The sequence below is a fragment of the Rhabdothermincola sediminis genome (assembly GCF_014805525.1).
In the GTDB taxonomy this organism is placed as follows: domain Bacteria; phylum Actinomycetota; class Acidimicrobiia; order Acidimicrobiales; family Acidimicrobilacustridaceae; genus Rhabdothermincola; species Rhabdothermincola sediminis.
The window spans coordinates 57,672-99,358 of sequence record NZ_JACFSZ010000015.1; the positions used below are offsets into that span (position 1 = coordinate 57,672).

42 protein-coding genes, 3 tRNA genes and 4 pseudogenes (1 of these 49 only partly in view) are annotated in these 41,687 nt (G+C 71.5%); 28 read left to right on the forward strand and 21 right to left on the reverse strand.

Annotated elements, in window-relative coordinates:
* The 3 genes and pseudogenes from HZF19_RS12580 to HZF19_RS16495 all read left to right on the forward strand — a co-directional run.
* Positions 1 to 400, forward strand: the 3' portion of a protein-coding gene (locus HZF19_RS12580; RefSeq protein ID WP_208029141.1) for a sulfatase family protein. 941 nt of this gene lie to the left of the window's left edge; the window shows 400 of its 1,341 coding nt (coding positions 942-1,341); its start codon lies off the left edge, out of view; its stop codon occupies positions 398 to 400.
* A 53-nt stretch (positions 401 to 453) separates the two neighbouring features.
* A pseudogene (locus tag HZF19_RS17470) lies at positions 454 to 1,497 on the forward strand (fibronectin type III domain-containing protein); the annotation flags it as partial.
* Between the two features lie 511 nt (positions 1,498 to 2,008).
* Entirely contained in the window at positions 2,009 to 2,659 is a 651-nt protein-coding gene (locus HZF19_RS16495; RefSeq protein ID WP_235979983.1) for a hypothetical protein, read from the forward strand.
* 45 nt (positions 2,660 to 2,704) lie between these two features.
* Here the strand turns inward: HZF19_RS16495 and HZF19_RS16500 are convergent, their stop codons facing one another.
* The 7 genes from HZF19_RS16500 to HZF19_RS12615 are packed head-to-tail and all read right to left on the reverse strand — an operon-like array spanning position 2,705 to position 7,439.
* Positions 2,705 to 3,097: a pilus assembly protein TadG-related protein gene (locus tag HZF19_RS16500; protein WP_235979985.1), complete on the reverse strand. Its 393-nt coding sequence runs from the start codon at positions 3,095 to 3,097 to the stop codon at positions 2,705 to 2,707.
* A 50-nt stretch (positions 3,098 to 3,147) separates the two neighbouring features.
* Positions 3,148 to 3,621: a hypothetical protein gene (locus tag HZF19_RS12590; RefSeq protein ID WP_208029143.1), complete on the reverse strand. Its 474-nt coding sequence runs from the start codon at positions 3,619 to 3,621 to the stop codon at positions 3,148 to 3,150.
* The gene (locus tag HZF19_RS12595; RefSeq protein ID WP_208029144.1) at positions 3,618 to 4,022 is read right to left on the reverse strand and encodes a TadE/TadG family type IV pilus assembly protein; all 405 of its coding nucleotides are present in this window, start codon (positions 4,020 to 4,022) and stop codon (positions 3,618 to 3,620) included. The genes HZF19_RS12590 and HZF19_RS12595 overlap by 4 nt, the downstream gene beginning before the upstream one ends.
* A 44-nt stretch (positions 4,023 to 4,066) precedes the next feature.
* A complete protein-coding gene (locus tag HZF19_RS12600; RefSeq protein ID WP_208029145.1) occupies positions 4,067 to 4,267 on the reverse strand; it encodes a hypothetical protein in 201 nt (66 codons plus the stop codon).
* A 60-nt stretch (positions 4,268 to 4,327) separates the two neighbouring features.
* Positions 4,328 to 5,242, reverse strand: a complete 915-nt coding sequence (locus HZF19_RS12605) for a type II secretion system F family protein (RefSeq protein ID WP_208029146.1) — start codon at positions 5,240 to 5,242, stop codon at positions 4,328 to 4,330.
* Complete coding sequence (locus HZF19_RS12610) at positions 5,239 to 6,141, reverse strand: type II secretion system F family protein (RefSeq protein ID WP_208029147.1); 903 nt, start codon at positions 6,139 to 6,141, stop codon at positions 5,239 to 5,241. The genes HZF19_RS12605 and HZF19_RS12610 overlap by 4 nt, the downstream gene beginning before the upstream one ends.
* Positions 6,126 to 7,439 carry a TadA family conjugal transfer-associated ATPase gene (locus tag HZF19_RS12615; protein WP_208029148.1) on the reverse strand — a complete coding sequence of 438 codons (1,314 nt, stop codon included), beginning with the start codon at positions 7,437 to 7,439 and terminating at the stop codon, positions 6,126 to 6,128. The genes HZF19_RS12610 and HZF19_RS12615 overlap by 16 nt, the downstream gene beginning before the upstream one ends.
* Before the next feature lie 204 nt (positions 7,440 to 7,643).
* Between HZF19_RS12615 and HZF19_RS12620 the strand changes: the two genes are divergently transcribed.
* On the forward strand, positions 7,644 to 8,453 hold the full coding sequence (locus tag HZF19_RS12620) for a crotonase/enoyl-CoA hydratase family protein (protein ID WP_208029149.1): 810 nt from the start codon (positions 7,644 to 7,646) through the stop codon (positions 8,451 to 8,453).
* A gap of 118 nt (positions 8,454 to 8,571) precedes the next feature.
* Here HZF19_RS12620 and HZF19_RS12625 read toward each other — a convergent pair whose 3' ends face one another.
* Both HZF19_RS12625 and cpaB read right to left on the reverse strand, forming a co-directional pair.
* A complete protein-coding gene (locus tag HZF19_RS12625) occupies positions 8,572 to 9,861 on the reverse strand; it encodes a CpaE/TadZ family protein (RefSeq protein ID WP_208029150.1) in 1,290 nt (429 codons plus the stop codon).
* A 15-nt stretch (positions 9,862 to 9,876) separates the two neighbouring features.
* Positions 9,877 to 10,623: a Flp pilus assembly protein CpaB gene (cpaB, locus tag HZF19_RS12630; protein WP_208029151.1), complete on the reverse strand. Its 747-nt coding sequence runs from the start codon at positions 10,621 to 10,623 to the stop codon at positions 9,877 to 9,879.
* 217 nt (positions 10,624 to 10,840) lie between these two features.
* Here cpaB and HZF19_RS12635 point away from each other — a divergent pair, with 217 nt between their 5' ends.
* Positions 10,841 to 11,128, forward strand: a complete 288-nt coding sequence (locus HZF19_RS12635) for a helix-turn-helix domain-containing protein (protein ID WP_208029152.1) — start codon at positions 10,841 to 10,843, stop codon at positions 11,126 to 11,128.
* Here HZF19_RS12635 and HZF19_RS12640 read toward each other — a convergent pair.
* The gene (locus tag HZF19_RS12640) at positions 11,077 to 11,649 is read right to left on the reverse strand and encodes a hypothetical protein (RefSeq protein WP_208029153.1); all 573 of its coding nucleotides are present in this window, start codon (positions 11,647 to 11,649) and stop codon (positions 11,077 to 11,079) included. The two genes, HZF19_RS12635 and HZF19_RS12640, sit on opposite strands and share 52 nt — an antisense overlap.
* Positions 11,650 to 11,759: 110 nt before the next feature.
* Between HZF19_RS12640 and HZF19_RS12645 the strand changes: the two genes are divergently transcribed.
* The 5 genes from HZF19_RS12645 (at position 11,760) to HZF19_RS12665 (ending at position 15,783) form a co-directional block, all read left to right on the forward strand.
* On the forward strand, positions 11,760 to 12,716 hold the full coding sequence (locus HZF19_RS12645; protein ID WP_235979986.1) for a PhoH family protein: 957 nt from the start codon (positions 11,760 to 11,762) through the stop codon (positions 12,714 to 12,716).
* 31 nt (positions 12,717 to 12,747) lie between these two features.
* Entirely contained in the window at positions 12,748 to 13,311 is a 564-nt protein-coding gene (ybeY, locus tag HZF19_RS12650; protein ID WP_208029155.1) for an rRNA maturation RNase YbeY, read from the forward strand.
* The gene (locus HZF19_RS12655; protein WP_208029156.1) at positions 13,308 to 14,609 is read left to right on the forward strand and encodes a hemolysin family protein; all 1,302 of its coding nucleotides are present in this window, start codon (positions 13,308 to 13,310) and stop codon (positions 14,607 to 14,609) included. Before ybeY ends, HZF19_RS12655 begins: the two co-directional genes overlap by 4 nt.
* A gap of 11 nt (positions 14,610 to 14,620) precedes the next feature.
* Complete coding sequence (gene era, locus HZF19_RS12660) at positions 14,621 to 15,445, forward strand: GTPase Era (protein WP_208029183.1); 825 nt, start codon at positions 14,621 to 14,623, stop codon at positions 15,443 to 15,445.
* 110 nt (positions 15,446 to 15,555) lie between these two features.
* Positions 15,556 to 15,783: a hypothetical protein gene (locus HZF19_RS12665; RefSeq protein ID WP_208029157.1), complete on the forward strand. Its 228-nt coding sequence runs from the start codon at positions 15,556 to 15,558 to the stop codon at positions 15,781 to 15,783.
* 45 nt (positions 15,784 to 15,828) lie between these two features.
* Here HZF19_RS12665 and HZF19_RS17215 read toward each other — a convergent pair whose 3' ends face one another.
* Positions 15,829 to 17,397 (reverse strand): ATP-dependent DNA helicase, encoded by a 1,569-nt coding sequence (locus tag HZF19_RS17215; RefSeq protein ID WP_208029158.1) that lies wholly within the window; start codon positions 17,395 to 17,397, stop codon positions 15,829 to 15,831.
* A gap of 51 nt (positions 17,398 to 17,448) precedes the next feature.
* Positions 17,449 to 17,742: a DEAD/DEAH box helicase gene (locus tag HZF19_RS12675; RefSeq protein ID WP_208029159.1), complete on the reverse strand. Its 294-nt coding sequence runs from the start codon at positions 17,740 to 17,742 to the stop codon at positions 17,449 to 17,451.
* Positions 17,743 to 17,774: 32 nt separating this feature from the next.
* Between HZF19_RS12675 and uppS the strand changes: the two genes are divergently transcribed.
* Together uppS and recO are read left to right on the forward strand one after the other, a co-directional pair.
* A complete protein-coding gene (gene uppS, locus HZF19_RS12680; protein ID WP_208029160.1) occupies positions 17,775 to 18,539 on the forward strand; it encodes a polyprenyl diphosphate synthase in 765 nt (254 codons plus the stop codon).
* Positions 18,536 to 19,252, forward strand: a complete 717-nt coding sequence (recO, locus tag HZF19_RS12685) for a DNA repair protein RecO (protein WP_208029161.1) — start codon at positions 18,536 to 18,538, stop codon at positions 19,250 to 19,252. The genes uppS and recO overlap by 4 nt, the downstream gene beginning before the upstream one ends.
* Positions 19,253 to 19,271: 19 nt before the next feature.
* On the opposite strand, the gene HZF19_RS12690 is transcribed toward recO, so the two are convergent.
* Positions 19,272 to 20,303, reverse strand: a complete 1,032-nt coding sequence (locus tag HZF19_RS12690) for an RDD family protein (RefSeq protein ID WP_208029162.1) — start codon at positions 20,301 to 20,303, stop codon at positions 19,272 to 19,274.
* A 125-nt stretch (positions 20,304 to 20,428) separates the two neighbouring features.
* Here HZF19_RS12690 and HZF19_RS12695 point away from each other — a divergent pair, with 125 nt between their 5' ends.
* Together HZF19_RS12695 and ppdK are read left to right on the forward strand one after the other, a co-directional pair.
* Positions 20,429 to 21,778 carry a glycine--tRNA ligase gene (locus tag HZF19_RS12695; protein ID WP_268962918.1) on the forward strand — a complete coding sequence of 450 codons (1,350 nt, stop codon included), beginning with the start codon at positions 20,429 to 20,431 and terminating at the stop codon, positions 21,776 to 21,778.
* 73 nt (positions 21,779 to 21,851) lie between these two features.
* Positions 21,852 to 24,482 (forward strand): pyruvate, phosphate dikinase, encoded by a 2,631-nt coding sequence (gene ppdK, locus HZF19_RS12700; protein WP_208029163.1) that lies wholly within the window; start codon positions 21,852 to 21,854, stop codon positions 24,480 to 24,482.
* Between the two features lie 11 nt (positions 24,483 to 24,493).
* Here the strand turns inward: ppdK and HZF19_RS12705 are convergent, their stop codons facing one another.
* Positions 24,494 to 24,934, reverse strand: a complete 441-nt coding sequence (locus HZF19_RS12705; RefSeq protein ID WP_208029164.1) for a hypothetical protein — start codon at positions 24,932 to 24,934, stop codon at positions 24,494 to 24,496.
* A gap of 98 nt (positions 24,935 to 25,032) precedes the next feature.
* Here HZF19_RS12705 and dnaG point away from each other — a divergent pair, with 98 nt between their 5' ends.
* The 4 genes from dnaG to HZF19_RS12725 all read left to right on the forward strand — a co-directional run bounded on the left by dnaG (position 25,033) and on the right by HZF19_RS12725 (position 28,427).
* A complete protein-coding gene (dnaG, locus tag HZF19_RS12710) occupies positions 25,033 to 26,802 on the forward strand; it encodes a DNA primase (protein WP_208029165.1) in 1,770 nt (589 codons plus the stop codon).
* Positions 26,799 to 28,070 (forward strand): RNA polymerase sigma factor RpoD, encoded by a 1,272-nt coding sequence (rpoD, locus tag HZF19_RS12715; protein ID WP_208029166.1) that lies wholly within the window; start codon positions 26,799 to 26,801, stop codon positions 28,068 to 28,070. Before dnaG ends, rpoD begins: the two co-directional genes overlap by 4 nt.
* Before the next feature lie 96 nt (positions 28,071 to 28,166).
* Positions 28,167 to 28,316 (forward strand): hypothetical protein, encoded by a 150-nt coding sequence (locus HZF19_RS12720; protein ID WP_208029167.1) that lies wholly within the window; start codon positions 28,167 to 28,169, stop codon positions 28,314 to 28,316.
* Between the two features lie 38 nt (positions 28,317 to 28,354).
* Positions 28,355 to 28,427 (forward strand) — tRNA-Asn (locus HZF19_RS12725).
* Positions 28,428 to 28,463: 36 nt separating this feature from the next.
* On the opposite strand, the gene HZF19_RS12730 is transcribed toward HZF19_RS12725, so the two are convergent.
* On the reverse strand, positions 28,464 to 29,606 hold the full coding sequence (locus HZF19_RS12730) for an amidohydrolase family protein (RefSeq protein ID WP_208029168.1): 1,143 nt from the start codon (positions 29,604 to 29,606) through the stop codon (positions 28,464 to 28,466).
* Positions 29,607 to 29,611: 5 nt separating this feature from the next.
* Here HZF19_RS12730 and HZF19_RS12735 point away from each other — a divergent pair, with 5 nt between their 5' ends.
* Together HZF19_RS12735 and HZF19_RS12740 are read left to right on the forward strand one after the other, a co-directional pair.
* Positions 29,612 to 30,097, forward strand: a complete 486-nt coding sequence (locus HZF19_RS12735; RefSeq protein WP_208029169.1) for a thiol-disulfide oxidoreductase DCC family protein — start codon at positions 29,612 to 29,614, stop codon at positions 30,095 to 30,097.
* Positions 30,098 to 30,130: 33 nt separating this feature from the next.
* Positions 30,131 to 30,203 (forward strand) — tRNA-Ile (locus HZF19_RS12740).
* 188 nt (positions 30,204 to 30,391) lie between these two features.
* Here HZF19_RS12740 and HZF19_RS12745 read toward each other — a convergent pair.
* Positions 30,392 to 31,846 carry a bifunctional aminoglycoside phosphotransferase/ATP-binding protein gene (locus tag HZF19_RS12745; protein ID WP_208029170.1) on the reverse strand — a complete coding sequence of 485 codons (1,455 nt, stop codon included), beginning with the start codon at positions 31,844 to 31,846 and terminating at the stop codon, positions 30,392 to 30,394.
* Between the two features lie 170 nt (positions 31,847 to 32,016).
* Here HZF19_RS12745 and HZF19_RS12750 point away from each other — a divergent pair, with 170 nt between their 5' ends.
* From HZF19_RS12750 to HZF19_RS12760, 3 genes are all read left to right on the forward strand, one after another.
* Positions 32,017 to 32,154 carry a hypothetical protein gene (locus tag HZF19_RS12750; protein ID WP_208029171.1) on the forward strand — a complete coding sequence of 46 codons (138 nt, stop codon included), beginning with the start codon at positions 32,017 to 32,019 and terminating at the stop codon, positions 32,152 to 32,154.
* Positions 32,155 to 32,213: 59 nt separating this feature from the next.
* Positions 32,214 to 34,793, forward strand: a complete 2,580-nt coding sequence (locus tag HZF19_RS12755) for a cation-translocating P-type ATPase (protein ID WP_235980027.1) — start codon at positions 32,214 to 32,216, stop codon at positions 34,791 to 34,793.
* 148 nt (positions 34,794 to 34,941) lie between these two features.
* Positions 34,942 to 35,526 carry a hypothetical protein gene (locus tag HZF19_RS12760; protein WP_208029173.1) on the forward strand — a complete coding sequence of 195 codons (585 nt, stop codon included), beginning with the start codon at positions 34,942 to 34,944 and terminating at the stop codon, positions 35,524 to 35,526.
* A 21-nt stretch (positions 35,527 to 35,547) separates the two neighbouring features.
* Here HZF19_RS12760 and HZF19_RS12765 read toward each other — a convergent pair whose 3' ends face one another.
* The gene (locus tag HZF19_RS12765; RefSeq protein ID WP_208029174.1) at positions 35,548 to 36,030 is read right to left on the reverse strand and encodes a hypothetical protein; all 483 of its coding nucleotides are present in this window, start codon (positions 36,028 to 36,030) and stop codon (positions 35,548 to 35,550) included.
* Between the two features lie 7 nt (positions 36,031 to 36,037).
* On the reverse strand, positions 36,038 to 36,607 hold the full coding sequence (locus HZF19_RS12770; protein WP_208029175.1) for a hypothetical protein: 570 nt from the start codon (positions 36,605 to 36,607) through the stop codon (positions 36,038 to 36,040).
* A 69-nt stretch (positions 36,608 to 36,676) separates the two neighbouring features.
* Here HZF19_RS12770 and HZF19_RS12775 point away from each other — a divergent pair, with 69 nt between their 5' ends.
* The 4 genes and pseudogenes from HZF19_RS12775 to HZF19_RS17475 all read left to right on the forward strand — a co-directional run.
* Positions 36,677 to 37,447 (forward strand): inositol monophosphatase family protein, encoded by a 771-nt coding sequence (locus HZF19_RS12775; RefSeq protein WP_208029176.1) that lies wholly within the window; start codon positions 36,677 to 36,679, stop codon positions 37,445 to 37,447.
* A gap of 94 nt (positions 37,448 to 37,541) precedes the next feature.
* Positions 37,542 to 38,054, forward strand: a complete 513-nt coding sequence (locus HZF19_RS12780) for an NUDIX hydrolase (RefSeq protein ID WP_208029177.1) — start codon at positions 37,542 to 37,544, stop codon at positions 38,052 to 38,054.
* A gap of 81 nt (positions 38,055 to 38,135) precedes the next feature.
* Positions 38,136 to 38,209 (forward strand) — tRNA-Val (locus HZF19_RS12785).
* 537 nt (positions 38,210 to 38,746) lie between these two features.
* Positions 38,747 to 38,989: pseudogene (locus tag HZF19_RS17475) on the forward strand (DUF808 family protein); the annotation flags it as partial.
* Between the two features lie 125 nt (positions 38,990 to 39,114).
* Here HZF19_RS17475 and HZF19_RS17225 read toward each other — a convergent pair.
* Positions 39,115 to 39,717 (reverse strand): annotated as a pseudogene (locus HZF19_RS17225) (hypothetical protein); the annotation flags it as partial.
* A gap of 75 nt (positions 39,718 to 39,792) precedes the next feature.
* Here HZF19_RS17225 and HZF19_RS12800 point away from each other — a divergent pair.
* Complete coding sequence (locus tag HZF19_RS12800) at positions 39,793 to 39,936, forward strand: hypothetical protein (RefSeq protein WP_208029179.1); 144 nt, start codon at positions 39,793 to 39,795, stop codon at positions 39,934 to 39,936.
* Between the two features lie 35 nt (positions 39,937 to 39,971).
* Here the strand turns inward: HZF19_RS12800 and HZF19_RS12805 are convergent, their stop codons facing one another.
* Complete coding sequence (locus HZF19_RS12805) at positions 39,972 to 41,366, reverse strand: TIGR02710 family CRISPR-associated CARF protein (RefSeq protein ID WP_208029180.1); 1,395 nt, start codon at positions 41,364 to 41,366, stop codon at positions 39,972 to 39,974.
* Positions 41,367 to 41,390: 24 nt separating this feature from the next.
* Positions 41,391 to 41,687, reverse strand: a pseudogene (locus HZF19_RS12810) (IS630 family transposase); the annotation flags it as partial.

The following is a 41,687-nucleotide window of genomic DNA, read 5'->3' on the forward strand; positions in this document are numbered from 1 at the left end:
GTTCACCTCGGACAACGGTCTGCTCCACGGCCAGCATCGGCTGCGGGGCAAGAACGTCCCCTACGAGCCGGCGATCCGGGTCCCGTTGGTGGTGCGCGGGCCGGGCTTCCCCGCGGGCGCGGTGGTGGACACCCCGGTCGCCAACATCGATCTGGCGCCGACCATCGTGGCGCTGACGGGAGCGACCGCGGGGCTGCCCGCCGAGGGCATCGACCTGCGTACGACGCTTCTCAGCGGCGGTCAGGGTGACCGGGCACTGCTGATCGAGGGGGCGATGAGCGGGACCGCCGGGTGCTTCGATGCCATCCGGACCTCCACCCGCAAGTACATTCGCTTCGCCGACGGCAGCGAGGAGCTCTACGACCTGCGGGCCGACCCTACGAGCTCGCCAGCGTGGTGAACGATCCCGTGTACGCGGCGACGCTGACCGCACTGCGGAACCAACTCGACGCCATGCGCTGGCACGGCAAGCCGTGCCTGCCGGCCGCCGAGCTGAGCGTCGGGGACATCGGCGTCCACGAACCCCCGGCCGGTTCACGAACGGCCGAGGTCCCGATCGTTCTCTCGACCCCCCTCTCGGTCGATGTCACGGTGTCCTACGAGATTCGCGGCGGCAGCCCCCCGGCGGCCACGCCGGGTCTCGATTTCACGGGACCGCTCACGGGCACCGTGACGATCCCCAAGAACGGGACCAGCGCCGCGGTGAACGTACCGATCCTCGCCGACACGATCACCGAAGGAGCCGGGGAGACCTTCGAGGTAATCGTGACCGGGGTCGCGGCCGGCTCGACGAGCGTGACCGTGACCCGAGCAGTGGGGCAGGTCACGATCCTCGATGCGCCCTGCTGCGGGCCGAGGATCGAGGTGGGTGGGGTCCGGATGGTGGAGGGGCACATCACCTCGAACGGCGCCCGTATCCCGATCACCGCCAGCCAGGTGCTGAGCGCGCCGGCGACGGTGAGCTACCAGGTGATCCGCGAGACCACCAGCCCGGGAGACGTGCCGGCGGTCGGGGGAACGGTGGTGATGCCACAGGGCGAGTCGAGCGCGGTCATCGTGGTGCCGACGAGGGGCGATCAGTGGCCCGAGCCCACCGAGACGTTCGGTGTCCGGTTGGTCTCGGTCGCCGGTGCGGGCCTGCCGGCCTTTGAGCTCGGTGCCGGGACGGGTGCTCTGATCGACGACGACCCCGACGTCGCTCAGAGCATCCCGTTCCACTGTCTGGTCGAGACGAGCGCGCTGTGCGCGACCGCTCCAGCCGCCGCGACGAACGTGGTCGGCACGGCCGGCGACGGCGGCGTGACCGTCTCGTGGGTCGCGCCGGCCCAGGACGGAGGGCGCCCGATCACCGGGTACCGGGTCACGGCGTCTCCGGGGGGTCAGAGCTGCTGGTGGAGCGCCGGCCCCCTGTCGTGCACGGTGTTGGGCTTGTCGAACGGCACCCCCTACACGTTCACGGTGCAGGCATCCAACGTGGTCGGCTCCGGTCCTCCGTCGGCACCCTCGGCGGCGGTCGTGCCCCGAGCCCCCGCATCGCGGTTCGTGCCGGTGGATCCCATCCGGATCCTCGACTCGCGCCCGGCATCGAACGTGGGGCCCTACACGACCCCCTGGTCGGCCGGGAGCACCCGGCGGGTGAGGGTGGGGGGGGTGAGAGGCGTGCCAGCTGACGCTCAGGCCGTCACCCTCAACGTAACCGCGACCGCGACCACCAGCTCGTCCTTCCTGTCGATTTGGCCGAGCGGTCAAGGTCGCCCCACGGTGTCGAGCTTGAACTGGCAGCCCGGCTGGACGATCGCCAACTCGGTGACGGTCAAGCTCGGGGCCGACGGCCAGATCGACCTGTTCAACCAGGCCGGGTCCGTCCACGTCGTCATCGACGTGGTCGGCTACTACGCGCTCGGGCCCCACGCAGGTCTGGTGCCGGTGAGCCCGGCCCGCATCCTCGACTCCCGTGTCGGCTCCCAGGTGGGCCCGTACGCCACGCCGTGGGCGGCCGGCACCACCCGTGACCTGCTCCGTGGCGGGCATCGAAGGGGTGCCGGCGGGGGTGCGGGCGGTGGTGTTGAACGTCACGGTGACCAGCACCACGGATTCCTCGTACTTGTCGGTGTGGCCGACGGGCCAGGCGCGCCCGATCGTGTCGAGCCTCAACTGGCAGCCCGGCTGGACGATCGCGAACTCGGTGACGGTCAAGGTGGGCACGGGCGGCATGGTGCGGATGTTCAATCGCGCCGGGTCGGCGCAGGTGGTCGTCGACGTCGTCGGCTACTTCGAGCAGGGCGCCGGGTATCCGTTCCACCCCATCGACCCGGTGCGGGTCCAGGACTCCCGGCCCGGCTCACAGGTGGGCCCGTACTCGACGCCGTGGGGCGCGGGTGCCACCCGCGACGTCGACGTGTCCGGGGTGGGGGTGCCGAAGGACGCGGCGGCGGTGGTGTTGAACGTCACGGCCACCGGGACCACCGGGTCGTCGTTCTTGACGCTGTGGCAGCCGGGATGGTCCCGCCCGTTCACGTCCAGCCTGAACTGGCAGCCGGGATGGACCATCCCGAACGCGGCGACTGTGGCGATCGGTGCGAGCCGGAGGGTGAACGTCTACAACGCCCGGGGCTCGGTCGACGTCGTGGCCGACGTGTCGGGTTGGTACGGCGAGTAGCCCGCCTCTGGCACGGGTCACCCCGAACGGCTGGGAGCGAGAGGGTCAGCGCGGTCGGGCGGTGGCGGTGGCTCGGGCGTCGACCATCGCCGAGCGGGCACCGGGCAGCGCCCGGGCGAACACGTAGTCGACCCGCATGCGCAGCTCGACCCGAACCTCGTCGGTGGCGGTGAACGAGACCCGTGGAGGCTCGGCCAGCCGGTCGAGCAACCCCCGCGCTTCGAGGGAGCTGACCACGGCGTTGCGAGCCCGGTCGATGTCCAGCAGGTAGCCCTCCCCACGACGGAAGCGATCTTCGTCGAGCCCGTAGGTGACCGCGTCGTTGGCGGCGGCGTCGGCGGCGTGCACCAGCTCGCGCCGGCCCAGGTGCACGACCGCGGTGTCGACCGTGATGGCCGCGAGGACGAGCACGATGAGCACCGCGGCTGGCATCAGCATGAGCGCGCTCCCACACTCGCTGCCGAGCCGGCCGGTGGTTCGCCTGGTGCTCAGCATCGGCCTCCTGCCGGCAGGCCTGCCCGGTAGGGGTCGATGCGCTCGCTGTGGGACGAGGCGACCTCGAACCCCGAGCCGTAGCCCCCGATCCACGGCAGCGGCAGCGCCGGCACCCGGTATCGGGCGGTGACGATCACCTGCGCGCACCGCCGCCACGGCTCACCGTCGCGGTGGCGGATCGAGAGCGCCAGGCGCTCGGGTCGGCGCCCCTGCCCGGTGATGATCCCCCGGGCCGCCCCGTCGGCCGCCGCTGCCGCTTGACTTGGGCCAGGAGCCTCGACGTACGCCCGGACCGCCTCGCGGGACGCGGCGCCCACCGCGAGCTTGGCGTCGACCACCGCCCAGGCATTGGCCACCAGCAGACCGCCGATCACGAAGACCAGCAGCCCGAACGGCAGCACCTCCACGCCACCGAGACCTGCGTCGCCCCGGCACCGCATGACACGGGGCCGCGTGGGCTCGCTCACCGCAGGTCCTCGATTCGGACCCGAACGGTGCGGTCGATCTCGTCGAAGCCCACCCGGGCGGGAAGGCCGGGAAGGGTGAACCTCGGCGACGGCGCCCGGACGCGCAGCACCACCTCCTCACCGGTGCTGGCCGACCAGTCGAAGCGCACCTGCTCGCCGTAGCGGCCCAGCAGGGCGCGAGCTCGTTGCTCGCCCCGCTGCCGAGTGGCGGCCACGGATGCCGCGTCGTGGCCCGAGCCCGACCCGCCTGCTGCCACCCGGGCCGCCTCGTACGCAGCGCTCGTGACCATCGAGGTGGTGTGCAGGTTCATCAGCAGCTGCACCGCGAACAACAGGAAGGCGAGGAACACCGTCATCCCGGCCATGGCGCCGATGAGCCCGGCACCCGTCTCGTGAGCCATGTCCTCGCCCCGGGCGGGCCGAGCGCGCCTGCCGTGGCTGCCCGTCACTCCTGGCCGATCTGTTGCACCTTGGTCTGCGTCGTGGACTCGGTGTCCTTCCACATCCGGTTGAACCCGATCCACATCGCCGCGCCGAGGAAGGCCATGATCAGCACGGCGATCGCCGCGCTGATCACCCCTTCGCCGCGGTCGCCGCCGCGACCGTGGGCCCGCAGCTCGTCGAGTACCCATCGGATGGTGGCCATGAGGGTTGGTCCTTTCCTGTCTGGTGGTCGGTTTCTGCGGTCGATTGCGGTCTCGTCAGCTCAGCCGGTGGTGAACAGCCGCATGGCTTCGACGAACGGGACCGTCAGGAACAGCACGCCGGGAACGAGGGTGGCCACGGTGACCGGGATCCACACCTGCTGCGCACGCCGCTCGACGGCCTCGATCAGCTCCCGGTGCGCATCACGGCGGATGGCGCGGGCCTCCTCGGTGATGAGCCGGCCGAGGTCGCCGCCGTCGCGGTTGAGTGACAGCACGCCGACGAGCCGGGTCACGGCGTCGACACCGGCCAGCTCCGCCCATTCGTCGAGCGCCTCGATCTCGCCGAGGCCCTGGCGGATCCGACCGCACACCCGGGCCAGGTCGCGCGCGCAGCAGCCCTGGCCCCGCTCGGCCAGCCGGTTGAGCGCCGCGCCGAGCGAGTAGCCGGCCGAGAGGAGCATGCCGAGCTGCTCGCTCACCACCGGCAGCTCGTGAAAGAGCCGCCGTTGCCATCGCTGCGAGGCGGTGATCGCCTGCTGCTCGAGGATCAGGAAGGTGAGCAGCGGCGCCCCCAGGATGAACAGCACGGCCGGAGCGGGGGGCATGCTCGTGGCCAGCGCCAGCGCGCTGCCGGCGGTGAACGCGGCGAGCGACCAGCCGAGTTGGCGGGCCCGGAAGGCAGCGACGTCGAAGGGTGAGTGAGTCCGTTCGAGGCGCACCGCGAGCTCCTCGCTCACCCCGAACAGCCGCGAAAGCTGCCCGGCGACGTCGTGCAGGAGCGGCTCGAGGACCTCTCGGAGGTTGCGGAGCGACGAGACCCCAGTTCCCGGCGCGATCGTGGTCGCCCCCTGCCCGGGCGCATAGGTGCGGAGCCGCTCCGCCAGCGCCACCCGGCGGAACCAGCGGAGCTGGGAGAGGAGCAGCGTCGCGCCGGTCCAGCCCACCAGCCCGCACAGCAGCACCGCCCGGCTCATCGGTCGAAGACCCGTTCGCTCTCCGGGAGCCGCATGATCTGGCCCGCCCACAGCCAACAGGCGATCACCATGGCGAGCGCGACCACCACCAGGAACTGGCCGGTCGACGTCGCGTAGGCATCGCGCCCGTTGCCCACCGACAGGCCGGCGAAGGCCATACCGAGCGGGACGATCAGCACGAACCGGCGGGCGAAGCGAACTCCGGCTTGCCGGGCTCGGGCGTCCTTGCGGTACTGCAGCTCCGCCCGGCGGTCCGCGGCGAGGTCGTCGAGGCGCTGGTCGAGATCAGCACCCCCGATCTCGTGCGCGGTCAGCAACGTCTCGCAGACCACGTCGGCGGTCGGGTCGTCGAGTCGGTGCTTGAGCACGCCGAGGGTGCGCTCGAAGTCGGTCGAGATGCGCCACTCCCGATGGGCTGCCTCGAATGCGTCGCGCATCCCCGGCGGGGCGTTGCGGCCGGCTTCGAAGAGCGCTTGGGGGACGGAGCGGCCGACCGAGCCGGTGAGGATGCGGATCTCGTCGATGAGCCGGGGCCAGGCGTCCTGGGCCGCGGCCCGACGGTTCCGGTTGCGCTGGCGGTGCGCGGCGAAGGGGAAGCTCGCCGCGAATGAACCGGTGACGAATGCCGGCGCCGCGCCTGCGAACACCACGAACGCGAGCGCGGCACCGATCGCGAACAACAGCGTGGCCACGGCGACCACGTCGCCGCCGGAGAGCCCCGCGAGGCCGGCGCGGTCGAGGCCGCGACGAACACGCAGGCGAAGTCCTTCCCGGTCGTCTCGGAGGGCGTGGTCCGTGAGCCGCAATCCACGCCGACCGAAGGCGGCGCGGGTGAAGAGGAGGTACACGCCGAACGCGGCGGACATGGCGAGGAGCAGACCGGTCAGAACTGCCTCCATTCACTCGGCGACTGATCGTTCAACGAGGCGACCACGTCGGCGCCGATCGCGTCGAAGAGCCGACCGACCCGGACCGGCACGTTGCCGGTCCACACCAGCGGGTGGTCGTAGCCCCGGCGGGAGAAGAGCTCGGTCACGGTGAACTGGGTGGCATCCGCGGCCGTCGCCGGGTCCTCGACAGCCACGACCTCCATCACCCGTGGTCCGTCGGGGCCCCGGACGGAATGGACGACGAGATCCACCGCTTCGCTCACCAGTGCGTTGAGGGCACTCATCGGTAGCTCGGATGCCGCGTCGCTGAGCTGGGCGATGAACCGGAGGCGGCTGAGGGCCTGGCGGGCGGAGCCGGCGTGGATGGTGGTGAAGCCCTTGACCCCGGAGGAGAGGGTCAGCAACAACGGCAGGGCCTCCCGATCGCGGACCTCACCCACGATGGCCACGTCCGGGGCCATGCGGAGGAACCCGGCCACCAGCCGGCGGAGGTCCACCGCCGGCCGGTCGGAGCGCGCCGCACGGGTCTGCATGCTGGCCACGTTCGGCAATGGCACGTCGGCTTCGAAGACCTCCTCCGCGATGACCACCCGCAGGGAGGGGTCGAGTTCTGCCGCGCAGCACGACAGCAGCGTGGTCTTGCCCGAGCCGGGCGCGCCGGCGAACACGGTCGAGCAGCCGGCGCGCACCGCGGCGGCGAGGAAGTGGGCGACGTGCGCGCCGAGGGTGTCGCGCTCGACCAGCTCCTGGAGGCTGCGGAACGGCACGCCGGTGAACTTGCGGATGTTCACCATGGTGTGGCCACCGCGGCTCAGGTCGCCGTGGACGATGTGCAAGCGGGCACCGTCATCGAGCTGCGCGTCCTGCAGGCCCTCGCTCGGGTCGAGCTTGCGGTGGCTGGAGGAGGCGTCGTCGAGGATCTTGGTGAGGATGCGGGTGACGTGCTCGTCGTCGTGGAAGACCTCGTGGTGGTACCCGCTCGGGCCCCGGTGGCGCTTCACGAAGATCTGGTCGGGGGCGTTGATCATGATCTCCCACACGTCGTCGTCCGCCAGCAACGGGGTGAGCGGGCCGTAGCGGGCCAGGTTTCGGAACGCTCGCTCGGCGATCAGCTCCGGGGAGGCGAGCGGGTGCGGGCGCAGCCCCCTCCTGTGGTCGAGCTCCCAGCGCTGCACCTCGTCGTCGATGAGCGCCCGCAGTGCGGCGTCATCGTCGGGCCCGGACATGTCCAGCGCCATGTCCTTGGCTCGCGCCTGTACGGCGCGTTCGATCTCGATGAGTGGCGTGGGCTCGTCGACCGCCGTCATTGTCGCTCCGCCGAGTTGAGGGGCGCAGCGAACCTACGACGGCGGTCGGGTGGTGGTCTGCATGACATCGGCCACAAGCAGCACAGAACGTGGTCACGCGCGCGCGGGAATGGCCTCACAGGCCGCCCTTGCGGCCAGCCACGGCGGATCTGACTACCTTTCAGGCTCGCTCGACCCGCCTCGAACGCACCGGAAAGGACCGACGTGAGCGAACCAGCAGTGCTCGTGGACCGTGACGGCCACGTCGTCACGGTCACCCTCAACCGCCCCGACAAGCGAAACGCGTTCAATGCCGAAGTGCTGTGCCGGCTCTGCGACGCCTGGGACCTGATCGACGGCGACGCCGACGTCCGTGTCGCCATCCTCACCGGCGCCGGGGGGAACTTCTCGGCGGGAGCCGATCTCGACCGCCTCGTTGGAGCGCTGCTGTCGGGCAAGCCCACCGAGAACGAGTTCGAGGAGCGCATCAAGGCCGACTTCAACCTGATCTTCAAGGGCTTCCTGAAGGACTACGTGCTCACCAAGCCGATCATCGGGGCGGTCGAGGGGTACTGCTACGCGGGAGGCACCGAGATCCTGCAGGCCCTCGACATCCGGGTGGTGGCCGAGAGCGCTCAGATCGCCATCACCGAGGTCCAGCGGGGGCTGTTCCCCATGTCGGGCTCCACCGTGCGCCTGCCCCGGCAGATCCCCTACACCCTGGCGATGGAGATGTTGCTGGTGGGCGAGCCGATCACTGCTCGGCGGGCCTACGAGATCGGTCTGGTGGGCCACGTGGTGCCCGACGGGCAGGCACTCACCCGGGCCAGGGAGCTCGCGGACCGCATCGCCGCCAACGGGCCGCTCGCGGTCAAGGGGATCAAGCAGTCGGTGATCGCCAGCCAGTGCCTCCCGGAGAAGGAGGCGTTCGTGAAGGAGATGGAGATCGGCATGGCGGTCATGTCGAGCGAGGACGCCCGCGAGGGCCCCAAGGCGTTCCTCGAGAAGCGCACGCCCGACTTCAAGGGTCGCTGACCGCTCGTTGCTCCCATCGCACCCTCCCTCACTCCTCCCTCCTTAGGAACTGTTCATGGATCCGCGGCGCGCGGCCGCGCATCCATGAACAGTTCGTGAGGAGACCGGCCGGGAGTGCTCAGGTGGAGGACCAGGCGCCGAGCGAGCCGGGGACCACGCGCTCGGGGTCCGCGGCGGCGGGCGGCTCGACCCGGTCCAGCATGGCTCGCAACGCGTCGCCGATCGGCCCGGTGAACGAGGCGGGTAGCGGGTCGGCGGCCCGCATGAGGTCGTCGAGCCCTCGGCGGTCCGGGACGAACAGCGGAGAGGACAGCTGGGCGGCGTCGGGGCCGAGCGCGGCGGCCAGCTCCGCCACCGCCCGTGTGAGCTCTGCCCGGAGCCTCCCCTGGCGGGGAGCGCGGTTGACCACGGGCAGGATGCGCTCCGCCGCGACCCCGTGCCGGAGGAGCGCGTCGAGATGGCGCACCAGCCGGTGGACGCCCACCAGCGTCGGCTGGCAGGCCACGGCGACCACGTCCGCGTTCGCGGTGGCGGTGCGCGCCAGCCGGTTGCGGTCCTCGATGTCGAGCGAGCCGCAGTCGTCCTGACCCTCGAGGTCGGCCTCGACGTCCGCGACCACCACCTGGTAGGTGCGCAGGAGGCTGTCGAGCGCGGCGGCGGTCGCCCGTGGGCGGAGGGCCGACCAGTCCCGGTGCCGCCGCAGGCCGAGCAGGAGGTCGTAGCCCCGGTCAGGCAGGGCGAAGGTCAGCGCCTGCACGTCGTCAGCCGCCGGTCGACCGCTGCGATGGGCTTCGACCAGCTCCTGGAGGCCGGGCACGACGTCACCCACGTCGTGCAGCATCGCCAGGTCCGCGTCGAGTGCCAGGTCCGCGAGCAGCACCCGGCCCCCATAGCGGGCATCGACGGCGAACGCCTGGGCTGCGGCCATGGCCAGCGTCGACGTGCCGGCCCCGCCTGCGCCGAGCAGGACGACGAGATGTCCCCTCCAGCTCCCGGTCGCCTCGGGGTGGCCGGCCAGGTCGATGGTCTCGGCCAGGCGCTGCACCGGTTGCGCGTGATCCCGGAGGGCTGCCATGAGCAGCCTGCGGTCGAGCGGTTCGGGCAGGACCGCCGACACCCCGATGGCGGCCAGATCCCGGCGGGGCATGCCGTCGTCGACGGCGACCACGGCGCACCCCTGGGCCCGGGCGGACTCGACCAGGTCACGGTCGAGCGCCGGCAGCGCGCCGTCGACCAGCAGGGCCGAGAAGGCTCGACCGGAGGCGAGCCGGGCTCGCACCTCCTCGGGCGAGACGCACTTCACGAACTCCACCGGGACCGCGCCGGCGGTCGCCCACCGGCTGACCTCGGTGAACCAGGTGGAGCGGACCCGGGCCAAGCCGAGCACGACGAACTGGTCAGCGTCCACGGCTGCCTCGCCCGCTCACCGGGCGGTGTCGGGGGGGCCGATGGAACCCGGACCGGGAGCGCGGTACTGGCTGGGCAGCGGCCCTCCGGCGCGGGTGGTCCGGACCAGCGTGATCGAGCCCACCTCGGCTGCGTGCGCCACCCGGAGCACCTCGTCCGGATCGCGCAGGGCCAGGGTGACCACCACCGTCCCGGCGGAGCCGATCGTGCCCCTCGAGCCATCGTCGAGGGCGGTCACCCCTGCGCCGCGGGCCACGACCAGGGTGTAGGCGGCATCGCCCGTGCCGTAGGTGGCCAGCACATCGACCGTCTCGCCCCGCCGGAGCCCGCCGTTGAGGGCCCGGTCCCGATCGATCGGCAGCGAGAACTCGTGCCCTCCGTCGAACCCCGCGGCGCGGTCGGCGGGAAGCACCGCCGAGCGCAGCACCAGGTCCCCGGGTGCCAGGGGGGCGAGGGCCACCGCACCATCGAGCTCGGAGGGGGATTCGTACACTCGCGCCGCCTGTTGTGCAGGCAGCTCCATGGTCTCGAGCCCGAGGGCGTCCGCGGTGATCGGCCCACCGGGATCGACGCTTCTCGTTGCCACCACGTATCGGGTGGTCGGGCGACCGCCTGCCTGCCGGTAGGCGGCGAAGACCCCGACCGCCGCGACCGTCACCAGCAGCCCGCCCACCACCGCTCGGCTGTTCGGCAGGCTCGCTCGCCGGACGATCCGCGGCCGGGCCGTGCGCTCGGCGTCTCCAGTCGCCCGCCCTCGGGACATCTCCACCTCCGCCGCGTCGGGAAACCGGCAGAACGTACGACGGCTCCCTTTCGTGGGCTACATGACCTCCGCCACATTGATGACGTCCCGTGGCCTCATGAACACATGCAGCGACGATCTCTCATCGCTGCCGCCCACTCGGCCGACTGGCAGGCCGGCGCGGTGGGAAAGCCATGAAAGGGTCACAAAGGACTCGAGAGTGCTAGCGTGACCGGCGATGGCTGAGCAGGACGACCTACGCGGGGGCACCGAGCGCGGAGCAGGCGAGATCCGCTGGCTGAGCACGGCCGAGGCCGCGACACGCCTCGGCATCACCTCACGTACGCTCTACCGGTTCATCGACGAGGGCCAGCTCCCGGCCTATCGCTTCGGTCGCGTCATCCGGCTCAAGGCCAACGAGGTCGACGACTTCATCGAGTCCTGCCGCATCGAGCCCGGGACGCTCGAGCACCTCTACCCCGAATCGACCAGCGAGACCTCCGCCACCGACGCCAGAGCGAGATAGGCCCACCCCCGCTCACCGGCCACGGCGAGCGTCACCAGGTCCCGGCCCACCGCAGCGATCTCGCCCACCACGGCAACGCTGGCACCCGCCGTCCACACCGCCACCTCCTGCCCACCGGCCGCGAGCCCGGCCAGGGCCTCGCCGATGGTGGTCAGCGAGGGCGGCTCACGATCGCCGGTGACCGGCCCGTCGCCCGGCGAAGGCCAAAGCACGGCGATGGCGTCGAGCGCGACCAGCACGTCGGACCCGTCCGCGGGGCGGAGCACGAGGAAATCGTGCCCTATCACCGCCACGGTTCCCCGGTGCCGGCGACCTGACCGCAGCTCGACGAGCACCGGGCGACCCCGCTCGGCGAGGTCCGCCAGCGCGCCGCGCCAGGTGGCGTCCTCCGCGGCCTGGCGGGCCAGCCACCCGGTGCGTGCCCGCTCCCCGATCACCCGGTCGGCGCTGACCTCGGCCAGCCACCGGTCGAACGGATCGGGGGGTCCCGGTCGGAGGGGATCGGGCTCCGCTGGTCTCACGGGTGCGGCAGGCTAGCGAAGCTGTCCGGCGGGGCTCGGCCCGGGCAGGCACCCCGACGGGGTAGGGGTGCGGCAGCGGGGGCCGGCTGGCCGTACGCTGGATGGCGCACATGGCAGACACGCAGGTCAAGATCAACGTCCCCGGCAACCACCTCATGGTCGGCCTGCTGGGCACCCGGGACGAGCTGCTGCGACTCGTCGAGACCGCCTTCCCCGGTGCCACCGTGCACGTGCGGGGCAACGAGATCACCGTCGACGGCGAGCACGCCGAGCAGGTGGGCCGGCTCTTCGAGGAGCTCGTGGTGCTGCTCCAGCAGGGCCACGTGCTCGAGCCCGCAGGGGTGCTGCGCAGCATCGACATGGTGAAGGCCGACGAGCGCCCCTCGGAGGTGCTGGCAGCGGAAGTCCTCCGCTCGGCCCGGGGGCGCAGCGTGCGACCCAAGACCAGCGGTCAGCGCCGCTACATCGACGCCATCCGCGCCAACATCGTGACCTTCGCCATCGGCCCCGCGGGCACCGGCAAGAGCTGGCTGGCGGTGGCCATGGCCGTCCAGGCCCTCCAGACCAAGCAGGTCGACCGCATCATCCTCACCCGCCCTGCCGTCGAGGCCGGTGAGCGCCTGGGTTTCCTCCCCGGCGATCTCATGGCGAAGGTCGACCCGTACCTCCGCCCGCTCTACGACGCGCTCTACGACATGGTCGAGCCGGAAGGAGCCCAACGGCTGCTCGAGCGGGGAACGGTCGAGGTGGCTCCACTCGCCTTCATGCGGGGCCGCACCCTCAACGACAGCTTCATCATCCTCGACGAGGCCCAGAACACCACGCCCGAGCAGATGAAGATGTTCCTGACCCGCATCGGCTTCGGCTCGAAGGCGGTCATCACCGGTGATGTGACCCAAGTCGACGTGCAGGGCGGTCGCAGCGGCCTTGCGGGGTTGGAGGAGGTGCTGGGCGACATCGAGGGTCTGGCGTTCGTGCACCTGTCGAGCCGTGACGTGGTCCGTCACCGGATCGTCCAGGACATCGTCAACGCCTACGCCGCGGCCCGGCCCCGGGGCGATGGCTGAGGGGCCTCCGAGTCGCCAGGCCCCTCGCCGGGTGGGCCCCGGCGAGGGGTCGGTCACGGTGTTCCTCGCCGACGAGCGCGGGGAGCAGGGAGGCGGGCCGCCGATCGACGCCGCCCGCTGGATCACCCTCGCCGAGCGGGTCCTGGCGGAGGAGGGCGTGCGGGGCGAGGCCGCGCTGTGGGTGCTGGTCGTCGACGAGACCACCATGGCGCAGCTCAACCAGCAGTTCATGGGGGCCTCCGGTCCGACCGACGTGCTGGCGTTCCCCATCGACTTCGCCGACGCGGCGCGGCTCGAGCCGGGTCGGGCGCCCGACGGGGGCGGCGAAGGCCCCTCCCGGCCGGAGCGGAGCCCTGATGACGTGCCGCTCATGCTCGGCGACGTGGTCATCTGCCCCTCGGTCGCCGCTCGCAACGCGCCCGAGCACGCCGGCAGCGTGGGCGACGAGCTCGCGCTCCTGCTGGTCCACGGCATCCTGCATCTGCTGGGGTACGACCACGCCGCCGAGGAGGAACGCGAGACCATGCAGGCTCGCGAGCGCGAGCTGCTGGAGCGGTTCCACGGCCCGTTGGGCCGCGATCCATGGGGCTCATGACGCTGGCCGTCGAGCTGACCGGAGCCGACACGGCGATGATCGCCGCGATCGTGGTCCTGCTGCTGACCTCGATGTTGCTGGCCGTGGCCGAGACCGGGCTCACCCGGATGTCGCGATCCAAGGCCCAGGCCCTCGCCGAGGAGGGTCGCCCGGGTGCCGACCGCCTGCTCGCCCTGGTGCGCCACCCCGAGCGGTTCCTCAACCCGGTGTTGCTCGCGGTGCTGGTTTGCCAGCTCCTCCAGGCCACCCTGACCGGTATCGTCGCCAACCACCTGTTCGGGCCCCTCGGCGTGGCCGTCGCGGTCTTCTTCAACGTCGTGGTGGTGTTCGTCCTCGCCGAAGCCGCTCCCAAGACGTGGGCCATCCAGCATCCGGAGCGGGCCGCGCTGCTCTCGGCCCGGCCGATCTCGGCGCTGGTCGCGTTCTGGCCGCTCCGGCTCCTGTCGCGGGCGCTGATCGGGCTGACCAACGTGATCCTCCCCGGCAAAGGGCTCAAGGAGGGCCCGTTCGTGTCCACCGAGGAGCTGCTGGCGATGGCCGACGCGGCCGTCGAGGGGGAGGTGATCGAGGCTGAGGAGCGCCGGCTCATCGAGCAGATCATCGAGTTCGGGGACACCATCGTGCGGGAGGTGATGGTGCCCCGGCCCGACATGGTGGCCGTGCCGGCGGAGCTGCGGGTCCCCGACGTGATGGAGGTGGTGCTGCTCAACGGCTACAGCCGCCTGCCGGTGTTCGAGGAATCCATCGACGACATCGTGGGCATCGTCTACGCCAAGGACCTCATGCGTGCCGATCGCGACGGGCAGGCCGACCGCGAGGTCGGCTCGCTGGTGAGGCCCGCACACTTCGTGCCCGAGACCAAGCGCATCTCCGAGCTGCTCGCGGAGATGCAGGCCGAGCAGTACCACATGGCGATCGTGGTGGATGAGTACGGCGGCACCGCGGGGCTGGTGACCTTGGAAGACCTCATCGAGGAGCTCGTGGGCGAGATCGTCGACGAGTTCGACCGGGAGGAGCCCATGATCGAGCCTCTTGCGTCCGGCGGGGTCCGGGTGAACGCCCGCATGGCGGTCGACGAGGTCAACGACCTCCTGCATGCCGACCTGCCGGAGGGCGACTGGGACTCCATCGGTGGGCTGCTGCTGCACCTGCTGGGTCACATCCCGGTGAACGGCGAGTGCGCGCAGGCCGACGGGTTCACGTTGCGGGCCGAGCGGGTGCAGGGACGGCGCATCGGGCGAGTACGCATCGAGCCCATCCCGGCCGCCACCGAGCCGACCGGGCGGGCCGAGACGTGAGATCAGGGTTCGTGACCCTGGTGGGCCGGCCGAACGTCGGCAAGTCCACGCTGCTCAACCGGATGCTCGGGACCAAGGTGTCGATCGTGTCCGACAAGCCGCAGACCACTCGCACCCAGGTCCGGGGGGTCCTCAACCGGCCCGGCGCGCAGATCGTGTTCGTCGACACTCCCGGCATCCACAAGCCGCGCACGCCGCTCGGGGAGCGGCTCAACGTCACGGCCACCTCCGCGATCGGCGACGTTGACGTGGTGTGCCTGGTGGTCGACGCCACGGCGACGATCGGACCGGGCGACCGGTTCATCGCCTCCCGCGCTCCCGCGGACGCGGTCGTGGTAGTGAACAAGATCGACGTCGCCAGCCCCGATCAGGTGATCGCGCAGCTGGCCCGGGCCGCGGAGCAGCTCGACCTGTCGGAGTACTTCCCGGTCTCGGCCCACACGGGTGAAGGGGTCGACGCGCTCGTCGATCACCTGGTGGAGCGCCTGCCGGAGGGGCCGCAGTACTACCCCGACGACATGGTCACCGACGTACCGGAGGCGTTCTGGGTGGCCGAGCTGGTCCGCGAGCAGCTGCTGGCGGTCACCCACGACGAGCTCCCGCACTCGATCGCCACCCGGGTGGTCGAGTGGGAGTGGCCGCGGATCCGAGTGGAGATCCTGGTCGAGCGGGACTCCCAGAAGGGCATCGTGATCGGCCGGGGCGGGTCGGTGCTCAAGAAGGTGGGCACCGCGGTGCGCGAGCAGCTCCCCCCGGGGGCCTACCTGGAGCTGTTCGTGAAGGTCGAGAAGGACTGGCAGCGCCGTGATCGGGCCCTCGACCGGCTGGGATTCTGACCGGGGACCGGCGCCGATTCGACACTGGGTAGCAGGATCGGGCTAGTTTGACGCGAGATCGCAAGACTTCCTGCAGTCATCTGCAGTGACGAACCTCTAGCTTCGGACTCATGCCTGACGAACGCCGCGCCATCCACGCATACCTGACTGCAGAGAGCCACGACACCTGGCACCGGGTCGCCGAGGAGTCCGGGGTTAGCCTCTCGGGGCTGCTCGAGGCCCTCGCCGCCGACATGTCCTCGAACCCCCCTGACGGGGGTGGTCACCCCCGGTGGAACGAGGTGGTGAAGGACGCGCGGCGCATCGACGCTCAACGTCGCCGCCGCAGCCGCACCTGAACCACCTGAACGATCTGAACCCCTGGTGGCAGACGGCAGGTTCGATCACCGCCGGTCGGCGGGCGTATCGAGCGCTCGGAGGAAGCGCTCCGCCTCCGCTCGGTCGCGGGTTCGCCGCATCGGGGGCAGGGCGCGGATGATGTCCCACCGGTAGCGCTGATTGGTGGCCAGGCGCGGGTCGAGCACCGCCACCACCCCCCGATCGCGGCGCGACCGGATCAGCCTCCCCGCCCCTTGGGCGAGCAGCGTGGTCGCCCGCGGCAGGTCGACGATCCGGAAGGCGTCCGCCCGTGCCTGTTCCCGTCGCGCCTGCAGGAGCGGCTCGTCGGGCCGCGGGAACGGGATGCGGTCGATGGTGACCAGATTGAGCGACGGTCCGGGCACGTCGATGCCCTGCCAGAACCCCATGGTGGCGAACAGGCAGGTGGCCGGATCGGTGGCGAACCGCTCGATCAGCAGGGGCTTGGGTAGGTCGTCCTGCACGAGCAGCGGATGGGCGATGCGCGGCCGCAGAGCGTCCAGCGCGGCGTGCATGGCCCGGTAGCTGGTGAACAGCGCGAGCGTGCGTCCCCCCGCGGCCTCGATGAGCGCCGCCAGCTCCTCGTGGGTCGCGGCGTCGAACGCCTCCGAGCGGGGGTCGGGGAGCCCCGCGGCGCAGTACAGCAGCGCCTGCTCCTCGTAGTCGAAGGGGCTGCCCACGTCGAGCTCGTCGTAGGTGCCGGGGTCGAGCCCGATCCGTGCCGGCAGACCGATAGGGATGGTGGCGCTGGTGAGCACCGCGGTGGTGCGAGCCCACAGGCTCGCCCGCAGCACCTGACCCACGTCGATGGGTGCGACCTTGAGTGTCACGGCGCGCTCGTCGCCCTCGACCCAGGCGACGTCGCTCGATGGGACCACGAGCGCGCCGGCCAGGTCGTCTGCCAGCGATCCGGCGGCCTTGAGGGCCCGCTGCTTGCGAGCCGCCACGTCGGTGGACCGGTCGTCGTCGATCGCTCGGAGGGCCTCGATCACCCGCTCCACCCGGGTGCGGGCCAGGGTAAGCGCGCCGGACAACTCTGGGTCGAGCGGCCCTCGCAGGCGCCGTCCGGTGTGCTCGGCGAGCGCGGTGCGGAGCCGGTCGCCGGACCCGTCGAGGTCCGCGACGAGCTGCTCGTCATCGACGATGGCCCGGACCGCCCGAGCCAGGGCGGTGAACCGCCCTGCGGTCAACTCCAGCCCGGAGGTGGCGGAGATGGTGTCCTCAAGCTGGTGTGCCTCGTCGATCACCACGATCTCGTGGTCGGGCAGCACCCCACCACCGCTGGCCAGGTGCAGCCCGTAGAGGTGGGTGTTGACCACCACCACGTCGGCCGCGGCCGCCGCGGCTCGGGCCCGCTCGGCGAAGCAGTGCTCGCCCTGCGGGCAGCGGCGGGCACCGGGGCACTCGCGGGGACCGACGCTCAGCGCTGCCCACACCCTCGGCGAGGGCTCCCACGCCAGATCGGCCCGATCGCCCGTGGCCGTCTCCTCCGCCCAGGCCGCTAGGCGGGCCACGTCGCCGTGCGGGAGCGCCTGGTCGGCATCGAAGCCGTCGAGCGCCTGCTGCCGTTCACGGGACTTGAGCTCGCAAGTCACCTCGGTCAGGCGCTGTCGGCACAGGTAGTTGGCCCGCCCCTTCAGGACCGCTTACGAGAAGGGACGCTCGAGGTGCTCGGCCAGGAACGGTAAGTCCTTGCCGGCGAGCTGCTCCTGCAGCGCCTTGGTGGCGGTGGCGATCACCACCCGCCGACCGCTCTCGAGGGCCGGGACCAGGTAGGCGAGCGACTTACAGGTGCCGGTGCCGGCTTGCACGATCAGGTGCCGCCCGGTGTCGAGGGCGCCCGCCACCGCCCGAGCCATCTCCAGCTGGCCCGGGTGGTGCTCGCTACCGGGCAGCGCAGCGGTGACGTGGCGCAGGACGTCGTCGATGGTCCGCGGCACCTCCTGATCCTCGCGCGGCGATCCGGCGGGGCATGCCGGGAGCGGCGGAGGCCGGGGGGTATCGTGCCCGCGTGGACGTTCCCGGCATCGACGCACGCGCCGTTCCAGCGCACGTCGCCATCGTGATGGACGGGAACGGCCGGTGGGCGCAGCGTCGTGGCCTCAAGCGCACCGAGGGGCACGCCGCCGGCGAGGAGGCCCTGTTCGACACGGTCGAGGGCGCGCTTGAGCTGGGCATCGGCTGGCTCACCGTCTATGCCTTTTCCACCGAGAACTGGAAGCGCCCCGCCGACGAGGTGCGCTACCTCATGAAGTTCAACGAGTCGCTCCTCGTGCGCCGCCGGGACGAGATGCACGAGCGTGGCGTGCGCATGCGCTTCGTGGGCCGGCGTGACTGGCGGGTGCCCCGCCGGCTGATCCGGCGCATGGACGAGGCCATCGAGCTCACGCGGCACAACCGCACCATGACCTTCACCATCGCGTTCAACTACGGCGGTCGGGCGGAGATCGTCGACGCGGTGCGGGCGATCGTCGCCGAGGGGGTGGCGCCCGAGAAGATCGACGAGCGCACGATCCGCCGCCACCTCTACGACCCGGAGATGCCCGATCCCGACCTCATGATCCGCACCTCCGGGGAGTACCGCATCTCCAACTACCTGCTGTGGGAGATCGCCTACAGCGAGCTGGTGTTCACCGACGTGCTGTGGCCGGACTTCCGCCGCAAGCACCTCTTCGACGCGGTGCGCGAGTACCAGCGGCGGGAGCGCCGCTTCGGGGGCATCGAGGCCGGCACGTGAACCTCTACCGCGACACCGCGGTGGTGCTGCGCACCTACAAGCTGGGCGAGGCCGACCGCATCGTCGTGCTCATGACCCAGGGCCGGGGCAAGGTGCGCGCGGTGGCCAAGGGGGTGCGCAAGACCAGGAGCAAGTTCGGGGCCAGGCTGGAGCCCACCAGCCACGTGGCGATGCAGCTCTACCAGGGGCGGGAGCTCGACATCGTCACCCAGGCGGAGTCCATCGACCACTTCCGGTCGATCCGTGACGACCTGGACCGCATCGCCAAGGCTTCGGCGATGCTGGAGGCGGTCGACCAGCTCTCTCAGGAGGGAGAGCCGAACCCGCAGCTGTACCAGATGTTGCTGGGCGCGCTGCGGTCGCTGGCCGCGCAGGACTCGCCGCTGGTGGTGCCGGCGTTCTTCCTGAAGGCGCTGGCGCTCGAGGGGTACCGGCCGGTGGTGGAGCACTGCGCGAGCTGCGGTTCCGAGGGCCCGCTGGTGGCGTTCGACCTGGGCGAGGGCGGGCTGCTCTGCCAAGGGTGCCGGCGGGGCCAAGCGGTGTCAGCGGAGGCGGTGGCGCTGCTGGAGCAGGTGCTCGGCGGGCAGCTCGGCGCGGCGCTCGCTACCGCACCGTCGGCGGCCACGCACGAGATCCACCACCTCGCCACCCGGGCCCTCGAGCACCATCTCGAACGCCGTCTGCGATCGATCACGCTGCTCGACCGGGCCTGACCGCCCGGGTGGGACCCGATCAGGACAGCGGCTTCCACTCCCCGGCGGCATCGTCGTAGGTCAGCCAGCGTTGCCCGTCGGGATCCCACTGCACGTAGGCGTTGCGCTGGGTGTCCCACTGTGGCCCCGAGACGCCGGGCTGCGGGCTCTCGCCGACTGACGTCGGCGCCTCGGGCGTCTCGGATGGCTCGGATGCCTCGGGCGCCGGCCCACCCGGGGCGGCCCAGCCGGACGGCTCCGCGGGAGGCGGAGCGGCGGGCGGGGTGGGGCCGGCCGGCTCCGATGGTGGGGTCGCGGGTGGGGCCCAGCCGGCAGGCGGAGGCGGGGTGGAGGCCGCGCCCGGCGGTGGCGGGGCCGCGAACCCGCTCGGGGGTGGCGGGGTGGGGGCGCCGGCGGGCGCCGGGGGCGCGTACCCGGGAGCGGGGGGAACGTACCCGGGAGCGGGGCTCCCGGCTCCGGGGATCACGATGGGTGCGCCCTTCGCCGAGGCCTTGACCACGTAGGTCTTGGCGGCCATGTCGCCCACTCGCCGGTGGCCCTTCGTGACAAAGATGGTGATCAGGCCGACCACCGGCACGAGGGGCATGAGGCAGAAGGGCACCGCGTCGACGATGCCGGCGATGCCCCGGAGGAGCTGCTTGCCGAGGCCTGGGGATCGACCCTGTTCGTTCACGGTGCGGATCCCCACCACGAGCTTGCCGATCGTGGCGCCGGTGAGTCCTTGCAGCAGCCACATGACCACGATCAGGTAGCCCGCGGCGGCGGCGTTGGCGATCACGAACGCGTTCTTCTTCATCACGAACGTGTCGTAGCTGACCTGGCCGTCGGCGTCGGTGCTCTCCGCCCGGGTGCAGAAGTAGCTGTCGTCGATCTCGCCGCTGCGCTTCAGGTTCGTGCAGGTCGGCCCGTCCGTGTAGGTGGTGAAGTCCGCAGTGGCGAAGAAGAGGATGCCGGGGATGATCGAGAAGAACAGGACCCAGTCGACCAGGTAGCCGACGATGCGCCGGCCGCCCACGGCGGTCGGGTCCCCTGCGGGTAGGTGGGTGGTCACGGCGGCATCCTCCTCGCTCCAGGTGGGCTCCCAGCCCTGGGCTCGCGACATTGTTGCCCAACCCGCGGGCACCGTGTCGGGATACCGGGTCGAGCCGGTGGAGGCCGCCACTAGGCTCGTCTGCCATGCCCGATGCTGCCGATGTCCCGGTTCCGGTCGAGGTCCCCAACGACGCCACCCTGATGGACAAGATCGTGAACCTCTGCAAGCGCAGGGGCTTCGTCTTCCCGTCCGCCGAGATCTACGGGGGGTTCCGGTCGACCTACGACTACGGGCCGGTCGGGGTGCTGATCCTGCGCAACGTGAAGGACGCCTGGTGGAGGTCGATGGTGCAGCTGCGCGACGACATCGTCGGCATCGACGCTGCCATCCTGTCACCCCCGGCCGTGTGGGAAGCCTCGGGGCACCTGGCCAACTTCACCGACCCGCTGGTCGACTGCAAGAACTGCAACGAACGGTTCCGCCTCGACAAACTCGACGACCCCGAGACCTGCCCGAACTGCGGGGCGAAGCACTCCTTCACCGAAGCTCGCCAGTTCAACCTCATGTTCAAGACCTATGCGGGGCCGGTCGAGGACTCTGCGGCCGAGGTGTACCTGCGCCCCGAGACGGCACAGGGCATGTTCGTCGACTTCGCCCAGGTGTTGCAGACCAGTCGCAAGCGACCGCCGTTCGGCATCGCGCAGGTCGGCAAGTCCTTTCGCAACGAGATCACGCCGGGCAACTTCGTGTTCCGGACCCGCGAGTTCGAGCAGATGGAGATGGAGTACTTCGTCCCGCCCGAGGAGGCCTCGCAGTGGTACGAGTACTGGTGCCGCGAGCGGCTCCGGTGGTACCTGGAGCTGGGGATCCCCGAGGAGAAGCTGCGCCTGCGGGCCCACGACCCCGACGAGCTCAGCCACTACTCGAGCGGTACCTCCGATGTGGAGTTCCTGTTCCCGTGGGGCTGGGACGAGCTCGAGGGCATCGCCAACCGGGGGGACTACGACCTCACCCAGCACTCGAAGCACTCCGGCGAGCGGCTCGACTACTTCGACCCGGCGACCAACACCCGCTACGTCCCGCACGTGATCGAGCCCGCAGCCGGCGCGACCCGCACCATGATGGCGTTCCTGCTGGCGGCCTACGACGAGGAGCTGGTGCGCGGTGAACTGCGCACGGTGCTGCGTCTCCATCACCGGCTGGCGCCCTACAAGGTCGCGGTCTTGCCGCTGTCCAGGAAGGACTCCCTCACCCCGGTGGCCCGCGAGGTCCTGGCGTTGCTGCAGCCGGAGTTCATGTGCGACTACGACGAGACGCAGGCCATCGGCCGCCGCTACCGCCGCCAGGACGAGCTCGGCACGCCGTTCTGCGTCACCGTGGACTTCGAGACCCTCGACGATCGGGCGGTGACGGTCCGCGAGCGCGACTCGATGCACCAGGACCGGGTCGCCATCGACCGCCTGGTGGGCTACCTGCACGAGCGCTTGCGTTGAGGGGTGGCGGCGCCGCTCCGGCCGTCGCCGTGATGGCTCGGTAGGCTCCGGCGCGAGGCACCCAGGAGCTCCCATGGCGCTGGTCTACGCGTTCGACTTCCCCCACGATGCGTCCCCCAGGGCGCTGGGCGAGCTCCTCGGGGGCAAGGGCGCGAACCTGGCGGAGATGACCTCGGTGTTGCGGCTGCCGGTGCCGCCGGGCTTCACCATCACTACCGACGCCTGTCGGGAGTACCTGGCGAGCGGGTGGCCGAGCGGGCTGGACGGGGCGGTGGCCGAGCACGTCGAGCGACTCGAGGTGGCCCTGGGCAAGCGGCTCGGCGACGCCGGTGACCCGTTGTTGGTCTCGGTGCGCTCCGGGGCCAAGTTCTCGATGCCCGGGATGATGGACACGGTGCTGAACCTGGGGCTCAACGACCGTTCGGTCGAGGGCCTGGCGACCCAGACCGGCGACGAGCGGTTCGCGCTCGACTCCTATCGCCGTCTCGTAAGCATGTACGGGCGGATCGTGCTCGGTGTCCCAGCCGACCACTTCGACCTCCAGCTCGACGAGGTGAAGGCACGAGTGGGCGCGAGCGATGACGGGCAGCTCACCGCGGATGCGCTGGCCGACATCGTGCAGGCTCACCTGCGAGCGGTGGAGGCCTTCACCGGCGAGCCCTTCCCGCAGGACCCCGCCACCCAGCTGCGGGGCGCGATCGAGGCGGTCTTCCGATCGTGGCTCGCGCCCCGAGCCGTTCGCTACCGCCGCCGCGAGCAGATCCCCGACGACCTGGGCACCGCGGTCAACGTGCAGGCGATGGTGTTCGGCAACCGCGGTGACGACTCCGGCACCGGCGTGGCCTTCACCCGTGACCCCTCGACGGGCGAACCTGAACCCTACGGCGACTTCCTCGTCAACGCGCAGGGCGAGGACGTGGTGGCGGGTACGCGCAACACGTTGCCTCTCGCGGCGATGGCCGAGCGGTTCCCGTCGCAGCATGCCCAGCTGCTGGAGATCTTCGATCGTCTCGAGCGCCACTACCGCGACATGCTCGACACGGAGTTCACGATCGAGCAGGGCACCCTCTGGATGCTCCAGGTCAGGGTGGGCAAGCGCACCGGCGCGGCGGCGTTGCGCATCGCGGTCGACCTCACGACCGATCCGCGCCTTCGCCTCTCACCCCGAGAGGCGATCTTGCGGGTGCGGCCGGAGCACCTCGACCAAGTGCTGCACCCTCATCTCCAGCGCACGCGGGCCACGCCGCTCGGCACCGGTGTGCCCGCCTCCCCGGGGGCCGCGGTCGGGTGCGCGTACTTCGACCCGGACCGCGCCGCCGACGCAGCCGATCGGGGAGAGCGGGTGGTGCTGGTCCGCCCGGAGACCTCCCCGGAGGACGTGCACGGCATGATCGCCGCCGAGGGCATCCTCACGTCCCGGGGAGGCATGGCCAGCCACGCGGCGGTCGTGGCCCGCGGTTGGGGCAAGCCCGCGGTCTGCGGCGCGGAGTCCCTGACCGTGGGCCCGGACTCGTTCACCACCGCGGATGGCACCGTGGTACACGAGGGCGACACGATCTCGATCGACGGCTCGACCGGTGTGATCTACCTCGGTGAGGTAGGCCTGGTCGAGACCGAACCGCCCCCGGAGCTGGAGGTGGTGCTCGGGTGGGCGGACGAGTTGCGTGCCGGTCGGCTGGGCGTGCGAGCCAACGCGGACACCCCCGACGACGCGGCCCGCGCCCGGGCGTTCGGTGCCGAGGGCATCGGTCTGTGTCGCACGGAGCACATGTTCCTCGGTGAGCGCCTGCCGGTGGTGCGGCGCATGATCCTGGCCGACACCCCCGACGAGGAGGCCGCGGCGCTGGCTGAGCTGCTGGAGGTGCAGCGCGCCGATTTCGTCGCCCTGCTCGAGGCGATGGACGGGCTGCCGGTCACGGTCCGCCTGCTCGACCCACCGTTGCACGAGTTCCTCCCCTCGGTGGACGAGCTGCTCGTGCAGCAGGCCCGTGGGCTGCTCCCGCCCGAAGGCGAGGCGTTGCTGGCCGCGGCGTCGAGGTGGCGGGAGCAGAACCCCATGCTCGGCACCCGGGGGGTGCGCCTGGGCATCGTGAAGGCGGGCTTGTACCGGATGCAGGTCCGCGCGCTGGTCGAGGCCGCGCTGGTGCGCCGCGATGCCGGGGGTGACCCGAAGGTCGAGGTCATGATCCCGCTCGTGTCGACGCTCGCCGAGCTGGAGCTCACCCGCCAGTGGGTGCTCGACGAAGTCGTGCAGGTGGCAGGGGAGCGCGCCGCGGAGCTCGGCGTCCTCGTGGGCACGATGATCGAGACCCCGCGGGCCGCCCTGCGCGCCGGTGAGCTGGCGCAGGTGGCGGAGTTCTTCTCCTTCGGCACCAACGACCTGACGCAGATGACGTTCGGGTTCAGTCGGGACGACGTGGCGCCGGTGCTCGAGCGCTACCTCGAGGAGGGGTTGCTGACGGTCGATCCATTCGCATCGATCGATGAGCCGGGCGTGGGTGAGCTGGTTCGCACCGGGGTCGAACGAGGGAGGCTGACCCGGCCGGACCTGAAGACCGGGGTGTGTGGCGAGCACGGCGGCGACCCGCGCTCGATCGCGTTCTTCGAGTCGATCGGCATCGACTACGTCTCGTGCTCACCGTTCCGGGTGCCGGGCGCGAGGCTGGCCGCCGCCCAGGCGGTGGTGGCACGCGCCGAGCCGTGAGGCGCGGCCAGTCACCGGTTGAGGTCGTAACCGCCGCAGTTCTGGAACACCCAGGCCGTCACGTTCTGGCTGGCGGTGCTGAACGCGCTCTGCTCCGGCAGGTTCGTCGTGTCGCCGGTGGCGATGGCGTCGAGTACCTGACCGACCGTGTGCACGTCGGCGGCGATCGCGGCCGGAGGCGGCACGTCGATCGCGGTATAGGCGTTGGCGATCCGCGCCGCGGCAGCTCGGTCGACCACGTCGCCGGTGGCGGCGCTGCGGTCCGCGTCCGACTCGAGGTGCCATCGGATGACGGCGTCGCACCACTCGCGGTCAGATCCCTGCGCTGCCATCCCGTCCGGCGCGGCGTCGCCGGAGGAGCAGGCGGCGATCGCGAGGCCGACAGCGGCCAGTAGCCCGGCCGCGATCAGCCGCTGTGGTCGGAGCCGGGCGGTGGGGGTCGAGACGTCCACCACAGCCGCGGCAGTCTAGGAGTCCGGCCGGTCTGGAGCCGGCCGTCCGCTGCTACCGTGCCCCCGGTGAGGCCCGAGGCCCTGAGCGGGAGCTGATCGTGGCGATCGTCGACGAGGACATCGCCAGGGTTCGTCAAGCGTCCGACATCGTGGCGGTGATCGGCGAGCACGTCTCGCTCCGCCGGGTGGGGATGCGCTGGCAGGGCCTGTGCCCCTTCCATGCCGAGAAGACGCCGTCGTTCTCGGTCAACCAGGCCGAGGGCCTCTACTACTGCTTCGGCTGCCAGGCCCGTGGGGATGTCATCACCTTCGTCCGGGAGGTCGAGCACCTCGATTTCGTGGCCGCGGTGGAGAAGCTCGCCGGGCGGGCCGGGATCAGCCTGCGCTACACCGACGAGGGTGAGAGCGAAGGTCGTCGCCGCAAGGCGGCCCTGCTCGATGCGGTGGCGAAGGCGGTCGACTGGTACCACGAGCGCCTGTTACGAGCGCCTGACGCGGCGAAGGCCCGTGGGTACCTGCGCTCACGGGGGCTCGACGGCGACGATGTGCGCCGGTTCCGCCTCGGTTGGGCCCCGGACGGCTGGGACGAGCTGGCCAGGGCCCTTCGCCTGCCCGACGAGGTGTTCGTGGAGTCGGGGTTGGGGTTCCTCAACCGCCGCAACCGGCAGACCGACGCGTTCCGCGGCCGGGTCCTCTTCCCGATCTTCGATCCGCAGGGCCGCCCGGTGGGCTTCGGCGGCCGGATCCTGCCCGGGGGCGAGGGCCCCAAGTACAAGAACTCGCCCGAGAGCGCGGTGTACGCCAAGAGCAAGGTGCTCTACGGGCTGCACTGGGTGAAGTCGGAGATCGTGGCTGCCGATGAAGCCATCGTGTGCGAGGGCTACACCGACGTGATCGGCTTCGCCAAGGCGGGCCTGCCGCGGGCCGTGGCCACCTGCGGAACCGCCCTCACCGAGGACCACGTACGCCTCCTGCGCAGCTTCGCTCGCCGGGTGGTGCTGGCCTTCGACGCGGACGCCGCGGGCCAGAGCGCCGCCGACCGGTTCTACGCCTGGGAACGCGCTCACGATCTCGACGTGGCGGTGGCGGCCCTGCCGGCAGGGGTCGACCCGGCCGAGTTGGCGATGTCCGATCCCGCCGCGCTGCGATCGGCAGTGGAGACGGCGGTGCCGTTCCTCGGGTTCCGGGTGAACCGGGCGCTCGCCGCTGGTGACCTGTCGACCGCGGAGGGCCGGGCGAGGGCCGCGGAGGCGGCCATGGCCGTGATCGCGGAGCACCCCAACGAGCTGGTGCGTGATCAGTACGTCATGGAGGTCGCCTCCCGCTGCCGGGTCGACCCCGAGCGGCTGCGAGCCGGCTTGGGCGCTCCCCGGCGGGGCAAGGTGGTGCGGGTGGCGGGGTCGCACACCACCTCCCCGGTGTGGCGCGAGGGTCCCGAGCTGGAGGCGCTGCGGCTGCTGATCCAGCACCCCGACGGCATGGCCCCGTGGCTGCACGAGTCGTTGTTTGGCGATGACCTGACCCTCGCCGCCTACCGCGCGCTGCGCGACGCGGGCTCGGTGCGGGAGGCACTGGAGCACACCGACCCCGGCGCGGCCGAGCTGCTGCAGCGGCTGGCGGTCGAGGAGTCCGAGGCCGAGGTGCACGACGTGGCGGCCAGGCTGGTCGAAGCCTCGTCGGCGCGGGCACTCGTCGACCTGCAGGCCCGGGCCCGAGCCGCGGTCGACGAAGAAGCGTTCGCGGCGCTCTCCCGGGAGATCGCGTGGCTCAAGTTGCGGATCGAGGAGCTCCGTGAGGCGCCCAGCAGGGTCGAGGCCGCGGAGCAGTTGCTAGCCTGGCTCACAGATCAGCCCGAGGAGCACGAATGAGCGAAAGCGGTTCGACGCTCTCTGCTCTGGCGGGGGCAACGGGCGAGGACGTCCAGCGGCTCCTCGACCGGGGCCGTCGCCAGGGGACCTTGACCCAGCACGACGTGGTCGACGCCCTCCCACACGTCGAGCTCACGGCCGATGCCATCGAGCGTGTGCGGTCACTGCTGCAGGACGCGGGCATCGGGTTCGAGGAGCCCGAGCTGCAGACGGTGATCGTCGAGGACCCCGACGACCACTTCGACGACGAGGACGGCGATCCCGCGCTCCGCCATCGTTCCCGTCTGCGGGCGGTCGCGTCGCGCGACGCACTGCGCATGGGGCCCTCCGCGGGCGGGTCGTCCGATCCGGTGCGGATGTACCTGAAGGAGATCGGGCGGGTGCCCCTGCTGTCGGCGGCCGAGGAGGTCACGCTGGCCAAGTGCATCGAGGCGGGCATGAAGGCGGCCGAGCGGCTGGCCGATCTGGAGGCCAGCGGCGAGCTGGACTCGCTCGATCCCGCGGAGCTGCGCCGCTTGAACCGGCTGGTGCAGCGAGGGGAGCGGGCCAAGTCCGAGCTCACACAGGCCAACCTGCGGCTGGTGGTGTCCATCGCCAAGCGCTACGTGGGCCGGGGCATGTTGATCCTCGACCTGATCCAGGAGGGCAACCTCGGGCTGATGCGGGCGGTGGAGAAGTTCGACTACACGAAGGGCTTCAAGTTCTCCACGTACGCCACGTGGTGGATCCGCCAAGCGATCACCCGGGCGATCGCGGACCAGGCCCGCACCATCCGCATACCGGTGCACATGGTGGAGTCGATCAACAAGGTCCACCGGGTGCAGCGGCAGATGATCCAGGAGCTGGAGCGGGAGCCGACGATCGAGGAGCTCGCGGAGAAGGTCGACATGACCCCGGCGCGGGTCCGGGAGATCATGCGCATCTCCCAGGATCCGCTCTCGCTCGACTCCCCGGTTGGGGAGGAGGACGACTCCAACCTGGCCGACTTCATCGAGGACCAGCAGGCCGAGGCCCCCGCCGAGATGGCGGCGAAGATGATGCTCAACTCCGCGGTGGAGGAGGCCTTGCAGGAGCTCAACGAGCGCGAGAAGGCCGTGGTCCGCATGCGTTTCGGCCTCGACGACGGCCAGGCCCGGACCCTCGAGGAGGTGGGGCGCGAGTTCGGTGTCACCCGCGAGCGCATCCGCCAGATCGAGTCGAAGACCCTCGCCAAGCTCCGCCACCCCCACCGCAGCCAGAAGCTGCGCGACTACCTCGACGGCGAGTAGCGCTCCTCCCTATTCGCTGTCCCTGCCCGCGGGGACACTCGGTGCGTGGGCTACCCCTCACCTCGCCGGCCGGCCCGGCGTCGGGGTCCAAACCGGTTGGAGCGGGCCAAGCTGGCCGAGATCGAGACGCTGCTCGCGGAAGGGCGGGCCGTACCGGGCGCTGCCCGATCCGTTCATCAGACGGTCCAACCACCACGGGGCTGCCCCAGCGTGAACTCCTACGACACGGCGTGCATCGAGGCGTGATGGGCCCTGTGCACGCACTGCTATCCTTCGATGCACTTTCCGGGGTAGCTCAGCCGGCAGAGCGTCTGACTGTTAATCAGAATGTCGTGGGTTCGAGCCCCACCCCCGGAGCAGCTCGATGATCGCCTCGCGGGACGAGCCGGTTCCTCAGGCCCCGGTGAGCCAGGCCGCGTTGCCGCCGAACAGCGCGGGGCTGGTCACGGGGTCGGCCGCCCCGGGGCATGCCCGCCGATAGTCGTCCAGAGCGGTGTCGGTGCCCTCTGAGTGCGGGTAGTCGCTGCAGAACATGAACAGCTCGCCGGCGCGCTCGATGAGCCGGTCGGGACGCTCGTAGGAAAAGGCAGCGACGCGGACCTGTCGGCGGATGTACTCGCTGGGCCGGAGGGGCAGCTCGGTGAGCGGCGCCCCGTTGAACCGGGCGTGGAAGTCGAAGCCACCGTCGAGGGTGAGCAGGAACATCGGCACCCAGATGGCCGACAGCTCGATCACCCCGATGCGCAGGCCGGGGTGGCGCTCGAACACCCCGTGCACCGCCAGGTCGGCGAGGGCCAGGGCGGGCGCGAGGCTCAAGAACACCGAGCCGAGCACGGGGTTGCCGGGGTCCGGGTCGTCATCCACCCAGGCGTCGGCGAACGGGCGCTCGACGTCGCTGACGTGGAACAGCGGGCTCACCCCGTGATGTTCGAACGCGGCCCACACCGGGTCGAGGTCGGGGTGTGAGAGCCGGCGGCCACCGACCAGGGCAGGGGCCACCATGGCGGTACGGATCCCGGCCGCGGCGAGCGTCGCGAGCTGCTCGTCGAGCCAGGCGGGGTCCCGCAGGGTGAGATGAGCGACAGGCAGGAGCCGGCCCCGGCCCTGCTGGGCCACCTCGACGGCCCAGCGGTTCCACGCTTCCATGTTGAGCTTCGTGGCGTGCAGGTCGGAGCGCAGGGCGCGCTCCCACAGCAGGCCGTAGTTGGGGAACAGCCAGGCCGCGTCGACCTCCTGGCGGTCGAGATGGGCCAGGCGGGCGGCGGGGTCGGTGTACTCGGCTGGGGTGGCCTCGTCGTAGGAGATCTCGGCCGGCTCGCCGCGGCGGATGCGGGTCATCTGGCGCCCGATCGACTCGGTGTCGCCGGGGATCTGGTGGAACGCCGGGGCGATGCGACCGCCCTGCCAGGTGAGCCAGGTGTGCCCGAGCCGATCGGTGTCGAGCGAGAGGGCCAGGGACGCGTCTCGGGTGGTGGAGTACCGGCGCCACAGGTCGGGTGTCTCGAAGAGGTGCTGATCACAGTCGATCACGCTCACCGGTGGTGAGCGTACGCCGATCGTCGGCGTGGCGCCGGGGCTCGGTCCTCCAGGCGTCGCCGCGACGGGAGGTGCAGCGCAGCCGGCATGCTGGATGGGTGGGGCCTACGCTGGTGTTCGACGGTGATTGCCGCTTCTGCACCTCGAGCGCACGCTGGCTGCAGCGGCGGCTCCCGGACGAGGTGTCGGTGGTTCCGTGGCAGCGCGCCGATCTGGAGGCGCTGGGAGTGACCGCCGATGAGGCCCGGGCCGCGGTGCAGTGGGTCGGTCCGGCGGGCCGGGCGAGTGGCGCGGCCGCGGTGGGCCGGGCGCTGGAGGCCGCCGGTGGGGTCTGGCGGCTATTCGGTCGGCTGTGTCGCACGCCGGCCACGGCCTGGGTGGCCGGGGTGGTCTACCGGGTGGTGGCCCGCAACCGCCACCGGTTGCCGGGTGGCACTCCCGCCTGCCGGCTCGACGGGGCCAGCGGTGGGGACCGGGGCGGGCGGCCCTGATCGCTACCATCGCGTCTCGGGCCTCGGCCCGGCGGGCCCGTAGCTCAGTGGTCAGAGCAGGCGACTCATAATCGCTCGGTCGGAGGTTCGATCCCTCCCGGGCCCACCTCCTGAACGAACGGCGTTCGCCTCTGCCGAAACCTGCAGGGTCCCGGTGTTCTTCGTGGAGGAGCAGGCCGACCCGATGATCCACGCAAAGCTCGACGAGATCCTCCGCCGCCTCGACGAGCTCGAGTCCGGTCACCGCGCGACATTCGATCGGGCGAGCCGACGCCCGGTACGTGAGCCCGCCGCTCACCCCAGGAGGTCGATCGCGCTGCGTAGCGTCACCTCGAGCGGCGCGCTGGTGTCCAGGTGATCGGCTTCCGGCCAGTCGTCGAAGACCTCGGCCATCCGGTGGGCGATCGCGGGGGTAGCGTCGGACACCCCCGAGCCCGCCGCCAGCCGGGTGGTGATGCGGGCCGCGGCGACCTCGGTGGGGCTGGTGCAGTGCAGCTCGTGCAACTTGCTGGTCGTGTCCCGCGCCGCTGCTCGGGCCAGCGCCCGGTGCGCGCCAGATCGCCACGACGCGTCGAGCACCACCGAGCGACCGCGCTCCAGCTCGCGGCGAGCCAGCTCCACGAGGCGCTGGTAGGTGGCGTCGGTGATGCTGGGAGCGTAGAGCCCCGCTTCGAAGGGCTCTTCGCGATGCTCGCCGGGTGGGATGCCGGCGCCGGTCTTGCGGATCGCGTCCGAGCTGATGACCTGTGCTTCGAGCTCGCGTCCCAGCGCCTCGGCGACGGTGGTCTTGCCGGTGCCGGGCAGCCCACCCACCAGGATCAGGCGCACCGTGGCCCGCTCGAGGTGGCGGGTGGCGAGCTCGACGAGCATGGCCGCCTGGGCGGCGCTGGTGTCGTCGAGTCCCTCCCGGGCGCGCAGGCAGTGGATCTTGGCCCGCACCAGCGCCCGGTGGGCGATGTACAGGTGGAGGAGCGGGCGTGGCAGTTCTGTGGCCGCCTGCTGCTCGTAGGCGCGGAGGAACGCCTGCGCGTCTGCGGGAGCCCCGAGCCGTTCGAGGTCCATGGCGAGGAAGGCGACGTCGAGGGCCACGTCGCCGTAGCGGAGGGTGTCGTCGAAGTCGATGCAGTCGAGGATCTGCGGGCCCTCGGGCAGGCAGAAGATGTCATCGGCTTGCAGGTCACCGTGGCCGTCGCAGACCTGGCCCGCGTCGATGCGCTCGTGGAAGAGCGCCGCCCGCCCGGCGATGAACGCATCCCCCAGCTCACCGGCCCGTGCCACCGCCAGCTCGTCGAGGATCCCGGAGGCCGCGTCGCTCAGCTCCGAGAGGTTCCGATCCCAAAGGCCACGGATCGCCTCGGGCGTGGCGGCGGCGTCGATCTCCGGGCCGCGTGCCGCTCGTTCGTGGAAGCGTGCCACGGCGGCGGCGACAGCCTCGAGTTCAGCGGGCAGCTCGGAGGACCGGTCCCGCACCAGGCGGGCCAGGCGCCGCTCGGCAGGCATGCGGGCCATCACCACCAGGTGGTCGCAGGGTTGCGCGTCGGGCCCGGTCACGTCCGCCACCCCGAGGTAGGCGTCGGGGGCGATGCGGCGGTTGAGCTCGACCTCCCGGTGGCAAGCGGCCTCGCGCTGCTCGCGGGTGGAATAGTCGAGGAAGTCGAGGCGGACGGGCTTCTTGAGCTTGTAGGCGCGATCACCGAGCAGGACGAGCACCGAGATGTGGGTCTCCGTCAGCTCGGCGTGCGCGCTCATGGTCGCCATCTTCTCCCGCCCATCCTCCCTCGCACAGGGAACAAGGACCTACCCTCGTCGGTCGGGCCGGACCTGTAGCACGGTCCGCGCCGGCGCGAGCGCGCGACGCTGGTGCCGGTCCTGTGCGGTGCGGAGGAGGGTTCGATGGGGCTGCCATCCGGGTGCAGGCGATGACCACGGTCGAAGTGGTCGCAGCCGTCGCCGGAGGGATCCTGGCTGCCGTCGCGGCCGTGTGGTGGGTGACCGCGTACGCCGCCCGGCGGGCTCGGCGGAAGCGAGCGGGAGCACCGGGCAGGCCGAGGCGGTGACGGCGCCCGAGTCCTACGAGGGGAGCGCTCCCACCGCGGCGTCCGGTGCCGGTGCGGGGATGGCGAGCCGGGGGCTGAGCGGCGAGGAGGCCGCGCGCCGCCGGCGTGAGGTCGGGCCGAACGTGCTCCCGGCGCCGGCGAAGGAACCGGCTTGGCGGCGGTTGGCGGGGGAGATGGTCCACTTCTTCGCACTGCTGTTCTGGGTGGCGGGCGGACTGGCGTTCGTGGCAGGGCTCCCGCAGCTCGGGATCGCGGTGTTCGTCGTGATCATCCTCAACGGGGTGTTCGCCTTCGTGCAGGAGGAGCGTTCCGCGCGCGCCGCCGAGCGATTGCGGGACCTGCTGCCTAGGCGCGCCACGGTGGTGCGCGACGGCCAGGTGGTGTCGATCCCGGCAGACGAGTTGGTGCCTGGTGACCTGGTGCGGCTCGAGGGCGGCGATCGGATCTCCGCCGACCTGCGACTCGAGGCCGTGCACGGCCTCGCGGTCGACACCTCGACCCTCACGGGCGAGAGCGTGCCCGCTCGCCCCGCGGTGGGGGAGACGGTGTTCGCGGGGTACTTCGTGGTGGAGGGCGAGGCGGACGCGACGGTCGTCGAGACCGGGGCGCGGACCCGACTGGCGGCGATCGCCGCGCTGACCCCGAGCGGGCGCGGCGGGCCGAGCCCGCTGCGCCTGGAGCTCGATCGGGTGTCGCGGTCGATCGCGCTGATCGCAGTCGGGGTGGGAACCGCGTTCTTCCTGGTGGCCCTGGTGGTGGGCATGCCCGCCACCGACGGGTTCCTCTTCGCCGTGGGTGTCACCGTCGCGGTGGTGCCCGAAGGGCTGCTACCGACGGTCACCCTGTCGCTGGCCATGGGTGGTCAGCGGATGGCAGAGCGCCACGCGCTGGTCCGGCACCTGGAAGCGGTCGAGACCCTGGGATCGACGACGTTCATCTGCACCGACAAGACCGGCACGCTCACCCGCAACGAGATGGTGGTCGTCGACGTGTGGATGCCGGCCGGGCGGGCGGCGATCGACGGGTCGGGCTACAGGCCCGAGGCGTCGGTGACGTGCACCCCGCCCGAGGCGGCGGCGAGCCTCGAGGAAGTGGCGCGGGTGGGGGCCCGATGTTCGAGCGGCCAGGCGGTAGAGGTCGACGGCCGCTGGGTGGCTCGGGGCGATCCGATGGAAGCCGCGCTGGACGCCCTCGCTCGGCGGGTCGGGCTCGACCTGGCAGCCGACGAGCGTCGAGCTCCGGTCGTCGCCCGCTTCCCGTTCGATCCTCGCCGGCGGCGGATGTCGGTGGTCGCCGGCGGGCAACTCCTGGTGAAGGGCGCGCCGGATACCGTGCTGCCGCGCTGCGGCGAGGTCCCCGGCGCGGCGACCGCGCTGGACGAGATGGCGCATCGGGGGCTGCGGGTGTTGGCCGTGGCCCGGCGCCGGCTCTCGGGGGGCACGATCCCGGCGACGGCCGATGACGCCGAGGTCGACCTCGAGCTGCTGGGGCTGGTGGGCCTCGAGGACCCGCCCCGGGACGGCGCGGCGGCCGCGCTGGCGGCCTGCCGCCGGGCGGGGGTCAAGGTGGCCATGGTCACCGGTGATCATCCTGGCACCGCCCGGGCGATCGCGGCCGAGGTCGGCTTGTTGGCCGCCGATGGCCGGGTCGTCACCGGGGCGGACCTGCCTCCTGACGACCAGGCGCTCGGCGACCTCATCGATCATGACGGGATCGTGATCGCCCGGGTGTCACCTGAGGACAAGCTGCGGATCGCTCGGGTGCTGCGCGGGCGCGGTCACGTGGTGGCGATGACTGGTGACGGGGTGAACGACGCTCCGGCGTTGCGCGAGGCGGCGATCGGGGTGGCGATGGGTCGCTCGGGGACGGACGTGGCTCGCGAGGCAGCCGATCTGGTGCTCCTCGACGACGACTTCGCCACCATCGTGGAAGCGGTCCGCCAGGGCCGGGCGACGTTCGCGAACATCCGGCGGTTCCTCACCTACCACCTCACCGACAACGTGGCCGAGCTCACCCCGTTCGTGGTGTGGGCCCTGTCCGGGGGACGCTTCCCGCTGGCCCTCGGGGTGCTGCAGGTGCTGGCGCTCGACATCGGCACCGACGTGTTCCCCGCGCTGGCCCTGGGTGGGGAGCGTCCCGCAGCCCACGTGCTCGACCAGCCACCGGTGCGGGGCCACCTGCTCGACCGGTCGCTGCTCACCCGGGCGTTCGGGGTACTGGGCCCGACCGAGGCGGTGGTGGAGATGGCGGCGTTCCTCGCGGTGATCGCGTCGTCGGGCTGGTCTCCCGGTGAGGCCTTCCCCAGCGGTGGGGTGCTGCTGGCTGCGTCGGGGGCTGCGTTCATGGCGGTGGTCCTGGGGCAGGTGGCCAACGCCTTCGCCTGCCGCAGCACCGGCCGGTTCGCCTGGCAGCTCGGTTGGGGGACGAACCGGTTGCTGGTGTGGGCGGTGGTAGCCGAGCTGGGATTGCTCGGGGTGTTCCTGCTGTTCAGGCCGCTGGCGGAGCTGCTCGGTCAGTCGCCACCCGGCGTGCTCGGCGCCGCGGTGGCTGCGCTGGCCGTTCCGGCGGTGCTGGGAGCTGACACGGTGCACAAAGCGGTCCGCACCCGCCTCCAGCAGCGCCGCGCCACGCGCCGGTAGTAGGGTTCGCCGAGCCGCTCGACGATCGTCGGGCTGTTCGACAACATGAACAACTGGGAGGAGAGCCACGATGCCACGGCATGCCAGGTCTCTCGGCGCCGTGGTTGGCGTCGCCGTCCTCAGCAGCGGGTTCGCGGTGGGTGCACCGATGGCGTACGCGGAACCCCTGCCACAGACCGTCTCGATCCGGGTGGAGCTCGACCTGCCGAGTTGCTGCGACGGTCCCAGGGTGTTCGAGGTCATCGACGCACCGGTCGGGCCCGGCCCGGAGCTCACCGTGGCGAACCAGGTGGCGAACCCCTCCCTCTACTGCGGAGCGCTCAACGTCGACGTCGACAACGTGGCGCAGACGGTGACCATCACCCCTGACACCAGCGAGACCTGCAGCAACTTCGAGACCGCGACCGTCACCGTCGAAGGCGAGGGCATCGACACCCTCACGCTCGTCTCGGACGACCTGTGGCTCGACCAGCCAGACGAGTGCGACATGAACCTGCTGCCGATCGGCACCCAGGACGGGGCGGTCACGATCAACTGGGCGACCACGCCGATCGACAGTGATGAACCGTGCACCACGGACATGAACTTCGAAGGTGGGGCCGCGGTGTTCTCCTACCAGCAGAGCACCCCCACCACTTCCACCACGACGACGTCGACCACGATCACCACCACCACGGAGGCACCGACCACGACCGCGCCCGCGGCCGTCGCTCGGCCACGGTTCACCGGCTGATCGCAGCTACCGGGGCGGTCGCTACCGCTGGTGGACGACGGCGACCCACCGCTCGGGCAGCGTGACCGGCGAGAGAGCCGGCCCGGCCCGGAGCAACCAGTCGAGGGCCTCAGCGGGAGGGGTGGCGGGCGGCAGCTCGAGCACCAGGCCCCGCCGGGGGTGGTCGGCCAGGACCCGCCAGCCGGTGGGGATCGGCACGCCCAGCTCCGCGAGCCGCAGCCGGGCCTTCGGGCCACCCGCGTGCTGCAGGCCGATGCTGTCGGGCTCGATGCCCTTGCGGGTGAGCTCACCGGGGACCCAGGTGGCCACGGGCAGCTCGGGGCCTCGGGCGGAGAACAGTGCGAACAGCCCGGCCCGAGCCCGCCGGATCCCTGGCTGCTCGCCGGTGGGCACGGGTTGGAGGTTGACCCAGCCGTCCCGGCGCTCGGCCAGCTCGCGCATGCGGACCAGCAGCGGGCCGCGGTCGGCGATGGTCAGCTCGATGAGCTCCGGTGGGTGCGCCACCGGCCCGTCAGATCTCGTCGAGCCACGCGGGGGCCCGCTCGAGCAGGAAGGTGCTCACGTCGTGGCAGCGGTCGAGCACGTCGCAGAGCTGTTCCTGGCCAAGGTAGATCTTGTCGAGCCCGACTTCGATGCGCGACACGATCGTCAGGCTGCGCTCGGGCGGGTCGGTGACCGACGAATAGGAGTCGATGGCGGACACCTCGAGCGGCAGCAAGGTGTTGCCGATGCCGGCGAGGTCGGTGGCCAGCACCAGCAGGTCGGGTCCCTTGGGCAGCGGGGGAAGCACCCAGGTGAAGATCAGCGGGAAGCTGAACCCCTCCGGCGGCTCGGGGGCGTCGACCATGTCGAGCTCGTTCATGCGGTCCTCGAAGCCGAGCATGGTGCGGGGGTCGACCTCGAGCGCCAGATGGAGGTCGAGGGGGCCGCCGCAGGCGTCTTCGGGGTGCAGGTCGACCTCCCACATCTGCCGCAGCGAGTAGGTCTCCACGAAGTGCCGCTCGTCGTGGACGTGGAACTGGTGATCGACCGCGTGGTCCTTGAGGTCGGCGACGAAGCCGGCGACGTCGATGACGGCCAACGGGTGCTCCTGGGGTCGGGGACACCTAAGCCTGCCATGCGATCGGGGGCGCGGCTACCGTCGCCGGTCGTGCGAGACGACCTGCTCCTGGAGCTGCTCCACGCCACGGCCACCGCCATCGTCCGGGCACTGGGCTCGGTCGGGGACTGGGGGCTCGCCGGTACCCGCCCGGGCCAGCACCACAGCGACCTGGCGGCCGACGCGGCGGCCCTGGAGGTCCTTCGCGCCGTGGACGGCATCGGGGTGTTGAGCGAGGAGTCGGGCCTGCACCGCGGCGACGCCGAGCTTGTCGTGGTGGTCGATCCGCTGGACGGGTCGACGAACGCGTCGCGGGGGATCCCGTGGTACGCGACGAGTCTGTGCGCGGTCGACGGGGACGGGCCCCGGGCGGCGGTGGTGGTCAACCTGGTGAGCGGTGAGCGGTTCGAGGCGCTGCGCGGCGGCGGGGCCCGGCGTGACGGCGAGCTCATCGAGCCGAGCGGGGCGGTGCGCCTGGGGGATGCCATCGTCGGGTTGTCGGGGTTCCCGCCCGCCTACCTGGGGTGGCGGCAGTACCGGGCGCTGGGCGCGGCGGCGCTGGATCTGTGCGCGGTGGCCTGCGGGGTGCTCGACGGGTACGTCGACTGCAGCTGGGATTCGCACGGCCCGTGGGACTACCTGGGCGGGATGCTCGTTTGCCTGGAGGCCGGCGCGGCGATGGCCGACGCGGATGGCCGGGAGCTGGTCGTGGTCGAGCACACCGCCCGCCGCACCCCAGTGGCCGCGGCCACACCCGCGCTGCTGGAGGAGCTGGTCGCGGCCCGACGCTCCTTCGAGCCGCCGGGCCGGGCCACGGCCTGAGGGCGGCTGGTTCGCTGGTCGGCCTGCTGGCCTTGCGACTGGCCGACCGGCCGACCGCCGATCGGCTGGCCGCTCATGCCTCTACCCTCGAGGGGTGCGCGAGCGGCTGTACCGGTGGTTCCTTCGAGCGTGGCGTCACGTGCCCCGGGGGGCGCGCCGGCGGCTGGTGCGGGCACTGTCGCCGTCGTTCACGGTGGGCTCGATCTGTGTGATCGAGCGGCCGGACGGCGCGGTCCTGCTGGTGAAGCACATCTACCGCAGCGACTGGGGCATCCCCGGTGGATTGCTGAAGCGGGGGGAAGAGCCTGCGGATGCCGCCCGACGGGAGGTCGCCGAGGAGGTGGGGCTGGCGATCGAGCTGGTCGGCGAGCCGGCGGTGGTGGTCGAGCCGCGCTTGCAGCGGGTCGATCTGGTGTTCCGAGCCCGCCCTCGGTTGCTGGCGGAGCTGGAGTCGGTGCGGCCGCGATCGGCCGAGATCGAGCAGGTCCGCTGGTTCGCGCCGGGCGAGCTGCCCCGCCTGCAGCCGGAGACCGCCACCGCGCTGGTGGCGCTGGCCCGGGCAGCTGCCCAGGGGAGGGCCGCATCGTCGTCGCTGCTCGAGGACTGATCGGGGGGATCAGCTCCCGTCGGTTGGGTGGCCCGCCGGGCCGGCGGGCGTCGGGGGAACGGGCAGTAGTGTGGCAGGCCCGGGCGCTTAGCTCAGCTGGCGAGAGCACCTCCCTTACAAGGAGGGGGTCGGGGGTTCGAGTCCCTCAGCGCCCACGCCAGGGTCGTCGCTCGCTTCGCCCAGACCGCGCAAGTCGGAGCTGCGCCTGCGCCGGCCGAGCGATCCCGGCGGCGGTGAGCGTGTCGAGGACCCGGGCCCGGTGGCCACGTCGGGTGCGCGGTTGCCGATGCCGCTGAACTGCACGAGCTGGCTGCCCAGCTCGAGTCTGTGCCGCTGCGCGATGTAGAGGCGGCCGACCTCGTCATGGAAGCCCCGCAGGTCTCGGGGCAGGCGCCGCTGCGGCGGCCGCGTGGGTGGCCCACCGTACAGGAGGTCGCCGGCGCAGAAGCACCCGCAGGCGGCCCTGGCGCCACGAGAACACGCGTGCCGTGTCCGGGGCTTGGCGGCTGCTAGGGCCGATCCGGCGCCGGTACCGGTCCTGGCGCGGGGCCGCCCCCGTTCGCCGGAGCTCGTCGATCCGTGCACCTCGCGCGGCCGCTCCACACCAGCTCATCCGCCGGAGTCCGTCCCGCCCCGGATCAACGAACTACGGTCCCGGCCGTCCCTAAAGGCTCGAGACGAGGACGTGAGCGATGGCAGGTGGGCTCGTCGGTCTTATGGACGACATCGCCACCCGGCCCGGATGGCGGCGGTGTCGACGACGACGTCGGTGCCGCCGCTGGGCGCACGAGCGTGAAGGCGGCGGGCATCGTCATCGACGACACGGCGGTCACCCCGACCTACGTGCAGCATCTCGCCGCGGACCGGGAGCTGCCCATCATCGCCTGGATCGCCAAGGGATCCCTGCGCACAAGCTGCTGTTCATCTTGCCCGCCGGGGACTGCGGGCGGCATGGGTGGCGGCCTAGATGTAGGCCCGCCGCAAGTACTTGGGGCCGTTCTTGGCGAGCGGTCCCCGGTGATCGGAGCCGCCGGACTGGTAGTCCCTCGGGCAGAAGCCCGGTGTACGCGACGAGCTTCTTCTTCGGTGACGCGAACCGTTCGATGCCACCGATCTCCGACGCGATCGTGTAGCCCAGCACCCACGCGATCCCTGGTGTGGTCATCAACGTCGGCACGTAGGGATGGTCCGCACCCAGGCGGCGCAGGTCCCGCTCGCATTCGCCGATCTGGTCGCTGAGATCACCGATCAACGCCAACGCCGCGGTCAGGTTCGATGCCCACGGGTCGGGGAACTCGAACCGGTCCAGCAGCTCACGGCCGCCGGGCCCGAACAGGTTCGACACCACGCAGGGCTTGCCGAACGCCAGCAGCGTCGAGCGGATCCGGTTCTTGAGCGCGACGCGGTGACGCACCAGATGCAGCCGCCACCGGGCCCGCTCTCGCTCGGCGCGCACCTCCGGGGTCGGCAACCAGATCTCGGGCACCAGGCCCGGCGGGTGAGCTCGGCCAGCACCCACGCATCGATCCGATCGGTCTTGCACGCCAGAGGTGCGAACCCCTTGACCTTCTGCGCGTCCGCGATCGCGACCTCCCAACCCGCCAGCTCGAGCTGGTCGTGCACGAACCGGCGCCGGCTGCGGCTCGTGCAGCGGACCGGCCATTGCCCCGTCGGGTGGGGCGGGCGCTCGTGCGGGGCATGCCCCGGTTGCTCGAGGGGCTGGCGGTGGTCGGGGGGCGTGGCGGCGTGGGTCGTGGGCACGGCGGTGGCGGCCGCGGTCGGGTTCGTGGTCGGGGCGCTGCTCGTGACCCTGGTCGAGCGCCTGCCCCGCCGAGGCCGGGCGGACCACGACCACCACGCCGAGGCACCGCCCGCGTCCTGACGCACCGGTGCCAGGGCGGCGCGCCGGCCGCAGGATCAGGACGCGGGGGTGCCGAGCAGGGCGTCGACGCTCGTGGGGAAGACCGGAAGGGGATCGGCGGCGGGGCCGGTGGCAGCAGCCCGCACACGCTCGACGTGCTCGTCGAGCAGGGTGCCGATGGTGTCGAGAACGCGGTCGTATTCGGGCTCACTGATCGGGTCGAAGCCGTGGGCGAACAGCGACTGGTTGCGGGTCGCGAGGGCGCCGAGCAGGACCTCCCGCCGTTCGGCGTATGCAGTGGCGAGATCGACCAGGGTCGGGTCCGTGCCCTCGGTCGGGGTGGCACCGTGTCCCATGGCGGTGCCACTCGCGGCGGCGGCGAGGCCGGCGAGGAGTTCCCATGCCTGCACGGCGGCGAGGCGCACCTTGTCCTGTCGATCCCGGTTGGCGTCGAGGCGGTCGGCCTCGGCCGGGAGCCAGACCCGTACCCGCTCGACGTCCACGTCCCCCGTGCGGATGCCGAAGCCTCGCCACAGCGCGATTTGCGCGGTGAGCTCGAACGCCCGGTACAGGCGCCCGACGGCATCGTCGAAGCGGCTGTCAGCCGCCCGGCGGGCGGCGTTGGCGAGCAGGTCCTCGACCGGTTCGAACCCGTGGACGGGCAGGCCGCAGTCGATGGTGTGGCCATCCAGCTCGACGTGCTTCGGTGGCTCCTGGCCCGCCGGCAGGTCGCTGCGGAGCACGTGAGCAGCCCGGATGAGGCGCTTGAGCGCCAGCAGGTAGGTGGTGTAGGGGCCTCCGAGCTGATCGAGGAGCTGGTACGCCTGGGCGAGATCCCACCGGTCCCAGGCGTCGAAGGCTTGGCAGAGATTGGCGACCTTGTCGAGACGGTCGGTGTGCTCGGTGGAGAGCACGGCTTCGGAGAGCACCCGCCGGACGACCTCGGCAGCATCCCTGTAGGCGAATCGGGCCAGCGCTTGGGGGATGAGGATCTCCTCGAGGCGACGGACCTGCAACGCTTCGAGCTGCACCCGGCGGGTGTTCTGCCCCGTGGTGACCTTCGTCAGATCGGGACGCGGGCCGGTCGTGACCAGCAGGGATCCGCCGGCGTCCAGCACGGCCAACGCCAGCCCGACCGTCATCGACTTGCTTCCACCCGTGTAGTCGCCTTCGATTTCGATGGCGGAGCGTGCGGCGGCGCACTCGTCGTCGATAGCGGTGCGAGTGGTTTCGTAGACCGCGTCGAGATGGTCAACTGGCGCGGTCACACAGCGTGCTCCCTGTTTGCCGGGCTCGGGTTCCTCGGCCAGGCCGAGTTCCGCCATCAATTGCCGGGCCACCGTCTCCGACTGCTGTGAGCAGAGGAACACCACCCGCTCGGGCTTACGGGTCCGGATCGCAGTTCGTAGGGGTTCGGGGGATCCGCCGACCGATAGGACCAGCAGCTTCATCGGGCGCACCCTCCTAGTGTCCTGTCAGGTTGAAGCGCCGTCATATTCGGTGTTGGTGACTGCGGTGCAGTAGCGGGCGAGTTTGTCGAGGATCTCGTCTGCGGTCTTGGTCCACACGAACGGGGTCGGGTTCTCGTTCCAGTGTTCGACCCAGGCGGTGATGTCGGCGGCGAGGTCGGCGACGGAGTCGTGGGCGGAGCGCTGCAGCTTCTTGGTGGTCAGCGCGGAGAACCAGCGCTCGACGAGGTTCATCCAGGACCCGTAGGTGGGCGTGAAGTGGAAGTGGAACCGTCGGTGACGCAGCAGCCACTTGTGCACGGC

Excerpts from the sequence above, each read along its gene's own strand:
- HZF19_RS12655 (WP_208029156.1), top strand. The coding sequence starts at position 13,308 with ATGACGCTGGCCGTCGAGCTGACCGGAGCCGACACGGCGATGATCGCC.
- rpoD (WP_208029166.1), top strand. The coding sequence starts at position 26,799 with ATGAGCGAAAGCGGTTCGACGCTCTCTGCTCTGGCGGGGGCAACGGGC.
- HZF19_RS16500 (WP_235979985.1), bottom strand. The coding sequence starts at position 3,097 with ATGCTGATGCCAGCCGCGGTGCTCATCGTGCTCGTCCTCGCGGCCATC.
- HZF19_RS12600 (WP_208029145.1), bottom strand. The coding sequence starts at position 4,267 with ATGGCCACCATCCGATGGGTACTCGACGAGCTGCGGGCCCACGGTCGC.
- ppdK (WP_208029163.1), top strand. The coding sequence starts at position 21,852 with ATGGCGCTGGTCTACGCGTTCGACTTCCCCCACGATGCGTCCCCCAGG.
- HZF19_RS12805 (WP_208029180.1), bottom strand. The coding sequence starts at position 41,366 with ATGAAGCTGCTGGTCCTATCGGTCGGCGGATCCCCCGAACCCCTACGA.
- HZF19_RS12745 (WP_208029170.1), bottom strand. The coding sequence starts at position 31,846 with ATGAGCGCGCACGCCGAGCTGACGGAGACCCACATCTCGGTGCTCGTC.
- HZF19_RS12665 (WP_208029157.1), top strand. The coding sequence starts at position 15,556 with ATGCCTGACGAACGCCGCGCCATCCACGCATACCTGACTGCAGAGAGC.
- HZF19_RS12635 (WP_208029152.1), top strand. The coding sequence starts at position 10,841 with ATGGCTGAGCAGGACGACCTACGCGGGGGCACCGAGCGCGGAGCAGGC.
- HZF19_RS12755 (WP_235980027.1), top strand. The coding sequence starts at position 32,214 with ATGGCGAGCCGGGGGCTGAGCGGCGAGGAGGCCGCGCGCCGCCGGCGT.
- HZF19_RS12645 (WP_235979986.1), top strand. The coding sequence starts at position 11,760 with ATGGCAGACACGCAGGTCAAGATCAACGTCCCCGGCAACCACCTCATG.
- uppS (WP_208029160.1), top strand. The coding sequence starts at position 17,775 with ATGCCGGGAGCGGCGGAGGCCGGGGGGTATCGTGCCCGCGTGGACGTT.
- HZF19_RS12760 (WP_208029173.1), top strand. The coding sequence starts at position 34,942 with ATGGCGTACGCGGAACCCCTGCCACAGACCGTCTCGATCCGGGTGGAG.
- HZF19_RS12750 (WP_208029171.1), top strand. The coding sequence starts at position 32,017 with ATGACCACGGTCGAAGTGGTCGCAGCCGTCGCCGGAGGGATCCTGGCT.
- HZF19_RS12610 (WP_208029147.1), bottom strand. The coding sequence starts at position 6,141 with ATGGAGGCAGTTCTGACCGGTCTGCTCCTCGCCATGTCCGCCGCGTTC.
- HZF19_RS12615 (WP_208029148.1), bottom strand. The coding sequence starts at position 7,439 with ATGACGGCGGTCGACGAGCCCACGCCACTCATCGAGATCGAACGCGCC.
- cpaB (WP_208029151.1), bottom strand. The coding sequence starts at position 10,623 with ATGTCCCGAGGGCGGGCGACTGGAGACGCCGAGCGCACGGCCCGGCCG.
- HZF19_RS12695 (WP_268962918.1), top strand. The coding sequence starts at position 20,429 with ATGCCCGATGCTGCCGATGTCCCGGTTCCGGTCGAGGTCCCCAACGAC.
- HZF19_RS12605 (WP_208029146.1), bottom strand. The coding sequence starts at position 5,242 with ATGAGCCGGGCGGTGCTGCTGTGCGGGCTGGTGGGCTGGACCGGCGCG.
- HZF19_RS12595 (WP_208029144.1), bottom strand. The coding sequence starts at position 4,022 with ATGGCTCACGAGACGGGTGCCGGGCTCATCGGCGCCATGGCCGGGATG.